The sequence below is a fragment of the Rhizobium mongolense subsp. loessense genome, from assembly GCF_900099775.1.
GTDB lineage: Bacteria > Pseudomonadota > Alphaproteobacteria > Rhizobiales > Rhizobiaceae > Rhizobium > Rhizobium loessense.
In genome coordinates, this window is sequence record NZ_FMTM01000020.1 from 1 (window position 1) to 56,557 (window position 56,557).

A 56,557-nucleotide genomic window follows, 5' to 3' on the forward strand; every position below is an offset into this window, starting at 1 on the left:
CGCCAGCATATTACTGTTGAAAGCGCGGGCGGTCACGTCCGAGGAAACACGGCGCGACTTGCGGGATGCCCACCAGCGCGTAATGTCGGTCGCCGAGGTGCAAAGGCACCTCCACGTATCTGGCATCGACCAGATCGAGGTCGGATCCTACCTGACGAAGCTTTGCGAAAGCCTGGCATCCTCGATGATCGGCGAAAGCCAGCCCATTACGATCAACGTGATAGCGGACGAAGGAAGGATCGGGTCCGACAAGGCCGTCGGCCTCGGCCTGATCGTCACCGAGCTCGTGATCAACGCGATAAAATACGCCTTCCCTGTCGCCAAGGCGGACGCCGTGATCCTCGTTACCTATGAGATCAGGGGGCCGGATTGGAAGCTGATCGTTTCCGACAGTGGCATAGGAAAGCAAGTCGATAGTGCAGCCGAAACAAGTGGCGGACTAGGCACGGCGATCGTTCAGGCTCTTGCAAAACAGCTCGACGCTCGAGTGGACATGGTCAGCAATTCCACCGGCACAAGCGTGTCGGTTACGCGAGCGACCTTCACGTCGCAATTGCAGCGAGGGGTGTGAACTTCTTGCCGTGAAACCCGTGCCCAGATGGACACCAATTGGACTGCACCTCTTTGGTGAGACAGCAATCAGTAACAGTTCTCCCTGCTGTGAATTACGTCTGGTGTCTTTTGCCGCTGTTGCGAGAGACTGGCTTCGTAAGCGTCTGGCGCGAGATAGTCGAGGGCCGAGTGGAGGCGAAAGCTTCGCGCAGAAGGCGCGGTGCTTCCGAAAAACGACGGAATATTGCCCCTCGATAAGGCCGCAGCCGACCGGATTGCGGTCCTCGGCGCGAATGCCAACGAGGCATGCAAATGGGCGGAGGCAGCGCGCAGTCGCTTCCGTCACCATCGCACCTCAGATAACTCCCTCAATATCAGTCTTAGTAAAATCATCGCCGACAAAGAGCAGGCGGCAAGCATGTTCCTTCGCCACTTCGTAGGCGAAACAGTCCCCGAAATTCAGCCCCGCTGGATGGACGCCCTTACCCCACATTTCATATGCATGGGCGATCCGCCTCGCAGAAGCGGGCGTAAGAGTTACAATTTCGAAGCCCAGCCCATCAATAAGGCGTGCCATCTCCTCCCCAACATTCCGCCGAGCAGACACGATCAGAGCTTCCGCGACCGTGCCCGCAGAGATTAGAAGGTCGGCTTCGGTTTCGAGCGCACCGATACAGAAATTCGCTTCAGGCTCACCTAGCACGATCGCCATCAGCGCCGACGTATCTACGGCGATCATTCCGGAAGGCCATCAGCGCCGTAGAGAAAATCCTGGCTACGCGCTGCGTTGGGTCCGGGCGTCGCCTTCATGGACGCGGCGGTACGAACCGCCTCGAGTAGCGCCCGACGAGATCTTCTGTCAGGCCCCGTCTTTACGGGAACAAGACGCACTGCCGCATGGCCATGCCGGGTCAAGATAACCTCATCTCCCGCTTCGGCACGCCGAACCAACTCTGTCAATTGACCTTTCGCTTCAGTAACGGACACCTGCATCGCGTGCTCCCTATTCCGGACCACTTAAAGGTCCAATTTCGTAAGATATCTAGACCATATCTTGGTCCAGAATCAATACCCTTTCTTTTAGAAGTTTAGGTGCGCTGGTACTGCTAAGGATGTTCTGCCTGCAGCTTGAAAACTCACTGTTCACGGTTGGCACCGCGTTGTCCGCGCCTCTATGCCGACCAAAGGAGTAGGATGCCCTCCTTGCCGCCGGCAATTGAAATGATTAGAGAAATAAATGCTTCCAAGATCAGACGCTTATGCGTTATGGAGCCGTTCGGCGAATCGTTGCGCCGCTTTGAATGCCTCCTCGAAATCAGGCCTCTCACCGTAGACGAGATCACCGAGTAGTTTCGCATATCCCTCGGCAAATTTCGTTTCGCCGCCATGATCTTGTAAGTGCGAAGCGTTTCCGCCTTGGGATCCTCCTTGTAGGCGGGATAGTCCCCCGCCCGCGCCGCGGCCTCCGCCTTCATGGTCTCAAGAGCGATCGCGACGGCGGCGTCCAGATCATAATGGCCATCCATTCGCGATAGGTCATAGACGTGACGAACAAGCGTATGATCAAGGGGACCAAGACCCGAGAAAGCGAAGCCCGCCCTGCGCGCCAAGGCCACGAACTTGTCCGCCGCGGTTTCCACCAGTCTCACGCACTTGACGTCGATGGCTTCGGCCTCGGCACGATTTGCCTCGGCAACAAACGACGACACCGACGCATACAAGGCGCAGAGCTAAAATCTAAGCGAAGGCCGGACACATGGCTTGCACCCGACCAGAGCGGCATCACAGATTTTCTCTCTTGCAACAGACGGCCGCTCCACACATGAGACCGTCTTGATGAAGGTGTCGGCTGTCTTCGGAAGACCTCATTCAGTAGATCTCCGATGTTACAATGAGTTGTTGCCACATTATGAGGTGATAGCCGCAATCCTTCGCCTTGAAGTCCGTCGTGTAGACCGCACCCGGCAACGCCTCGATCAAATCCTTCAGACGTTGCTCGCTCACGCGGATCGCAGTCTCATTCCATCGCGATGTTGGTAACCGAACTAGCGGAGGCGGCTCGCCCGCGGCCGTCGATAGTTGACAAGATCGTGGCGCGTGTGGCCGACACGGCGATAGATCCGCCATTTCTTCGACATCGTCTCAACGGCTCTTGAATACCACATTTTACCATCCATATACCATCCACATGGATGGAGAATGATCATGGCGGACAATATACGCAGGCTTCCCGAAAAGTGGTCTGAATCGGAAAAGATCACAATTAATCTTGGCTATGTCGATCTCGGTCGCATCGACCTCCTCATTCAGGAAGGATTCTACTCAAATCGCTCCGATTTCATCCGCACGGCGATTCGGAACCAGCTTGGCATTGAGGGCGAGGCAGTAAAGCAATCTATTGTCCGTCACACGCTCGAAGTTGGACTGCGCGACTACAGCAGAGCCGACTTGGAGTCCGTAAAGGCGGCCGGAGAAAGGTTGCACATCAAAGTGGTGGGCCTCGCCCGTATCGCCCCGGACGTAACGCCCGACCTCGCCCTTGCGACAATCGAATCCATCACCGTGCTCGGCACGCTTCAGGCCAGCGCGGAACTGAAATCCGCGCTCGCAGATCGCATCCGATAAGGTGATCGCGCCGTCAACAAAGGACACTACCCATGAACGATGAATTTGCTGCGGCCATGCGCCGGGCAACGCTCTTCACGCGTGCCTCGAACCCTTCGGAAGCCACCCGGGTGATCCTGGATACTCTTGCCGGGCGAACCGTCTCAGGCGAACATGGACCGGCGGTTTCCGACATCACGCCCCCGCCCGCGAAATCGCGCCCGAAGCCATTTCCGGTAGATCCTCACGCCCAGCTCATAGAGCCTGCGGCAAAACCGGAAACCGCTCTCGCCGAGACGGATACTTTTCAACGATCGCCGCGGGTGCGACGGCCGCTGGGAGACACGCTCAGGATCCTCAGTGAAGGACGCTCGGTGGCCGGGAAGCTCCCATCATTTTCAGACGGCGGCCTTCCCGGAATGACACGACGCTCCCTTAAGCCTGTAATCCCGGATGGTGCAAAATATCTGGCACGCTCGTTCACGTGTGCGGCGGGCACGCGAAGCTACAAGCTCTACGTTCCGGCCTCCGCGCCAGCCGTGCCGCGAGGCCTCGTCGTTATGCTGCATGGTTGCAAGCAGGATCCAGACGACTTCGCGATTGGAACCGGCATGAACGCCACCGCCGAAGCACACGGCCTGATGGTGGCCTATCCCGGCCAGACGGGTGCGGACAACGCATCATCTTGCTGGAACTGGTTCCGGTCCTCGGATCAGAGACGCGGCGCTGGCGAGCCTGCGATCATCGCCGGCATCACGGAAGAGATCATTCAGGACTTCGAACTCGATCGCAGCCAGATCTTCATCGCGGGCCTGTCTGCCGGCGGAGCGATGGCGGCGGTGATGGCCGAGGCCTATCCTGATCTCTATGCAGCGGTGGGGATCCATTCCGGGCTGGCCTGCGGATCGGCCACCGACGTCGTTTCGGCATTCACCGCTATGCGTGGGGACGGCGGTCTCGCCTCTCGCACGAGAACGCTGAAGGATTCAGTCCCGGCATGCCGCGTCCGCACAATCGTTTTTCACGGCGACGCTGACCGGACGGTCCATCCCTCCAACGCCGATCGGATCGTCGCGGCGGCAACCCCATCTGTGCCTGGTGGCGCAGCGAGCAAGCCCGGCCGTTGCGCCGGCGGCCTGACCTATGAAACAACCGTTCTTACGGACGAGAAAGGAAGGCCGGCATTGGAATACTGGCTGGTGAACGGCGCGGGGCATGCGTGGTCAGGCGGACATGCCGACGGGTCATACACAGATCCTCGAGGGCCGAACGCCACAACAGAAATGGTCCGCTTCTTCCTCGATCAAGGTGAATGATGATCGATTGGCTGTCACGTGGCCAAGCCTTCCTCTGATTTCTCACATTGTCCTAGAACCATATCCTAGGCATGCGGTTCTGCCACCAGGCCGAGGAGCATCTGATGTCGATTTACAGGTTTCGGTTCAAGGATCAGGACGGCGAAGTGGCGAGCGAAGAGTGTTATGAATTCGTCGATCTGGCGGCTGCCCTCGATGAAGCGAAGCGCGTTCTGGGAGAGATTGCCGGGGACGGGTTGCCAAGCGGTCCCGATGAAACCATCTCTGTCGAACAGCTAAGGAGGCCTGAATAGGCCAGTTCCAACGCCTGATGGAGCGAAAAAGCGGCTTGCCTCAATTCTTTCTCAGAAAGGTAAAATTTGCCGCCCTTTAAGAAAGCTCGGGCATCGGACAGCCTGTCCTCGAAATACAGCTTCGCATTTTCGTAGGCCGCTTCAGTGCTGGGCGTCTTTGCAAGAGGAAGTTCTTTGATATCGACCTCAAACAGAACAATGCCTTCCTTCCGTATGTCGGAGAAGAAATACTGGCCCTGGTGAAGCGCGTCCCCTACTTCACGGCGCGAGTGGATGATGGGAGTAACCGGCGTTTTAATGCCCCGGTCACGCATCAAACGGTCCTTGGTAGCGTACCAATACGCGGGGTCGGTCAGCTTCCTCGTATTGACGATGATGAGGATGTCGTAATCCGAGCGATATCCTTTCTTTGTATGCGGTTCATCAACCCAGGTGCCGCGGGCGTAAGACCCAAAGTGAATGATCTTCCAGATGCGGCCCTTCTTCTTGAATTCCGCCTCCCTCCCTTCAACGCGTCCTCGAACTCCTCGTGAATGATCTCGACAATGCGCGCCAGTTCGCGCTGCTTCTTTTCCGGCAGATGATCGAGGCTCGACTTCATCAAGGGTAAAACTCCCACTGAATCACTATCTTAGCGCATGCGCTTGCCCGCGCGCCACCGCAATTTCTTAAGGGTAACAGGATCAGTTTGGTCCGACGGGCTGGTCGATAAGAACTGCCCTGACCGCTTCAACATTTTCAGTCAACATCATCCGTGGGCAGCTGCGGCTTCTCGGGATCGCCAGCGCACCCTTCGAAAGAAAGGCAGTGGGACGACATTAGTCAGGGTCGCCCCGTGCTGCGGCAAGATCAATCCTGATCGAGCACTGCGCGACCGCTTCGAGTCCGTGGCTGCAACGAATCTTACCATGGCTTGCGGCCGTTTCCCCAAAGGACAATAGACAGAGTTTTAATTTAACCCACAGACTGGACCACATAACACTCCCGGAGCGGCGATCGCTCGGTCACAGAAGACATTTCCACGAGCGCAGGAGCGCCAGCGGCTGCCGAACTGATGGATATCCTCCGATGAACCACGATATCCGCCTGTCGGATATTTCCAGACCGGTAGTCAAGTGGAGGCACAGGATGATACGGCTTACATTATGGCAGCAAACGCGCCGGGCACTGGCGATCGGGTTGTGTCTCGTCGCTCAGTCGTTGCTTGTGGGAACGGCATTTGCGCAGCAATCAAAGCCGAATATCCTGTTTATTCTGGCGGACAATATCGGCTACGGCGACGTCGGCGCCTACGGCGGTGGGGAGCTGCGCGGATCGCCGACACCGCGCATCGACCAACTCGCCGCAGAAGGATTGCGGCTGACTCAGTTTCTGGTCGAGCCATCCTGCACGCCGTCGCGCGCCGCATTGATGACGGGGCGCTACTCCATCCGCTCCGGCCTCTCCCTGGTCGCCGTTGCCGGCACCCCGTTTTCGTTGCCGGCGGACGAAATCACGATGGCGGAGATGCTGCACGACGCGGGGTACGCTACTGCGATCTTCGGCAAGTGGCACCTCGGCGGGCAGACGTATAGCCAGCCGCAGAACCAGGGGTTCGACGAGTTCTACGGAATCCCGCCCGGTGATACCTGGGACGTGTTCGGCATGATCCGCCAGGGCCGCCAGACCAAGTCCGTCGACATTCCCCTCAACAAGGGACCGCATATTGTTGAGGCCAAACGGGAAGAACCATTAAAGCTGGTAAAGCCATACACTGCGGAAGTGCGCCGCGGGATCGACTGGGAACTGGTGGATCACGGTGTCGATTTCATGAAGCGTCAGACGGCAGCAGGCAAGCCGTTCTTCCTTTACCTGCCGATTTCCCGGACGCACTTTCCGAACTTGCCTTCGGAACGCTTCGAAGGAGCATCCCGAATAGGACAGTTCGGCGATTCTCTGATGGAGGGCGATGCAATTGTCGGCGCGATGCTTGATGCGTTGAAGGAGCTAAACATTGAGGACGACTCCATCGTGGTCTTTGCTTCCGACAACGGACCGGACGGCCCCGGAGCGAGCCGCTTCGGCACCGACATGCCAGACATGGGGACGACCGGACCCTATCGCGGCGCGTTGGGTGACGTCAGCGAAGGCGCCATCCGCACCGCCGCCGTGATCCGCTGGCCGCAACGGATCAGGCCACGGTCCTCCCACGCGATGTTTTCGATCATGGATTTCTTCCCTACCTTCGCGAACGTGGCAGACGGCAAGGTGCCTAACGACAGGCCAATCGACGGTATCGATCAGATCGATCTGCTGCGCGGCGAGAATGATAAAGGACGGCGTGAGCATTTGCTGACCTTCGTGGGTTCCGATTTGGTCGCCGTTCGCTGGAAACAATTCCGGGCCTATTTTGCAGACGTAGCACCTGGACGCAGCGGCCCAGGCGGCGCGACGCTGATGGGCGGTATCGGATCCGGCGCCGCACCCATGAACGGGTATCCGAAGGTGTTCAACATTGAGTCGGATCCGCAGGAAGAGCACAATATCGGCGAGATGTACAACTGGGTTCTCGGACCGCTGCTGAAGGTAGTGGGGGAATACAAGGCGACCCTTGAGCGATCACCCAACCCACCGGCGGCGAACATGACAAAGTTCTGAATGCCAATATTGCTGGGTCGGTTCCGGCGCTGAATGGTGATTAAACTGCACAATCCTGTAACGGAACTTTTCAACGAAAGCTGACGACGGCCGGCGTCGACAGCCTGTCGCGATGGGCTCCAGGCTTTCAGAGGCGAAATCGCGCTAGAAGCGCACGGCGAGCCCGAGGATCGGTCCTTGCTGAACAACATCGAATACGAAGCCGTCGTCGCTGTAATCGACTCCGAGAGCTCGATATCCGGCGATGGCCGAAATCCTGTCGTTGAAATCATACCCGACGCCCAAGGCGACATCCCAGTCGATGTCGGCTCCACCGCCGCCGACCAGTCCCCATCCGGTCAGATAGATTTCCGGCGTGAAAGAATACTTCCCGCGCAAGCCGACCATGCCGTCCAGCCATGTGGCGCTGTCGTTTCGCTCGATGCCGCCGAGCAAGCCGCCGTTGAACGAGAGCGTTGTGTCGACCGACCAAAGCTTCGCACCACCGACGATGTCCAGATGTCCGGCCGGACCGTCGAGGAGCGCGTAGCCTATGCCCAGCAAGCCCGAAAAGCTTTCCGACGTGGCCTCGACATCAGTCGCCAATACCCCAAATGGGGTCTCACCATCGGCGGAGAGCTTCGTGTAGATGACGTCGCCGATGACGCTGAAACGATCGTATCGGGCTTCGCCTGCCGCCATGAACGCGAAATCGAGATTGCTCAGGATATCGCCGAAGTCGGCATCGATGTTGACCGTGGGGAGCCCGAATTGCGACGTATCGCCCGATATGCCGGCAATCCACAGATATGGGGCAATCGAGAATGTCCAACCTTCCGGGGCTTCGGCAGGCTTTGGATCCTGGGTCAGGAGAGGCGATACGTCCGCCGCCTGGGCGCCGCCGCAAATCATGACGGCGACAGCCGCGAAGAGCCTGAGTTTCAAAAACTTCATCATCGTTTTATCCCCTTCTGTCGGAAGGCACCGCTGCCCAATGTTTCGTCAGTTCCGCACCGCGCGGCATGCCGGATCCCTTCTCGCTGCCTGCTTCGATGCGCATTCGTTCACCGCAATCTTCTGCTCTCCGCCGATATGTCCAGCCATCCCGCTTACGTGGTGGGCGTAGTTGTCTCGGGTATTCGGATCTACCGCGGCGACCGGGGCTGCCAGGATCAGACCTGCGGCGTTGCCGGCCGCTGCCGCTGCTCCCGTGGTTCCTGCGATCAGGTGATCCCCAAGGCCCATCCGGCTGTCGGTCAGCGTCTGGCCCTCGGAGATGCGTGCGCCGATGAGCTGGACCACCTGCGGGGATTCCGCGAACTTGCTGTGGTGGAGACCGTCGCCGGCCTTCACCTTGGTGAGGTCGATCACGGTAATCTCATGGGCTTCCATCTCGTCCTTGTAGGGCGCTTCCTCCGGATCGATCGAGCCCAGCCGGGGGATGTCGCCCCAGACCCTGCGCGAAAAGGCAAGCGCGCGGTCATCGCGGGATACGAATAATGTGAACCGCGGCTGCCGTTTACCCATGTCCTCGATCTGTGATCGGAACACGTCGACGTCGACGTCCGGAGCCGCAAGCATCACATTCTTGAACTTCGGGGGCAAGCCACCGTTACGGATCGCCATTTGGCGTAACCCTTCGAGGGCCAGCCAGTTGCCCATCGAATGCGCGAGGATAGAGACCTCCTTCACTTCCGGATCGGCGGCCAGATACTGAAACAATTTCTCCAGGGCGTTGCGCGTGTAATTGGTGCTTTCGCGATCGTATCCATAGGCGAGCAGGCTGCCCCGCGATGGCCAGGTCACAAGCACAGGTGCACTCTTGACGCCTGAGTCATGGACGATCTGTGCGAAGCGGTAGACGGAGTCCTCGAAGCGGTTGTTGAACCCGTGGATGAACACGAGCACGCTGCGGTCGGGACTCTTTCTTACGGTGGCGTTGAGCCAGGTCTTGGCATCGTCCTGGCTGATCTCTTCCGCCTTGAGAGTCGCGAAATCGGTCGCCGGATTGGGAGGAAGTCTCTTTGGCCAGGCGACATCGCCGACCTTGCGAACAGGCGGGATCGACACCGTGATGTCCGCGAACGCAGGTGCGCGTGCCCGCTCGCCCGTGAACATCTCTCCGGCATGCTCGGAGCGGCCACGCGTGGTGGTGACCAGCATGCTGACCCGGGTCGAACCGGGCGACGCGTCGGCAACGGGCGTCAATACGCCCTTTGGATGCCCGCCACATCCCGCAGGGACGATGAGCGCAACGCAAAGGAATAGTCGCCGAAGACGACGAAGAGACGATGATGAGGTGACGCGGATGCCACCACTGCGTAGATTGCTCACGCTTCCCCCAAGCCTAAGTCATGTTCAGCGCAGCAAGCGTCCCCAAGCGGTCTGCGCGTTCGCAAAAACAAATCAGCTCTCTTCAAATAGCAAGTATTGGGGCCGAAGCACAGCAATACTTGGTCGTGCGGAAGCGACCGGTGGGCTGTATGTATCTTTGCCATCATTTCGTGCCGGTTACTTCCCGCAATTGTCTGACCAGCTCTGAAATCTGCGGATCATCCGGTCGCAGGCGGGCCAGTGCCTCGGCGTATTTCAGTGTCTCCGGGAAGCGTCTGAGCTTCAGTCCATGGTGGACTGCAGTACCAAGCAGATTGGCGTCGAGCTCTCCACTCGCGACTGCGCGACCTAGCAGGTCAAATGCTTCCTGCGTCCGGCCGATCGAATCGAGTGCGATGGCAAGCGTCGTCTTGTAGCGGGCATTTCCCGGATCCAGCCGTATGGCTTCATCGAGTTCCCGGATCGCCTCAGGCATTGCTTTCTCGCGAACGAGCGAAAGCGCGTGTCCGTAGCGCAGATCTGCGTGATCAGGCGAGATCGCGATGGCTTCGGCGTAGGCGCGTTCCGATTTCTCGTTTTGACCCATGGCACGATAGAGTTCGGCAAGGTTGATATGCGGACCAGCAAGCGCCGGGTCGAGCACGATCGCCTGGCGGAACGCCTTTTCCGCCTCTCCGGCGCGCCGCTGGCCGAAGAGGAAGGTTCCGTAGTTGTTCTGTGCTTCGGCAACGTCGGCGTTGGCCTCGACATAGGCACGCAGGTCTTCGACGGCGGCGTCGAAGCTCTTTCTTTGATCCCCAAGGAGATCCGAAGACGGTGTGCTGCCGAGTGCTGTCGCTGCGGCCACACGTACCGCGCGGGTTTCGTCGCCAAGCAGCTTGCCGATGGCGTCCAATCTGAGTCCGTGCGGCAAATTGCCGGCCGCCTCCGCAGCGCCCAGCCTGACCAGAGGATCGGAATCTCCCGCGGCCGCCTTGATGTCGGTGACGACGTCGGCTCCCCCGATCCGGCTCATCTGCGCGATTGCGCTGCCTCTGACAATGCCGGCCTCTTCCCGGTCTGAGACTAGCTTGCGCAGAGCCCCGATCGAAGCCGGATCGCTTCTTGCTGCCGCGACGAAAGTATGCGCGATCGTCGGGCGCACACGCCAAGCCGTGCCGTACCACTTGTCCATGTTCTCCGCCGCCCAGGCATTGGTTTTGCCCTCATGGCACGTCGTACAGGCATTCGGCGTTCCGTAAACGGTGGAGAGATCGGGGCGCGGGATCACGAAGGAGTGGTCGCGGCGCGGATCGACCTTCATATAGGTGCGCTGCGGCATGTGACAGTTGGCGCACTGCGCGCCGTTCGAACCGGCCGGATGGTGAGTGTGGGCCGGGGTATCGAACACGCCGCTCGGGTCATTCTTGGCGAACCGCTCCGGCGCGGTTTCCGTATGGCATTGAGTGCACAAGGCATTGCCATTCGCCTTCAACGTTGCCTCGTGCTGCCTGTGGCAGTCCAGGCAGGTGACGCCTGCCCTTGCCATCTTGCTCTGCTGGAAGGAGCCATACTCGAACACCTCGTCGAGAATCTGCCCGTCAGGAAAGTAGAGGTCAGGACGGAGCAACGCCGGCGAGAAATAATCGAGAAAGGGCTTTCCCGCAGCATAGCCGTCGCTGAGCTTGATCCGTCTCGAGTGGCAACCGAAGCAGGCGTTGGCGTCGACCTGCGACAGCCCCAGATCCGGACCGATGGACATAGAGGCACCTTTCGATCTTGCCTCGGCCCATTCGACATGCTTGGCACCGCCGCCGTGACAGGACTGGCAGCCGATGCTGGTCGCGACATAGGTTGACCTATAGTCGTTCGTCTCCGGCTGAAAATTGGCCTGAGGATCGGTGGAATGGCAGTCGATGCAGGTGCGGTTCCAGCGGTAGAACGGACCTGTCCAATGATATGTCGAACTCGGTTTTGCTGGCGTGCCTTCGCCAAGCCAGAACCATTCCTGCTTGTCGGTATCCCAGGCAATGTCGAGAGCCTGAAGCCTGCCGCCGCCCAGATCGATCAGATACTGCTGCAGTGGCTCATAGGCGAAGGTGTATTTGACCTCGAATTCCCCCTGCTTGCCATCCGGCCCTTCGGTCCGGACGAAGAAGCGGCCGTTGCGGCGAGAAAAGTTCGTGACGACACCGTCGTGATCGAACCGGACATTGTTGAAATTGCCCCGTACCGTACTGTCATCGGCAAGCGCCATCGCTTTTGCATGGTGGGATTTGGCGAAGGCGGCTGCCTGGTCGCCATGGCAGGATGCACACGTCTTTTCGTCCACGAATCCGTTGTGGATCGAGATCCGCAGATCTGGAGCGGGTGTCGAACTGTTGTCGGTCGCAAGGCTCCTCCCGGCGAGCACGAGCAACAGGAAGAGCAGGACGGCTATTCCTCTAACCGCGGCTGGCCGAACAGATGCTGCCACTCAACGCTCCATGTGGTCGCTTTGAGGAAGGTCAACGCCGCCTTGGCGACGTGACCGGAAACCAGGGTCAGTAGCAAGGCGGGAAGGGATAGTAGCCGCATTGCTGGTTATTGTAGTAGTACGGATAGGTGGCTGCCGCTCCAACGGCTGCGCCGACCGCCACTCCCGCGGCAACTGGAGCCCCGCCATACCATGCGCCATGGTAGACGGGTGCGTGCCAGTACGTGCCTCCCACACGGGTGATGTTTGTGTCGCCGACACGCACGTCGCCTCCGTGAAAAGCACCTGCCCCAAGGTCTCCGCCACGGAAACCACCTCCCGCGAAACTGCCTCCGCCCAATCCACCTCCACGAAAACCGCCTCCGCCGAAGCTGCCACCGAAGTGGTCAATGAAGACGGCGGCAGGCCCGGCCGCAGCACTTAGACTTCCTTCCAGAACGGCAATGTCGAATGTGAGTGTGTTGCCCTCGAGCTTTGGAGATTTCAGCGTGACCACAGCGTCACTCACGTCCGATCCGCCGCCTCCCAATACCGACACCGTTGCGTTCGGAGGATCGACAGCAAAGTTGTCCTTGCCTTCATCCCACTGCATGATGAACTGTTCGGTGGCTACATGTCCGGCGGCCCGCACCGGCCGGTCAGCAAAGACGATTGTATTTGCTGACACGCCTGTCAGAACCAGCTTTTCGTTTTCAATCTTTGCGCCATCCGAATTGAGCACCGCAAGGGACGGCACCGGAGCGCTCGGCGTAACTCTTCCGATGGTCTTTTCGAGCGGCACATGCTTCTTGGTTGAATCCTGGGCGAGTGCACCTGTTGTTGCCAGTGCCAAGCCTCCAACAAAGGCTATCAAACCGGCGAAATGAGTGATGTTCATTGTGGATGTCCTTGCACTTGGGGACAAACGGCAGGGCCGCCTATCCATTCCTGTTGCATATGGATTACTGCGCGAACGCGCGTCGATGGCGCAAAACGCAATCCTACTCCTCCCTGAAAATCTGCTTCCAGTCGGCCTTCATGTCGACCACGGTCCATCCGGTGATCGCTGCAGCATCAAGCGCCTTGTCGAGGCGGCCAAATTCAGTGTCACGGTCGTAGGCATACTCGCGTTCCGCATCGGTGTGATGAATGATCATGCCGAAACGTGCGGGCGCACCGCCCATCGTCGTCCATTGCAGCATTTCAAGGTCACCGTCGGAATTGCCGAAGGCAGCAATCGGCCGGCGGCCGATATGCTCGTTGATCCCAACCGGCTTGCCTGCCTTGTCATCGATGAAGTTAACTTGCGGCAGGCGGTATAAGGTCGGCGTGTCGTCGCGCATCCTGAACTCGGTCTTGATCGACGAGCCGATAACCTGCTCGGGTGGGACGCCGTAGATCTGCTCGGCCCATGGTCGCACGAACTCGATACCGCCACCCGAAACGATGAAGGTCTTGAAGCCGTTGGCGCGCAGATAGGCGAGCAACTCGATCATCGGCTGGTAGACCAACTCAGTGTAGGGACGCTTGAACTTCGGGTCACGCGCAGTGGCGAGCCAATCGGTAACGACCTTCTTAAAGTCGTCGCTGGTCATTCCCGCGTGGGTCGTCATGATGATATCCACCAGGCCCTTTTCGCCGGATGCGGCCAGCGTCTTCATGTCGCCTTCGAGCACCGCCTTGAACGGCTGCGTGTCCTTCCATTCCGGATGCGCCGGAGCAAGCACCTTCACGCGGTCAAGCGCAAAGGCAAGCTGCGTGTACATCGGATGCTCCGCCCAAAGCGTGCCGTCGTTGTCGAACACGGCGACGCGCTCGGATTGCGGGACGAACTCGGGCGAACCCTCCTTGGTCACCTTTCCGACGAAGGCGACGACAGCCGCTTTCGGAGCGGTGTCGTTCCACGACGGCAGGGGATCGCTCTGAGCCTGTGCTGAAGCGACAAAGAGAAGTGTGGCCATGATAGCCAGTCCCAAGCCAGGGGCTGGTTTGGGGAAGTCATGTATCGCGAACATGCGGGCCCTCCTTTTGGTCATCTTGGGATGCTGATCGGGTGGAGCTTGCGAGCCACCCGCCGGATTGAGTGAGAGCTTACTGCGCTGTGTGTTGCTTCGCGGCTTCCTCGATCTGTGTTTTCACCGCCTCGAGGTTGAAGCTCGCGCCTTTCTGCAGCGGCGGATACTCGATCGCCGTTTCGGCCAATTTCGCCACTTCCTGCTGGACGAATACGAAACGCCAGAACTCATACTGGAACCAGCTGAAGTATTCCTGCGCGCCGTCCAACGTGCCGTTCGCCGGCCAGGTTAGTCGCTCGAAGGGGTCGAGACGCAGGTTGATCAGAGTCGGCGCATCGACATGGACCTTGCCACCGATCCAGCCGTCAGGCTGCTCAATGAAGCGATATTTGAAATCGTCGATGCGCACTGCGCCGAGCGTGCTTTCGCCGAAATAGAAGATCTCATGGCGAGCCGAGGGTCCCTTGCCGGTGATCAGGTCCATCTGGTTGTAGCCGTCGAGATGGTTCTTGTAGTTCCGGTCGCCGATTTGTTTTCCCTTCAGCAGCTCATCTTCGAGAGTCGTGTTGCCGGCCGCGGCAGCGAAGGTCGGGAACCAGTCCAAGCCAGAAATGATGCCGTTCTCGACCACGCCGGCGGGAACTTTGCCGGGCCAGCGAATCATCGCGGGCGCGCGGAAGCCGCCTTCATAGGTCGTACCCTTTTGCCCTTTGAACGGGGTGTTGCCGCCGTCCGGCCAGGTGAACGTCTCCGTACCGTTGTCGGTCGTGAACACGACGATCGTGTTGTCGTCCACGCCCAGGTCCTTGAGTTTCTGCATGGTGGCCCCGACGACGTCGTCGAGCTGGGCCATGCCAGCTTCGTGAATCGTCCAACCATTTTGCGAGTTGCGCAGCGCCTCATACTTCGGCGACAGGTGTGTGACGATATGCATTCGGGTCGGGTTGAGCCATAGGAAGAACGGCTTGCCGGCGGCCTTTGCTTTGTCGAGGAACTTAAAGGCGAAGTCCCGAATTTCGTCGTCCACAGTCCTCATCCGCTCCGGATAAAGCGTTCCGGCGTCCTCGATCTTCTGCTTGCCTACCTTGCCCCAACGCGGGTCGACGGTCGGATCGTCAACATCGGTGGCCCAGCTGTGAACCATGTTGCGTGGACCGACCTTGTCCAGCAGCTCCTGCGGATAGGCAGGGTGCGCGGGATCCTCCATTGCGTCGAGGTGATAGAGGTAGCCGAAGAATTCGTCGAACCCGTGAACGGTGGGTAAGAACTCGTTGAGGTCGCCCAGATGGTTCTTGCCGAATTGTCCAGTGGCGTAGCCCATCGACTTGAGCGCCGTAGCAACGGTTATTGCTTCCCTCGGCAGGCCGGTCTTGGCGCCGGCCTGGCCGACGGTGGTCATTCCGGTACGGATCGGCAGTTCGCCAGTGACAAATGCAGCCCGGCCCGCCGTGCAACTCGCTTCCGCGTAGTAGTCGGTAAACAACATGCCCTCGGCCGCGAGCTTATCGAGGTTCGGCGTGCGACCGGACATCATGCCGCGATGGTAGGCGCCGATGTTCCAAATGCCGATGTCGTCGCCCATGATGACGACGATGTTGGGTTTTTCCTGATCTTGCGCGGCTGCCGGCGCAATTGCTGCTGTCGCAACAAAAGCGGAAGCTAGCAGACCAAACCAGATGTTTTTTATCCTACTCATCGTTTGGATCCCTCCCTGGCTGCCCGAAACGGGTCGGCAGCCTGCACCCATTCGGAAACACCTCACGCCACATCTTCCGGTTATCGCGGGGGTCCATTGCCGGTGATCGTTGACCTAGAGCGTGTCCGAAACTTCCCTTGCTCAGGATGAAGGTCACGGCGGCCCGAATTCGGGCCGCCGTGCGCAAATCAATTGCCGGTCGGCATCGGAAGGCTCACGCCCTCCTTTGCCAGCGAGTCCCGTATCCACTGGAAACGTTCGTAATCCGATAGTGTGAGCGGACCGTTGTAGGTTAGACTCTGGGGCTTCCGAGGCGGGTACTGCACGTAGGTGGCCATGATCTTCTTCATTTCCTCACCCATGACCACGCCCATCCAGGTCCGCTCGGTGAAATTATTCATGAAAATGTCGTAACGTTCCTGCGGGTCCTGCCAAAGATCGAACACTTGGGGAACCGTGGCTACATATTTCTCCGCACCCTTCCAGCCGAGGTTGGAGTCGACAGCCAGCCCGCCCGTCGAGGCTCCGTCATCGCCGCGGATGTTGAACGCGAACTTGTAATTGTTGAAGCGTATCGCGCCAGGCGAGAGTTCGTTCTCGGTAAAGTAGAACCACGACTTGCGTTCCGACTTTCCGGTGCCGAGAAGGATCGGCGACATGTCATAGCTGTCGAAAATAATGGGCTTGTCTTCGCGGTCCTTGTCGGGCAGCGGCACCCCGCCGACCGCGGCGAATGTCGCCATCAGGTCGAGACCCCCAACGAGATCGTGACTCTTTGTTCGAGGTTTGATCTTGCCCGGCCAGACTGCAATCGCAGGAACACGGTTGCCGCCCTCGCGCAGGGTGCCTTTGGTACCGCGGAACGGAGTGTACCCGGCGTCCGGATAGACGTCTTGCCACGCCCCATTATCCGTCGTGTAGAAAACCAGCGTGTTCCGGTCCATTCCGGTTTCACGCAGTTTGTCCATGATCCGGCCAATTCGGGTGTCGAGCTCCACGATCGAGTCTGCGTACTTCGACTTCGACAGCGACTTATGCTCGAACTCCGGGGCCGGCATGTTCGGCTGGTGCACCTTCATGAAGTTCACGTTGATAAAGAATGGTTCATCCGGCGTCTTGGCGGCTTCATCGAGGAATTCGATTGCCGCCTTCTCGACGTAACTGTCAAAGAACGGAACGCCGACGACGCCTTCCTTGCCGTCGATCACGGGTGTGTCGACGTATTGCCCGTTGACCTTGAAGTCTTCGGTCACCGGTCCGCCGGCCTTGCCGGAAAGCGCGCCTTTGGTGACTTTCTGGAACATCGCTCTGAGTGCCGGATCCATGTCCGGGAACCACGTCGGGTCGGCATAGGTGTAGGCATTGAGGTGATAGAGCCCGGCATACTTCATCTCATCGTAACCCTGAGCGTTCGGCAGTGCATAGTCAGCCTCGCCGAGATGCCATTTGCCTGTGAAGTAGGTGTGATAGCCGCCTCGCTTCAGCACCGACGCGAGCGTCCACTCGGCTGCTGGCAGGCCGCCGCCCTGGCCCTGGAAGGCAACCGTCGTCATGCCGCTGCGGTTCGGTATGCGTCCGGTTTGCATCGCGGCGCGGCCAGGCGTGCAGCTTGGCTGGGCGTAGAAGGAAAAGAAGGTCATGCCTTCGTCCGCCAGCTTATCAATGCTCGGGGTCGGCATGCCGCGACCTTCGCCGCCGCCATAAGGACCGAGATCGCCATACCCCGTGTCGTCGGACACGATGAGGAGAATGTTGGGTTTTCTTTGTGCTTCCTGTGCTTGCACGGGGGGTGCTGTACACCAAAGAACGGTCGAAGCGGCTAATGTTCCGATGCCGTAGATTATCCTGCGCTTCATCTTGGGTTCCTCCGTTGTAATTTCCGGCTGAACGACGATTCATCCAAACGCACGGCGGCAAATTCAAAGAGACGCCGGTCGCGTGTTCACTCTGAATTCAATCGAAACAACTGGAGCAACATCAAATTGCGGGTGCCCCTCAGTCGGGAATGGCATCCAGCCTGAGTATCAATTGTAGATGGCCAAGGACACTCATGGCCCGCACCTTACCGAACGGAAATCCCCGCCGATATTGTACCTTCGGGCAACCATGGATTTTTATAAGCTTCTTGACATATATTTAATCGGTTGCAAGGCCGATGCGACTTGGCTTAACTGCTGTTTGTCGATTAGCTTTTTCCGGGGGAAGGCTATGGGCTTGGGGTGCAAGTGGGCGTTTCGATCAAACCCGCTCTGTGCGTGTGCGGCCGCCTTCTATTATTTTTTCCTTGTAATGGTTGCTTCGACACCGTCCATGTCCATGGAGATCGTGGACCGGGTTCCCCGTGTTCTCATTCTCTACCCGTATGATGAACGAATAGCGGCAACGACCGCCGCCGGCGAGGCCGTGAGAAAGCGGCTGCTGGATGCCACCCAAGGAAAGATTGATCTTTTCTCCGAATTTCTCGACCTTTCGAGATTTCCGGAAAGCGCCCATGTTGATCGTATGGCACGCTATCTTTCCGCCAAATATGCTGATCGTCGACCTGATGTGGTCGTTGCGCTTGGCGAGCAGTCGGCGAGTTTCATCGTTGCGAACCGCAAGCAGCTTGCAGAGAATGCAAAAATAATCCACGCCGGCTTCAGTAGCTCTACCGCCGAAAAAATAGACTTGCCCAGCGATGTGATCGGTGCCTTCACCGAGTTTGACATCTTAAAGACAGCGGAGATGGCGCGCGCGCTCCAGCCCGAGGCGCGTTATCTCTTCATTATCGGAGGATCATCAGAATTCGATCGGTGGTGGCTCGCCACGGCGCGGGCCGATCTTGCGGCATTCTCCAAGGACTACGAAACGACCTACCTGGAGGATCTGACCATCGACGAATTCACCAAGCGGGCCGCCGAGTTTCCCCGAGATAGCATCGTCCTCGCGCTGACGATTTTCAAAGATAGTGCCGGCCGTAATTTCATTCCGCGTGAAGCAATCAGGCAAATATCGCGGACTGCCAGCGCTCCGATATACGGTCCATATCCCACCTACATCGATTACGGTGTTGTCGGTGGCAACGTTGTAACGTTCGAGTCGTTGGGCATGACTGTAGCGGACCTGGCACTCGACGCTCTCGCCGGCAAGCCGATCTCCAACCTCGAGTCTCCCCAGACCTATATCGCAGACGCGAGGCAACTACTGCGCTGGGGACTGCCGGAGAAGAACCTTCCTCCAGGCACAGTCCAGATGTTCAGGGAACCGACCTTCTGGGAGCAATACTGGTTTGCCGTGGTTGCGGCACTTGCCGTCATCACGACACAGGGGATCGTCATCACCGGTCTGCTTATCGAACGCCGCCGCCGTCGGAAGGCGGAAATCGAATCGCGCCGCCGTCTCCTCGAAGTGGTTCATCTCAATCAGTCCGCGACAGCCGGCGCGCTTTCCGCCTCGATCGCGCACGAACTCAACCAGCCGCTGGGTGCAATCCGCAGCAACGCGGAAGCGGCTGCAATCATTCTTCGATCCGAGAGGCCCGATCTCAAGCTGATCGAGCAGATCCTGATAGACATCCAAGACGACGATCAACGCGCTGGCGATATCATTTCCAGGATAAGAGGCCTTCTTAAGAAGAGAAGCGAGATTGACTGGCAGGAGTTCGATCTCAATGAAGTGGCGACCAGTGCCATACTGATCCTCCACGGCGAAGCGGAGCGGAAGGGTGTTGTTGTCAGTTCCAACCGGGCTGCACGGGAGCTGCCGGTCAGAGCCGACAAGATCCATGTCCAGCAGGTTATTCTCAACCTCGCGACCAACGCCATGGACGCGATGCTGGAGATGGTAGCGACTGAAAGGAGGCTCGTGCTTGAGACAACGTTGACGAAGGAATCCGAGGTCGAGCTGTCGATTTCTGATACGGGCCGCGGTATCCCTGTCGAACAGCTCGCCAGTGTTTTCGAGCCGTTCTATACTACAAAGCCCACCGGGACAGGGCTCGGCCTTTCCATCGCGCGCGCGATAGTCGAAACCTATGGCGGCAAGATCTGGGCCGACAACCGCCCGGAGGGCGGAGCTGTTTTTCGTGTTGTCCTGCCTCTTGCTCAAAGCGGATAAATCCATTGGAACCCGTCGTTCACATCGTCGATGACGACCAATCTTTCCGGACAGCAGTTGGACGGCGGCTGTCGGCGTCAGGCTTCCGCGTGGCTCTCTATGAATCAGGCGATCAGTTTCTCGCGCACTTGCCCACCGCTGAGCCTGGCTGCGTCCTCCTCGACCTCCATCTGCCGGGGTTGAGCGGTCGTGAACTGCAGGACCGCCTTTTGGAGAAAGCGCCCCTGCTGCCGATCGTGTACCTCACGGGCCAAGGCGACATAAGGGCCAGTGTCAGTGCAATGAAGGCCGGCGCGGAAGATTTTCTGGAGAAGCCGGCGTCCGGCAGCATCTTGTTGGAGGCGATCCAACGAGCGCTCGTCAAATACGAAAAGCGGCGAATGGAGCACGACCGCATTCGCGCGCTTCAGGTTCGGGTGGCTGGCTTAACACCTCGAGAAGCCGAGGTCTTCAGGCTGATCGTGCGTGGCCACCTCAACAAGCAGATCGCCTATGCCCTTGGCACGTCCGAGAGGACTGTGAAGGCCCATCGGCACAGTATCATGGAAAAGCTTGGGGTGCGTTCGTTGGCCGAAGCGGTGTCCATCGCCGAGAGAACCGGCCTCCTCGATTCCGACGCGAGACCGCTGCAGCGTTCGTGAGCGCGCCGTTTCCCCTTAGGACAATATCCGACGTACCGTGGAAGGCCTACAGTCCTATGCACGGGACGAGGATCCTCCACACGAGCGAAAGAGAGGCACAAGTTGGAAAGCCTGCGCCGCACGGTGGCGGTCGTTGAGGACGATGCAAGCATGCGAAGGAGCGTCCTGCGGCTGCTGAATGCCCACGGATTTCTGGCAGAGGAGTATACGTCGGCGGAATCGTTTCTCGGTCGCGATGTGCGAAACAACGTGGAATGCCTTATTCTGGATGTTGATCTGGGCGGCATGTCCGGGCTCGAGCTGCAACGTCGATTGAAAGATTCTGGCTCCGGCCTTCCAGTGATTTTCATCACCGCTCTCGAAGACGACACCCTGAAAGTGCAGGCGACACGAGCAGGTTGCATAGCCTATCTACGGAAGCCGTTTCCGGCCGCCTTGCTGATCGACGCCATCAACGACGCGCTCGAATCATAAGTTTTTTAGTCAACAGCATCAGAGGCTGCCAAAGAATCGGACGTTGTCAGCGCAACCATGCGATTCGCACTGCGCATCAGAAGCGGATTTTGTGGTACTGAATGGCGCGGGATTTTCGATGATGTCATATTGCGGAGCATTTCATGACCACGTTGCAACAGGTGGCTTTTCGCGCGGGGTGTTCGCTTGCAACCGCCAGCCGGGTCTTAAACCGCAATGGTCCCGTCAGCGACGGAATGGTGCGCAAAGTACGTCGGGCAGCAGCCGAACTCGGCTATCGGCCGGCGGGACTTGCCGCTGGAAAACTTGGGCGACGCCCGGTTGTCGGCGTCCTGATACCGAGCATAACCAATCCGGTTTTTGCCTCATCGCTTTCCAGCATTCAAAATCGCATGCTGGTGGCCGGTCACGGCGTTGTAATTGCCCAGTCCAATTACGATCCGGGGCGCGAGGCTGACGCCGTTGCATCACTCCTGAACGACCGTCCAACTGGCCTGATCCTCACCGTTTGCGATCCGCTGACGAGTGCCGCCCTTTTGCCGTCCCTGCCGCCGACGGTTCTCCTCAACAACATGCCGACGCAGCGATTTCCCGCTGCGGTCACGGCCGATAACCGCAGCGCTGGACGCGAACTCACCGACTTTCTGATCGCTATGGGACACCGACGCATCCTCTTCGTATCGGGAAATTTCGTCGCGTCTGACAGAGCTAGATCCCGCTATGCCGGTCATGTCGACGCCATGCATGTAAGGGGCCTTACGCCGCTGGATGCGGTCGAGATCCCGTTTGTCAGCGGTTATGAGGAGCTCGATCTGCGCGAGGCGATGACCACGTTTTCGCCGACAGCGATCATCGCCTCCAATGATCTTCTTGCCTTCGGCGTCATCGGCGCGCTCAGGCGCGAGGGCTACTCGGTGCCCCGGGACGTTTCCGTCGCCGGCTTCGACGGTATCGCGATCGGCCGGCTGGTGGACCCGCCGCTGACGACGATCGAGATGCCCGATGCCAGCATGGGAGCGACGGCGGCCTCGCTGCTCCTCGATATCGCCGAGAACGCCGCCCCTGCCCGCCATCTCTATGTTGCCTATACGCTGCGCAAAGGCGGAACGGTACGCGATCTCACTCAAGATCCGTCATAGCAAAAGCCGCCGCATGTGTGATGCGGCGGCTTCGTGCTGAGGCGAACGGCTCAGCTGCGCGGCAGCATGCCCTGAACGTCGTCGGCTGCGTCGTCGAGCGCTTCCTTCGGCTCGGCAGAGCCGTCGACGATGCGCGAAAGGTTGTCGACGATCGTCTGCGTGACTTTCACGCCATTGCTGCCTGGGAAGGCATACCAGGGCACCATCACCGGCATCTGGCTCAAGCCCGCTTGGAAGAGCGGGTTCTGCTTATAGAAATCGCCAAGATATTCGGCCGACTTGGCGGCAAGTTCGTTGTTCGGAACATAACCCGTACCTGGAACGACGACGGAAGCGCCATAGGGGCCGGCAGCGAACTTGGCAAACTTCCAGGCGGCGTCCTGCTTTGCTTCATCCTGCGTCAGGATGACGACGGCATTGCCGCCCGTCGGCAGGCGCCCGTTGACCGGATCGATCAGCGGGATCTTGGCCGTGCGCAGATCGAACTTGTTGCCGACATTCTTGATCGTGTTGCGCAACGCGCCGGTCGTCTGGAATTCAAAACCGACCTTGCCGGCGGCAAAGGCCTGTTCACCGGCAGCCTTGGTGAAGACCGGCATGCCGCCTTCAGTGACCATGCGGTGCAGGATCTCGACGGCCTTCTGGCCTTCCGGGCCATTGAAGGCAACCTTGCTCTCATCCTCGTTCAGCATCTTGCCGCCGGCGCCGAAAAGCAGAGCCGAAAACATCCAGTCGTCGCCCTGCCAGCGGAAATCGATGCCGTCAACGCCGTTGCCGAGCGCCTTGATCTTGCCGCCAAGCGCAATGACCTCGTCCCAGGTCTTCGGCGGATTGTCCGGATCGCCGCCGGCTGCCTTCACGAGATCGGCATTGTAGTACATGATCGGGTTGGAGGTCGCAAAGGCGAGACCGACCTGCTTGCCATTGACTTGTGCAAGCTTGAGGATCGTGTCGGAGAAACCCTGCTCGGCCATGTTCCCGTCCTTTTGGACGAGCGGGCTCAGATCAAGACCGACGTTACGCTCGCTTAGCATGCGCAGGCGATTGAGGCCGACGAATGTGACGTCCGGCAATTCGCTGGTGCCGACCTGGCGAAGGATCGTTTGGATACCTTCTTCGTAAGTTGCAGACGGGCTTGCGAACTGGATCTTGATATCCGGATTTTCTTCCATGAACTTCTTCGAGATCGTGTCCATCACGTCCTTGAAGAAGCCGGGCATGGGGTAGTGAACCGTAAGCGCTGTTTCGGCACGAGCCGGAAGCGAAATTGCCATCGATACAGCCGCTACGGCGAGAAGCTTGGTGATATGTTTCATCGCTCGTTCTCCTTTGTTAGAACCGGTCAGCCTTTAAGACCGGTCATGGTGATGCCCTCGACGAAACGCTTCTGCGCCAGCAGGAAGACGGCAACGAGGGGAAGGGTAATGGTCAGCGTTGCCGCCATCAGCGCGCCATAGTCGTCGCCAGCTTCGGCGGCGCGGAAATACATCAGGCCGAGCGGCGGCGTCGCATAATCCTGCCTGCTGATGACGACCAGCGGCCAGTAAAGATCGTTCCAGTGGGCGACGACCGAAAAGATCGCAAACGCGGTCACTGCAGGCCAGGCGTTGGGAACGATGACGCGGGCGACGATACCGAGTTCCGACATGCCGTCGAGCCGGGCGGCATGGATGAGATCATCCGGCATGGCGCGAAAGAACTGCAGAAACATGAAGATCGCGAAAACCGAAATCGTAAAGGGCGCGACAAGGGCGGCATAGCTGTTGAGCAGCGAAGCGCGGTCGAAGGCCACATAAAGCGGCAAGGCAGTTGCGTGAATCGGCACCAGAAGGCCGAGCATGACCAAGACCATCATCATGCGTGCGGCGCGGAAGCGCAGCTTCGCCATAGCATAGGCGCAGGGGATCGCGACGAGCACCTGGAAGAAGAAGATCAGCCCGCAGACGACGACCCCGTTCCACAGCAGCCTTCCCATCGGCACGCGGCTCAGCGCCTTGGTGAAGTTCTCCACATAGGTGAAGTGCTCGGGGATCAGCGACAGAGATGAGGTGAAAATATCGCTCTGCGCCTTGCCGGCGGTCGAGATCATGAAGACGTAGGGTGCCAAAAACACAATGGCGCCAAGGCAAAGCAGTGCCAGACGGATAAGTCTGACGAGGGGAAAGGCGCTCGTCGTCATGTGTAGTGGACCCGGCGATCAAGAAGGCGGTACTGCAGGAACATCAGCACGACGAGGATTGCGAGAAAGACGACCGTCATCGCCGAAGCATAGCCGACGCGCAGGTAGACGAAGCCTTCCTGGTAGATGGTGAAGAGCAGCACTTCCGAGGCTTTGTTCGGACCACCTTCGGTCAGCGTCTTGACCGTCTCGAAGACCTTAACGGCGTTGGTGATGCTGATGGTGATGACAAAGAGCGTCGTCGGGCCGAGCATCGGCCAGGTGACTAGAAAGAAGCGATCGACTGCGGATCTGGCGCCGTCCACCTCGGCTGCGGCATAAAGCTCACGCGGGATCGCCGTCAGGCCAGCCAGGAAGAGCACCATATTGAAGCCCGCCGATTGCCAGACGCCGATGATCGACAAGCTGTAAAGCACCGTGCCGGAGCTGCCGAGCCAGTTCGGGCCGGAAAGGCCGACAAGCGAAAGCAGGGCGTTGAGCGGGCCGATGGTCGGATGGAACATATACTGCCAGACGGTCGCCATGGCGACGATCAGCGAGGCGACAGGCAGGAAGTACGCGGTGCGAAAGAAACTCCGCGCCGTGGTCTCGCTTTCGATCAGCATGGCAATGCCGAGCCCGAGGCAGATCGAGACCGGCGCGACAATTGCCGCATAGACCGCCGTGTTCCACAGCGACCTGCGAAAGGTGCGATCGGTGATCAGGTCAGCGTAGTTTTCCAAGCCGACGAAACGGAACGTGCCATAGCCGAGCTCGAAATCGGTGAAACCGAGGATGATGACGGCAACGACCGGCAGGAGCACGAAGAGGAAAAGCAACACGATCGCCGGCAGCGCCAGCATCCAGGCAATGCGGGCTTCGCTCAGCCGATGCGCTGCGGCCGGATCTCGCGGCATGGCCATGGAGGTGACGCTAGCCATGCGCCTTCTCCAACTTGGCATCGGCAGCAGCAACGACATTGCGCAGGCGCGAGCCGTCTTCGGCAAAGACCATGGCCCGTTCAGATGAGAGCTGAAGGCTGACAGGGACGCCGGCTGAAAGACCGGCGGCCCGCGCAGGCGAAAGCTTGACGATCATTGTCTCGCCGATCGCATCCAGCCGGCAATAGATGATGACCTCTGATCCCAGGAACTCGATCCGCTCGATGCATGCGGCAAGCCCGTCATGCCTGCTCTCGGCAAGGTGAACGAATTCTGGGCGAATGGCGACGGTGACCGGAGCTTTCGACTGCACCATGGTCTTAAGCGCCAGGCGGATCCCGCCAAACGCCACGATACCGCCTTCAGCAACCGCCGGCAGCAGGTTGATGCGCGGCTGGCCTATGAAGCGGGCAACCTCGATATGCGCTGGGTCATCATAGATTGCTTGCGGCGTCGCGAGCTGCAAAAGATTGCCGCCGATCATCACGGCGAGCCGGTCCGCCATTGAAAGAGCCTCCGCCTGATCGTGCGTGACATAGACGGTGGGTACGCCGGCGCGGCGATGCAGCTCGACGATTTCGCCGCGCGCATGGACGCGCAAGTTCGCATCAAGATTGGAAAGCGGCTCGTCCATCAGGAAAACGCTTGGTTGGCGTACCATGGCGCGGGCAAGCGCCACGCGCTGACGCTGGCCGCCGGACATCTGGCCAGGCTTGCGGTCCAGCAAATGGTCGATCTTCAACGATTTCGCCATCTCCCTGACGTCGCGCTCAATGCTTGCACGGATCGTGCGCTGGCCGGGCGTCAGCGGCCCCATAAATGGCAGGCGCTGCATTCTTGAGAGCCGGCGCATTGCAAGCGGCACGGAGATGTTTTGCGATGCCGTCAGATGCGGGTAGAGCGCGTAGGATTGAAAGACCATCGCGATATTGCGATCGGCCGCTGCCATCGCCGACACGTCGCGCCCGCCGATCACAATTTCGCCCTCGTCGGCCTGGTCGAGGCCGGCAAGGATACGCAATAGGGTGCTCTTGCCGCAACCGGAAGGACCGACAAGTGCGATGAACTCGCCGGGCTGCGCATCGAGGCTGACGCCTTTGAGGATTTTGCTGCCGCCGAAGGACTTCGTGATGCCGCGAAGCGAAAGCGCGCTCATTCGGCCGGCTCCTGCGTCTTTGCCGCATGCGGATAGACCTCGTGCACGACGTCGTCGAGAACATGCGAGGTCATGCCGGGAACCGCGACGGTGTGGCTTTCGGCATCATCGCCGAACTCGTGGACAACAGCACCGATCAGGCGCTTTCCCGGCATCTCACGCTCCATCTTGTCGATGATGAAGGCGGCCGACGGTCCCCATGTCAGCGCTGTCTGTTCGAAGCGTCCCTGCCAGGCCCAATGCAGATGGCCGCTGGCAAAGAGCGCGACGTCATGTGCGGCGATCAGATCATAAAGCCGGCGGCGCTGGGACGGCCTGACGCTCCAGTAACCGGTATCGCCTTCATGCGGCTCGTCGACGAAAAGCGGCTTGTGCGCAAAAAGCGCGACGCGCCGGCCGCCCCGGTCTTCCAAAGCCTTCCGGAGCCATTCGAACTGCGTTTCCTCCTCGTCATCCTCATGGCCGAGCAGCAGCGAATTAAGACCGACGAAGCGCCAGGAGCCTGCGTCCTCCAGCCATCGGTCCTCGCCGGCCAGCCGCCGCCAGCGCTGAAGCCGCTCAGTATTGACCGGCTGACGCGAGCCTGGGAGATCGCCGACATCGTGGTTTCCCGGAACGATAAGCATCGGGATGGAAGCCTGGCGCATGAGGCCCATCGAAAAGATGATGTCCTCGTCCAGATCCGCGCCGTCGACGCTGAGATCGCCGGTATGGATGATCAGATCGGCACCGGTTTTTTCGATCCATGTCAAAAGCGGCGCCCAATTGCCGTTGAAATGCGGCTTGTTCGGGCTGAAATGCGTATCGGTGATCTGAATGATTTTCATGGACGCGCCTCCGGGTGAGGGAAGCGTCAAACGTCCTTTTAGGCGAGCGGCGCTTCTTGGCGACCTCTCTAGAAGGCTCCCATGTCAAATAGGCAGCTGCGGTTTTCAGCTGTTTTTCAATTTTGTCATCAATCCGTCATGAAGCATCGTGTCGTCGCAGGATCGGAGGAGAGACCTCGCAGACCCCGCACTGTTTCTGGCCCGTCCCGCATCGACCTATTGCGGTGTCGTCTGCGACCGCCTCGTCCTTACGGTGACGGTAAAGGCCGCCGTAAACAGGATGGAGAGCATCAACACAATGGTCGGCGCAGGTGCGCTATCAATGAAAAACGACAGATAGATTCCAGCACCTGAAGCGATTAACGCAATGACCACCGACAGGATGAGCATCCTGCTGAAGCTGCGCGTCAGCAGGAAGGCAATAGCGCCCGGTGCAATGAGCATCGCGATGGCGAGAATAATTCCGACCGCCTTCAACGCGCCGACAACAGTCAGCGAAATCAGGCAGAGCAAGCCGTAGTGCAACAGATTGACCCGAAGGCCGACCGCCCTCGCCTGGGCCGGATCGAAGGCATGCAGCAGGAAATCCTTCCACTTGATACCGATGATGCCCGCAGTCATTGCCGCAATGACGGCCGCCTCGGCAATGTCGCGCCAGCCAACGCCCAGCATGTCCCCGAACAATATGTGATCGAGATGCACCTCGGACTGGATTTTGACGTAGAGCACCAGGCCGAAGCCGAACATGCCGGAAAACACGATGCCCATCACCGTATCCTGCTTGATGCGGCTGTTGTCTTTCAAAAAGCCAGTGGCAACCGCACACAACATGCCGGTGACGAAGGCGCCGACCGCAAAAGGGATGCCGACGATATACGCAATGACCACGCCGGGAAAAACCGCATGGGAGATGGCATCGCCCAGCAACGACCAGCCCTTGACCACGAGAAAGCAGGAAAGCAGCGCCGTCGGCACGGCCACAAACATCGAGATGACCAGCGCATTGACCATAAAGCCGAACTGGAAGGGCGAAGCCAGCGTCTCAAGGATATTCATCGATGGGCCTCGTGAACTTCGGCCGCCTTGCGACGCGCCGCCAGCATTCCATGTTTGGGCGCAAGGAAGAAGGCGACCAGGAAGAGGAGGGTCTGCAGCACGACGATGATGCCGCCAGTTGCGCCGTCCAGGAAATAACTCGCATAGGCACCGACGAAACTGGTCGCCGCGCCAATGACGACGGCGATCGCAAGCAGCCGGGGAAATCGGTCCGTCAGCAGATAGGCAGTAGCGCCCGGGGTCACCACCATACAGATGACGAGGAAGGCACCTACCGTCTGGAGGGCGGCGACCGTCGATGCCGAAAGCAGCGTGAAAAACATGATCTTGAGCGCAGTGGGATTGAGACCGATCGACCGTGCATGGGTCTCGTCGAAGAAGGTGACCATGAGATCCTTCCATTTGACGAGAAGGATGGCGAGCGAGACAAAACCGATGACGGCGAGCTGGAGAGTGTCCTCCGGCGTGATGGCGAGAATGTTGCCGAGCACGATGGTCTGGACGTTCACCGAGGTCGGCGACAAGGACACCATGAAGAGGCCGAGCCCGAAAAAGGAGGAGAAGATCAGGCCGATAATGGCGTCCTCTTTCAGCCTCGTGCGCTGGTTGAGGAAGAGCATCGCGGCAGCAGCAAGGCCGCCGGAGAAGAATGCGCCGACCGAAAAGGGCAGGCCCAGCATATAGGCGCCGGCCACCCCGGGGACGATCGAATGGGAAAGCGCATCGCCGATCAGCGACCAGCCCTTGAGCATCAGATAGCAGGATAAAAACGCGCAGACACCGCCGACCAGAGCCGACACCCACATGGCATTGAGCATGTATTCATAGGTGAAAGGCTCAATCAGAAGGGCCATCACCGCGAGCCTCCATTACCCCGTGGCTCGTGTGCGACGAACCGGCCGTCTTGCAGTACGAGCGGGCGTTCGTCGTCGGTCATCACATCGATCGGATGTGACTGGCCATCCTTAGCCTCGGTCAGCATGAAGTGGCGCAGCACGCCGCCAAAGGCCTTTTCAAGATTTGCCTGCGTGAAAGTCTCGGCAGTCGTGCCATGGGCGAGGACTGTGCCTTTGACGAGCACGGTGCGGTCGCAGAATTCAGGCACCGAGCCGAGATTGTGTGTGGAAACCAGCATGACCCGGCCCTCGTCGCGCAACTCGCGAAGCAATGCGATAATCTGGTCCTCGGTCTTGACGTCGACACCGGTGAAGGGCTCATCGAGCAGGATGACGCGGCCGTCCTGGGCAAGCGCTCGAGCCAGGAAAACGCGCTTCTTCTGCCCGCCCGACAGCTCGCCGATCTGACGCGTGCGGAAGTCGCTCATGTTGACGCGTGCGAGTGCCGACGACACAGCAGCGTGATCGGCCGCCTTCGGGATGCGCATCATGCCCATGTGGCCGTAGCGGCCCATCATGACAACGTCCTCGACCAGGACTGGAAAGTCCCAATCGACCTCCTCGCTTTGCGGCACGTAGGCGACGAGGTTCTTGCGGAGCGCCTCACTGACCGACATCCCGAGCACTCTTATGTCGCCCTTGGCAAGACGCACGAATCCCATGATCGACTTGAACAGCGTCGACTTGCCGGAGCCATTGACCCCGACCAGCGCGGTGATCGTGCCCATCGGGACCTGGAAACTCGCATCCCAAAGCCCAGTATGGCCATTGCGATAGGTAACGGTGGCGCTTTTCACCGCAATGCCCGATCCCGCATCGAAAGACGCGGGACGGGCAAGATTGCTGAGCGGCTCATTCATTGCGACAAGCCCTCGACAAGGCCCTTTTCGACGGTATCGGAGGTTACGCGGAGCAGATCGATATAGGTCGGCACAGGCCCGTCCTCCTCGCTGAGGGAATCGACATAGAGCACGCCGCCGTAATGTACGCCGGTTTCGCGCGCCACCTGCTTGGCCGGCTTGTCGGACACCGTGCTCTCGCTGAAAACGGCAGCGATCTTGTTATCTTCGACGGCATCGATCACCTTGCGGACCTGTTGTGGTGTTCCCTGCTGGTCGGCATTGATCGGCCAGAGATAGAGTTCCTTCAGGCCAAAGTCACGGGCGAGGTAGGAGAAGGCGCCCTCGCTCGACACCAGCCAGCGCTTGTCCTCGGGAATCTGCGCAAGCTTTTCTCGGATCGGCGTAATGGTCGCCTCGATCTTCTCTTTATAGGCGGCAGCGTTGGCCTCGTAGGCTGCGGCGTTCTTTGGATCGAACTTGACGAAGGCATCGCGGATGTTGTCGACGTAAATCAGAGCGTTCGTCGGCGACATCCAGGCATGCGGGTTGGGCTTGCCGGTATATGGTCCTTCGGAAATGCTCATCGGTTGAACGCCTTCCGAGACGACGACACCCGGAACGTCCCGGAGATTGACGAAAAACCTTTCGAACCAGCGCTCGAGATTAAGGCCGTTCCAGAGGATAAGTTGAGCGCCCTGCGCCCTTTGTATGTCACCGGGTGTCGGCGAATAATTGTGGATTTCCGCACCCGGTTTGGTGATCGATTCCACGATGGCGGCATCGCCCGCCACGTTCTTGGCCATGTCGGCGATGACCGTAAATGTCGTCACCGCCTTGAACTTCTCCTGAGCCGCTGCCGGCATTGCTGCGCCCGACACGATTGCCGCCGCGATCAGTCCGGCCAACAAGTGCCCTACCCGTTTCAACATGCCGTTGCTCCTTGCTGCGAATGATTTGCATATGCAGTCTTATGGAAAGGCCTCCATATTTGCAAGTGCGACTTATTCGCAATTATGAAAGCTTCGTGAAATTTGATCTGCGAGCCTGAAAGGGGCGGCGACATCTACCACGGCGCTGCCACCCGATTATCCGGAAAAATTTCCAACCCTTGCCTGTCGGATTGCACAAGGGCCCTTCGTCTTATCATCAGCATTGGCAAAACGCACGCAATAGAGAGGAAAGACCCATGTTCCGCACGGCCCTAATTACAACAGCCCTGCTTGTCACAAGCTCCCTCCTTGCCGAGGCCCAACCGGCGGGCAACCGCGTTAAGGTCAACGGCATGCAGATTTATTACGAAGTGTCCGGCGATGGCGATCCGTTGGTCGTGCTGCACGGCGCCTATATGAACATCCCCTCCATGGGAACAATTATCCCGAAGCTCGCCAAAACCCATAAGGTCTACGCGATCGAACTCCAGGGGCACGGCCGCACCACCGACATCGACCGGCCGATCACCTATCCCAACCTGGCCGAGGACGTGGCGGCCTTTATGGACGCGGTCGGGCTCAAGAAGGCCGACATATTCGGCTACTCCATGGGTGCGGCCGCCGGGCTGCAAGTTGCCATCCGCCATCCCGAAAAGGTGAACAAGCTGATCGCAGCCTCCGTCGCTTATGATGCTGAAGGCTGGCAGCCGGAGTTCAGGGCCTTCATCCCGCAAATGACGGTGGAAATGTTTGTCGGCATGCCGTTTGCCAAGGACTATCGCAAGCTTGCCGCCAATCCCGACGGTTTTCCCGCCCTGGTCAAGAAGCTGATCGCGCTCGAACACGAGCCGATGGCATGGGAAGCGGACGTCAAGGCGATGAAGACACCGGTGCTGATCATCACTGGCGACGCCGACGTTGCGACCCTCGAACATTCCGTCGCCATGTTCCAGCTGCTTGGCGGCGGCACCATGGGCGACATGGGCAAGCCGCTGCCGGCATCGCGCCTCGCCGTCTTGCCAGCGACGTCACACACGGCTGTCATCAACCAGCCCGAGCTACTGCATGCCTTCATCGAGCCCTTCCTGAAGGGCGAGACGCCGAAGGGCATGTTCGAGTAGCCTGCGCATCGCGCTGCCTTCCTAAGCCCAGGATCTCAGATCAGGAGGCTTGCGCGCTGTAGGCCAGGTTGTCCTCGGGCGTGGTCACTTCCACGGGTCGGCGCGCGAATTCCGAGGCTGGAACGGGTCGTCCCACGTGGAATCCCTGAACATCGTCAATTCGACATTCCCGCATCAGCTCGAGCTGTTCCTCCGTTTCGACGCCTTCTACAAGAATGCGATGCCCACGATTGCGGATGAGCCGGATTATATCGCGCAGCATGGATCTTCCACGCGCAGTATCGCTGTCGTGAAGGAAGGATCGATCAATCTTGACGGTGTCGAAGTCGATCAGGCGAAGCCAGGAGAGACCCGCAAAGCCGGTCCCAAAGTCGTCCAGCCAGATCTTGATGCCAAGCGCTTTCAGGTCGCTAATGCAACGGATGACATCCGAATGCATTTCCAGTTCAAGCCCCTCGGTTATTTCGAACGCGATCCTTGAGCCCATCACGCCAGTTTCGGAAAGGACGGCGGCGACGCAGGAGGCAAAACCAGGTGCTCTCAACTGGATCGGCGAAACATTCACGCTCACCAGTTCGACATGATTTGCAGCCAGCAGTTCCCTGCAAACGGTGCGCAGCGCCCAATAGCCAAGTTCCATTATCGCGCCGGATCGCTCGGCGACCGGAATGAAGAGACTTGGTGCCGCTGCAGTGCCGTCAGGCATGCTCAGTCGCATGAGAGCCTCAACCGCATGCACCTTGCCACTTTCGACCTCTTGAATCGGTTGATAGACAAGGGAGACGAGCTTCTGCGGCACGGCAACCTTCAAAAGCGCGGCTATGTGCGCCGTTTCGTCACCGCTTTGAGGATCATTCGGATCGAAAAGTTCTGCGCAATTGCGGCCATTTGCTTTCGCCGAGTAAAGAGCGCGATCTGCTTCGTTGATGATTTTCTCAAGTTTTGAACCAGATTCTGGTCTTGTGACTGCCGCGCCAACGCTGACCGTCACCACCGGCACCCCGTCGAGACGCTGCCCGTGCGCAATTTTAAGGTCTTCGACGGTTCGACGGAGTTTTTCAGCGAGATCCGCAGCCTCCACGTCGTTGCGCAGGGCAGCGATTACGATGAATTCCTCGCCGCCGTAACGCCCAATCGTCGCCCCGATAGGCGCCACAGCGTCGTCAAGAGCCGTCGCCACAGCAATGAGGCATTTGTCCCCCTCCTGATGGCCATAGAAGTCATTATACTTTTTGAAGAAATCGACATCGATCAGAAACGTGGCAAATTCGATCCCCTGCGTCTGCCATTTCTCCCAAAAGTCACGCAACTGCTGGTCGACGGCCCTTCGATTTTCCAGTCCGGTCAATGGGTCGGTATTCGACAGCCTCAGAAGTGCCTTTCCCCGCTCCGAGGCTTCCTGGTGCTGGAGGTCTGCCTCATGCGCGTTGAGGAAGACGTTGAAGCGTTCCTTGTTAAGCTTCCAGTTCACATAGGACGTGAATGTGAAACACGACAGGTAGAACGTCACGAAAGCGAGATCGTAGGAAGGCCCGGGACTGAAGACTGCAAGCGATGCAAGGAAAATCGCCAGCACCAGGCTCGATGCGATAACCGACAATGCAAAGCGGAAGCTGAAGAAGAGGTTCGCGCCCATCATGAAGATCGCGCCGAACACCATATAGTAGGACAGACTTTCAACTCTTGTCGTCAACAGCGTCGGAATGACCCATCCCGCATAGCCGAGGACCAAGGCGGCCGCGCATGTCAGATCGAGGTAGTTGGTACGAACGCCTCGCCGAAGTTGAACTTCAAGCACGAGCAGGGCTCCGAGCCCGACGATCACCCGCGCGATCGTGGTGAAGATCGCCACATCCGGAACAAGGAGCAGGTCGGTCACGAAGAACATCAGATAGACCGTGACTGCCAGCCAAAGGCCAGCGCGGGTCGATGCTCTGCGACGCTGATCGCCCTGTTCGAGATAGAGCGCGCGCAGATCGCAGGACTGATGAGCCTGTTGCTGCGCAAAGAGCGTTGTCTCGACTTCTGCCAGCGTGTGCCTCATGCACGGTTCACCCGAACTCATCGAAATTGAAGGGTTTCCGTCCGCTTCCGCGACGTCGAAACAATTTGCGGTCATTGCAGATGGCACAGCCAAGGTTATCGCGATGTTAGATATTGCCGATGAAGTTTTGGTTAAGCCCCAGGCCGGCACAAGGTTGCCGGATCACAATGGGTTACCAATTTTCAGCTATTGCGCCATTTTTTAAACTCTAGCGCGAGGCAATTTCTTTTTCTATAATTAGCTTAGTATTAACGGAAACAACAAAGTGAACCGATTTCAGACAGTTCTCGACGGAGTTAGCCTCGTTACCCCCGATCTCATCGCGGGAAGTTCAAAATTATCAGACAGCGGGTATCTGCAAGAACGCTTCATTGAAGGGCGTGCAGAACTGGCCATTTTGCTCGCCTTAAGCGAGCAACAATTCCAGAACCGCTTGCCACCGGAAGAAATCGTCCGCGATCTGACGACGCGGCTGAGTGCCCTGAGGCAAAAGCTGCCCTCCTCCGTCTGGCAGCGCCTCACGCCGATTGCGCGCGAACATCCCGTCGCGGCCTATCTTCTTGAAGATCCCCTGACCCGCTGGTCCTTCGAAAAACCTCGCGGCTACTCGGGCGACGCGCAACTTCTCGACTTCATTTACGAGCATCCGAGCATGAACCCGGCAATCGAGCAGGCTTCGGCTCTCGGACGGGATCTTTATGCATACACAAAGCAAGCTTCGTCATCTGTCGCTGTTCGCGAAAGGCGGAACCTTCTGACCGCAAAGGTGGACGCCATCGCGTCTGATCGGCCGGGCGACACCGAGATCCTGACGATCGCCGCTGGACATCTGAGGGAAGCGGACCAGTCGCAAGCGTTGCAGGACGGCGCGATCAGTCGCTGGGTGGCGCTCGACCAAGACCCGCTCAGTGTCGGGTCGGTGGCGCGCGACTTTGCCGGAAGTCCGGTCGAGGCCATCAACGGCTCCGTCCGCACGCTCTTGTCACGTTCTCAGCAACTGGGCCGTTTTGACTTTATCTACGCGGCCGGCCTCTACGACTACCTTGCGCACAATGTGGCGGTGAAGCTTACCGAACGTTGCCTGCAGATGCTCAAGCCCGGCGGTCAATTTCTGTTCGCCAACTTCGCGCGCGACATACACGTCGAGGGATATATGGAAACGTTCATGAACTGGGCCCTTCTATGGCGCTCTGAATCGGAGATGTGGTCGATTATAGGGGGCCTTCCAAATCAGGATCGGTTTGAAGCAAAGGTGGAGTTCGGCGAAAACAGGAACGTCCTCTACGCGACCCTCAAGACCTGAAGATCGACGCTGACGCGGGCGGCCCGAGACATAGGTCGCCTCGACCGGCTCTTGCCGGAGCGGCGGTCGTGACGAGGCAGCAGCAGCGCCGCGCCTTTGCGCGGCGCTTGAATTATCTCTGCGGGTTCAAACCGCCAGGACTGCGGCGCAATCGCCAGGTTTTATCAATCCCGGAAAATGCCGTGCAGCCAGGATGCCTGTCATTCTTGAACGGAGCTCGACGGGAAGACCGCCGGTTCTTCCGACCGGATGGATGCGAGCCACAACCTCACCCTTTTTCACGGCCGCGCCGAGGTCGACTGCAAATTCGACGAGCCCGGCTTCCTCTGCGAAGAGAAAGCAGTCTCCATCCGGCATGTCGAGCCATTGGGTGGGCTGCTCTTCGACAATGCCCTCAACGATGCCGGCATGCACGAGAACGTTCATCACCCCGCGTTTGGCAATAGCCGCGCTTTTCGCCGTCGCCGTTCCGCCGCCCCCGAGCTCGGTGGTGACGAAGATCTTGCCCATCTCCTCGGCGGCCGTGTCGTACATGCCCACGGCGTCGATCTCCAGCATTTTCATCGAGTAGGGCGCGCCGAACGCCTGAACGAACTCGAATCCCTTTGCCTCCTGTTTCTTGTCTGGAAGAATGTGGGCGGCGCAGAAGGGCAGAAAATCGAGTGTCCTGCCGCCCGAATGGAAGTCGAGCACGATATCGGCAAGCGGCAGAAGGACCCGCTGGAAATAATCGGCGATCTTCTGTGTGACCGTGCCGTCCGGCCTGCCCGGAAAGCTGCGGTTCATATTGCCCTTGTCGATCGGCGAGGTTCTGGTCTGCGACAGGAACGCCGGGTAGTTCATGGCGGGCACGATGATGACGCGGCCCTTGACGTCTTCTGCCCCAAGCGTGCGGGCAAGATCGAAGAGTGCGATCGGCCCTTCATATTCATCGCCGTGATTGCCGCCTGTCAAAAGAGCAGTCGGGCCTCGGCCGTTTCGTATGACGGTGATCGGGATCATGACCGATCCCCATGCGGAATCATCGCGGCTGTAGGGCAGCCGCAAGAAACCGTGCTGAACGCCGTCCGCCTCGAAATCGACGGTCGCACTCATCGGCGATGGGCGCATTATTGTATCGCTCCTCATCCCATCAGTCCTTGACCATCAACTTTCGCGGCACATTGGCGAGGCATTCGACGCCAGTCTTCGTGATCAGAATGCTTTCGGTCGTCTCGAAGCCCATGTCTTCGAGCCAGAGACCTGTCATGAAATGGAAGGTCATGCCGGGTTTCAATTCCGTCTTGTCGCCGGGACGCAGGCTCATGGTCCGCTCGCCCCAATCCGGCGGATAGGAAAGCCCGATCGGATAACCGGTGCGATTGTCCTTCACGATCCCGTATTTTTTCAGGACCGCAAAGAAGGCATTGGCGATGTCCTCACAGGTATTGCCGGGCTTTGCGACGGCAAGGCCGGCTTCCATGCCTTCGAGCGTTGCCTTTTCCGCATCGAGAAAAGCCTGCGTCGGCTTGCCGAGGAAAACGGTGCGCGAAAGCGGCAGATGGTAGCGATTATAGCAGCCGGCGATCTCGAAGAAGGTTCCCTCGCCCCGTTTCAACGGCCGGTCATCCCAGGTGAGATGCGGGGCAGAGGCCTCCACGCCTGACGGCAGCAAAGGCACGATGGCCGGGTAATCCCCACCGATCCCGTCGACGCCTCTTGTCCCAGCATCATAGATCTCCGCGACGAGATCGCATTTGCGCATGCCGACTTCGATCTTGTCGAAGATGCGCTGATGCATGGCTTCGACAATGCGGGCGGCATTGCGCATATATTTGACTTCCGTCTCGCTCTTGACTGCGCGCTGCCAGTTGACGAGCGCCGTCGCGTCGACGAAACGGGCATTCGGCAGATGCTTCTGGAGCGAAGCGAAGGCTGCCGCCGAAAACCAGTAATTGTCCATCTCGACGCCGATCGAACTTCTATTGAGGCCGCGGTCCGTCAAAATGCCGGAGAGGTAATCCATCGGGTGCCGCTCGGTCGACTGCACGTAGTGATCGGGATAGCCGATGATGTTTTCGTGTTTCAGGTAGGCGGTGAGCTTTGCGCCATTGGCGTCCTGCCCGCGACCGAACCAGATCGGTTCGCCGGACGGCGGCACGATCACGGCCTGATGCACATAGAAGGACCAGCCGTCGTAGCCTGTCAGCCAGGCCATGTTCGATGGATCGCTGACGATCAACAATTCGATGCCCTTGGCTTCCATCGCCTTTCGGGTCTTGTCGAGGCGGGCGCCGTATTCCTCGCGCGAAAATTTCAGTTTAGGCTCACTCATGGTCTCTTCTCCCTTGTCCGGTGCCGCACCGGTCAGCTTTCGAATATGGTTCCGGCGTTGGCGGCGTTGGCTCGCGCAAAGGCAAGCGTGGCGATGGCAGTGTCCTGTATGCCGGTGCCGGTCAGGTCCGCGATCGTGATTTGCGTGGCGTGCGAACGGCCCCGGCTTTGACCGGCTACGATCTGTCCGAGTTCCGGAAATGCCGCGTCGGCGGCAACCGTGCCTGTTGCGATCGCGTGGTGAAGTTCGCCCAGCCTGCGCGTCTGCTTCAGGCTGTCGGCGACATAGAGCGAGGCTTTGGCGATTGCGACGGGGTCAATCTCGTTCTTGTGTTCCGCATCAGAACCCATGGCCGTCACATGCTGGCCGGCCTCCAACCATTCGGCCTTCAGGATCGGCGTTTGCGAAGGCGTGGTCGTGACGATGACGTCGGCCCCAGCGACCGCATTCTTCGGGTCCGCCACCGCGGTGACGGCCAACCCAAGCGCCTTGGCGAGCTGCGCGGCAACGTCCTGCGCCTTGGCAAAATCGCGCGCCCAGATCCGCGCCTCGCGGATCGGCCGTACGAGCATCAGCGCCTCAAGCTGCAATTTCGCCTGCATACCCGCCCCGAAGATCGCCGCGACCTTCGAAGTCTCGCGCGACAGATGCTTTGCCGCGACGGCTCCCGCAGCCGCGGTTCTGACGTCGGTCAGGTAGCCGTTGTCGAGGAGCAGCGCTTGAACAAGGCCGGTTTTGCTGGAAAGCAGCACCATCATCCCGTTCGTGCTCGCAAGCCCGATTTTGGGATTGTCGAAGAAACCGGGACTGATCTTGATGGCGAAGCTTTCGATGCCTGGGACATAGGCCGTCTTCACATCGACTTCGCCACGATGTTCCGGAACGTCGAGCCTCAGGATCGGTGGCATGGAGACGGCTTTCGTCGCCAGCGCTTTAAAGGCGTCTTCGACGCAGCCGACGGCATCACGATCGAGGCCGATGACCTTGCGGAGATCTGCTTCCGTCAGAATGACCATGGAGCTCATGCCACATCCTTTCTGATAGGCGCGGTCGCGCCGTTGATCACACTTCGATGCTGCTCCATGTCGACATTGCGCCCTGACAGGATCGCAACCACCGGCCCGGTGATCTCGATCTTGCCGGCAAGCAGCGCCGCAATCCCGACAGCACCCGCTCCCTCGATCACCTCGCTTTCCGCGCAATAGGCATGACGCATGCCCGCGGCGATCTCCGGCTCGCTCAGAAGAACGACGTCAGCGAGCAGGTCGCGGCACATCGCGAAAGTGAGCTGGTTATGAAGGCCGATGCCGCCACCCAGGGAATCGGCAAAGCTCTCCTCTTCCTGGACCTCCACCGGGCGCCCTGCCTCAAGGCTTGCCTTCATGGCCGCACCCCGCTCCATGGTGAGGCCGATGATGCGAACGTCCGGATTGATCGCTTTCAGCGCGGCTGCGACACCAGACGCGAGACCGCCGCCCGACAGCGGCACGAGGACCGTTGCGGCCTCGGGGCAATCCTTGAAGATTTCCAGCCCGAGTGACCCCTGCCCGGCAATCACCCTGGCGTCATCAAAGGGTGGGACCGCGATCAGCCCGTCGTCTTGTACAAGACGGTCGACCTCCAACTGGGCGTCGTCCTGCGAGCGCCCGATGATGCGAACATTTGCGCCGAGCCGGCGGATCTCGGCCACTTTGTTTTCGGGAACCAGCCGCGACATACAGATCGTCGCCGTAGAACTCGCCGCCTTCGCGGCATGGGCAAGCGCGCGCCCGTGATTGCCGGTCGAGGCGGCAACGACGCCGCGCGCCTTTTCCTCTGCCTGAAGCGAGAGCACGGCATTGGTGGCGCCGCGCAGCTTGAAGCTGCCGGTAATCTGCTGGTGTTCGAGCTTCAGGTAGACGGCTGTGCCCACGCGCTCGCTGAGCGCGTCCGACCTTATGATCGGGGTTTTGCGGACCCGGCTGGAGATGCGCTCGGACGCAAGAATGATGTCCCGGAGGCTGACTGGCGAAGAAGTGGTCATGAGATCAATTTTCCGGATAAGGCATCGTCATGAGACGGGCGACTTCCGGCCGCGCCTGATCCTCGCCGCAAAGCCTCAGGCAGGCCCAGGCAGTCGCCAGATTGCTGCTGACCACCGGCTTGCCGATCTTCTGTTCGACCCTGCCTGCGACCTGGGCGGCCCGCAGCGCCGTACAGGAGATGAAGAGGGCATCGGAGCCTGGCGCAGTGGCGTCAAGCGCAAGCGCTGCGATCTCGTCCGGCGCAATCCGCGCCATCTCGCGGTCGTCGGTGAGCCCAAGGCAGGTGAATCGGTCTATTTCGAAACCGAGCTTAGCGAAATAATCCGCCATCGGCCTGCTCGTTTCGACGGTGTAGGGCGTCAGGACCGATATTTTTCTTGCGCCGAAGGCGCGCAGCGCGTCGACCGCAGCCGCCGTTGGCGTGACGACCGGCACGCCGGGCTTTGCAGCGGCAATTGCAGCCTCGACCTTGGCATCCCCGATGACGACCGATGCCGACGTGCATGAATAAATGATCGCATCGAGCGGTTCGCCTGGCAGGATGAGACCTGCTCCTGACGTCAGCGAAGGCTGCATTTTCAGGAGGTTTTCCGGCGTCGTCGGATTGGCATAATGGATGCGGCTCACGTAGACGCCGATGCGATTGCTCGCGACCATTCGCTGGAAGTCGACTTCCGTCGTATGATCGGTTGCAAGGATCACAAGACCCACGCGCTTTTCCAGGGGGCGTTCGTCCAGCCGCGGGCGGCGGCTTGCGGTCAGGATATCGATCGTTGCCGTCATCTCAATCTTCCGTCCGAGCATAGCGCTCTTCGAGCCAGCGCAGCCCGATCACCGAGATCAGGCTGATCGCCAGGAAAAAGATACCGACCAGCGTCATCGGCTCGATATAGCGGTAGTTACTGTTGGCGATGCTCTTGGCCTGGTTCATCAGTTCGAGCACCGTGATTGCCGAAAGCAGCGGCGTCTCCTTGAACATCGCGATGAAATAATTGGCGAGCGCCGGGATCATCGGAGGGATCGCCTGCGGCAGGATGACATGGATCCACGCCTGGCGCGTGGTCAGGTTCGTCGCCTTTGCCGCTTCCCACTGCCCACGCGGCACATTCTCGATGCCGGCCCGGTAGACTTCGGCGGTATAGGTCGCATAGTGCAGGCCGAGGCCGATGACGCCGGCCACGAGTGGCGCAAGTCTGATGCCGATATCCGGCAGCACGTAGAAGATGAAGTAGAGCTGCACCAGGAGCGGCGTGCCGCGGATGAACTCGGAAAAGAAGCCGACGCCGCGCGATAGTGCGGTGATCGGCGAACGCCGCACAAGGGCGATCGCAAGGCCGAGGATGGCTGCAACCACCGCGCCCAGTACCGTTGCAAGGATGGTGATCTTGAAGCCTTCGATGAGCGTCGGCATGATCTGCCAGACGAAATCCCAGTCCCATTCCATCGATCTAGACCCTCATTCCGTCGAGACCGCGCGTCATGTGCCGCTCAAGCCAGCGCATCGCAGTCGAAATTGCCCAGGCCATCAGGAAGTAAAGAACGAGAATGGTCGCAAACGGTATCAGCGTATTGCCCGTCTGTGCCCGCACGACCTGCGCCTGGAAGGTCAGATCCGTCAGCGAGATCAGCGAGACGACGGCGGTGCCTTTCAGAAGTTCGATCGCGTTGTTGCAGAAGGTCGGCAGCATCAAGGGCAGCGCCTGCGGCAGGATGATGTAGCGCATGCGCTGGTAGCGCGACAGGTTGAGCGCGATGCAGGCTTCGGTCTGTTCGCGCCCGATCGCCTTGACGGCACCGCGAACGACTTCTGCCGCATAGGCGCCGACATTCAGTCCGAGAGCAAGAACGCCTGCCTGGAGCGGCGTCAGCGTGAGCCCGGCAAAGGGCAGCACGAAATAGACCCAGAAGAGCTGCACGAAGATCGAGGTGCCGCGAAAGAACTCGATATAGGCTGTTGCAAGCGCCCGCACGGCGAAGAAGCGGGAAAGCCGCGCAAGCCCGGCCACGAATGCCATGACAAGCGCCAATGCCGATCCCATGAGCGTGAGCTTAATGGTGACGAGCGCACCTTCCAGGATCAATGTGAGGTAGCCGGACCATACCGACATCTGGACGGGTCCCTTTCAGGAGATTGAGAAACCGGCTCCGCTCATTGGCGGAGCCGGACGTCGGCAGGCTTACTTTGCCGCGCAGAGCTTTTCGCGGCTGGTCGACATTGCGGCCGCGGCCGAGAAGCCGTAGGGCTCGACGATCTTTGCGAACTCGCCGGATTCCTTCATCTTCTTGAGCTCGACGTCATAGGCGTCGCGAAGCGCAACGTCCTGCTTGCGGAAGGCCGCACCATCGCAATAGACGGGAGCGCCCACGACCGGTGCGACCGTCTCAAGGTTCGCGTCATTGGCCTTGGCCATCAGATCATGGATCGACAAAACCGGCAGGGAGTAAGCGTCGATGCGGCCATCCTGAAGCATCTTGATGCCGCTCTGGCCGTCCGGAACGACGATGACGCGATCGCGCGGCACGCCCGCCTCAAGCGCGAGTTTTTCTTCCGTGCCGCCGCCGGGTGCGCCGATCTTGGCATCCGCATTGTCGGCGATATCCTTATAGCTCTTGAGCTTCAGCGGGTTGCCCTTCTTGACGGCGAAGGCTTCCGCGTCGCAGAGCATCGGCTCCGAATAGGCGACAGCAGCACAACGCTCGGGCTTCATGAAGAGGCCGGCGGTGATCGCATCGTGGCGGCCGGCCTGCAGACCCGGGATCATCGCGCCATATTCGGAAATCGAGGCGACAACTTCCTTGACGCCGAGGCGCTCGAAGATAACCCGTGCAACGTCGGGGGCAGCGCCCGACACCTTTCCGTCCGCACCGACCGACGTGAAGGGCGGCTCGTTTGCGATGGCGATGCGGGCAAAGCCCTGCTCCTTGAGCTGTTCGACATCGACGGCCTGTGCTGGCGCAATCGCTGTCGAAAGAAGTGCGGACAACGCGGCTGCACTTAGAAGAATTGTCTTTTTCATGTTCCCTGCTCCTGGTTTTCCTTGGATTATTGCTTGAGGCTGCATAGCGGTCAGATGCGATGTCCGGCCGCGATGATCTTGCGCAGGAAGGTTTGCGTCCGCTCCTGCGTCGGATTGCGGAAAATGTCGTTCGGACTGCCTTCCTCGACGATCTTGCCGCGGTCGAAGAAGAGCACGCGATCAGCAAAATCGTGGGCGAAGCCCATTTCGTGCGTGACGAGAAGCATCGTCATGTCGGTTTCCGACGCGAGGTGCTTCATGACGCTCAAGACTTCCTCGACGAGTTCGGGATCAAGCGCCGAGGTCACCTCGTCGAAGAGCATGATCTTCGGTGACAGCGCAAGCGCTCTGGCGATTGCGACACGCTGCTTCTGACCGCCGGACAATTGGGCAGGAACGCTCTTGGCCTTGTCAGCCATGCCGACCATCTCGAGGAGTTCCATCGCACGCTTTTGCGCATCGGCGCGCTTGATGCCTTTCGTCAGCATCGGCGCAAGCGTCACGTTGTCGAGGACACATTTGTGGGGAAACAGATTGAAGTGCTGGAAGACCATGCCGATCTTTTCACGCATGCGATGCAAATGGCGCTCGTCTGCCGGGACAAGCTCGTTGCCGCGCGGCATGTGATAGAGCTGCTCTCCGTCGACCTCGATATGACCGCCGCTGATCGGTTCAAGCGTCATCAGGATGCGAAGGATGGTCGTCTTTCCCGATCCGGACGGCCCGATGAGCGCCAGCTTCTCGCCCGGCATGACATTCATCGACAAACCGTCGAGCACGGTCAGTGGACCGTACTTCTTGACGATGTTGTCGATGCGGATGATCGGCGCCGTCATTCATCTCTCCCTGTTGAGACAGGCAATGCACTAACGATGACGGCCGATCCAAATCATGTCAATTCGCAAAATAATATCATGACAATTATTCTGGTGCTGCTCATTTCGCAGGCAGCAGCGTCATATCGCAAGCAGCAGCGCCTCGGGATTTCCTTGCGCCAGCGATGCGACAATCCCAAGGCCGGTTCGCAATTCGTTTTCCGTGGTCGAGCCGAGCGAGATGCGCACGGCGGGCGTCCACCCCTGGTCGGCGGTCCTGAAAGAGGTGCCGGGCGCAATCGCAACGCCACGCAGGCGGGCCTGCGACACGAAGGAATCCTCCTGGTGGCCGCCCGAAAGCGGCAGCCAGACGTGCAGGCTTTGGGGATGGGCGCGATAGGCAAGGCCCGTCAGCGTCTCTGCGGCGATCGCATGCCGGCGCTTCAGCGCCTCGCGCTGCCACCTGACAAGTTCCAGAGCCGTGCCGTCGCTTACCCAGCGGGTGGCGATCTCGGCAATCGCCGGCGTCGCCATCCAGCTCGAAACGAGATGGCGGTTGGCAACGGCGGCGACGTAGCGGTCGGGGGCTGCGAGATAACCGATGCGCAAGCCCGGTACGGTGATCTTCGTGAAGCTTGTGACATAGAGCGTGCGCTCCGGCGCGAAAGCGGCAATCGGCGGCGCGCGGTCCTCCACGAGCGGGCCCAGGATGTCGTTTTCGATGATCGCGATATCGTGGCGCGCAGCGACATCGGCAAGCTGCTGCCGGCGCTTGGCGCTCATCAGCGCCGCCATCGGGTTGATGACGGACGGCTGCAGAAAGACCGCCCGGATCGGCCCCTTGCGGCAAGCCTCGTCGAGCGCTTCGGGGATCATGCCCTCCTCGTCGATCGCCAAACCCTCCAGGTGAAGGCCGAGATAGGTGGACAGCGGCACGAGCGTATGGTGGCTGATTGCTTCGGTCGCAACGGTGGAGCCAGGCGGGGCAACGCTCATCAGCGCGACGGTCATGCCGGAGGTCGCACCATTCGTAAGGCAGATATTCAGCGGAGAGACGTCCAGGCCGCAGCGCGACAGCCAGTCCGCCGCAATGGCGCGGTGACGCGGAAAGACCATGTTCGGTCTGAAAGACAGCGCCGAACTTGATGGAAGATTCTCCGAAAGCCACGCAAACGCCTGGCGCATTTTTTCAAGATGGACCTGCTCGCAGACCGGCTTGAGGATCGAAAGGTCGATCACCTCGCCGAGTCGCTCGGGCAGGTAGGGCGGTTCGGGCTCGCGCGGCTGCGTCTGCACGAAGCTGCCGCGGCCGATCTCCCCCGATATTAAGCCGCGGCGGATCAATTCGTCGTAGGCCCGGCTCACCGTCTGCACGGAAAGCTGCAGGCCATCGGCCATCTTTCGGTGCGGCGGCAGCCGGTCGCCGTCCGAAAGCTTTCCGTCGGCAATCGCACGGGCGATCTGCTCGGCAAGAGAAAGATAGGCCGGCCGGCGAAGCTGGGAGGGATCGGGGCGCCAATTTGTCATGATTTAAACACTGGTGAAAATCAGTTCAATTGACAATGGCAAAATGCGCTCCCATTGTCTTTTCCTCATCTTTGGAATGATTTGCGCAGCCGGGAATGCCATGAAACTCGACGCCATCGATCTGCGTATCCTCGACGCCATTCAGCGCGACGGACGCATCACCAAGCTGGCGCTTGCCGAAAAGGCCGGCCTCTCGCCGACACCTTGCTGGATGCGGCTTCGAAAGCTGGAAAAGGCAGGCATCGTTACCGGCTACCATGCGCGCGTCGCGCTTCGCCGGATCGCCCCGGTTGCCAGCGTCATGGTGGAAGTGACGCTCGCCAATCATCGCCACAGCGACTTCGAGCGCTTCGAACGCGTGATTGCGACTATTCCGGAAGTCATCGGCTGCTGGTCTGTCGGCGGCGGGATCGACTATTTCTTGAAGATTGCAGCGCCCGATATAGACGCCTACCAGCGGCTGATCGATGACCTGCTTGACCGTGAACTCGGCATCGAGCGCTATTTTACCTATATTGTCACGAAGACGGTCAAGGACGAGACGGTCCTTCCCGTTGGCTCTTTGATTGGTCGACCGTGAACAATCTTCGATAGTCGGCCATCCGTATCGGCTGCATGTGAGCGCGTATCGGCAGCTCAGCCCTCAGCCAGATCCGCTCGGATCGGAAGCGTCCTCGATCACCTGCGATACGATAAAGCCGCCAAACGGGTTGGCGCCTCATGCCTGGTAATCGGTCGACGCTAGCGAGCACTTGTCCTTGAGCCACGGGTGAAGGGATCGAGGCGATGGAACCCTAAGCCTTTGTAGGTGTTAAGAACGGACAAGCAACTGATTGCTCAACTCAAACAGGGGATTTCCATGAATAATCTCATTTGGCTTGTCGGCGCTGTCGTCATCATAATCGCGATTTTGAGTTTCTTCGGCCTTCGCTGAATCGCAAAGCCTCGGGAACATGCGGCGGCTCAACCACGCCATCTCGGGCATGCGGCAGCCTGCCGCACCGGCATAGTGGGCTGCCGGTGCTCATCTATATGGTGTAGGCGAAGGGTTCTTTCAGCCCACGGCGTCTGGACTGGCAACCCGGCATCGCTCGTTCGTTCGCTCGAATTCAGCCCCAAAAAAGGCAAGGCTGCCGGCGGCGGCCTTTGAAATGGCGGCCCTCTTGATCGCGGTTCTCCCTTGAAGTGGCTTGTATCGGCCCTTCAGGCCACCTTAGCGGATGGCGCTGCGCCATCTCGGATTGTCATGCGCAAACTGGCGCATAGACAGATCAGCCGCGGCACGCCAAAGCCTTAGTCAATCTCTCTCTTCTGGCCATCGGCAATGGACAATTTCTCGCCTCCGCCTGTGGGAGACTTGGCCGTCGGCAATGAGGAGACAGATCATGACCGCGGTTTTTGCCCGCCCCGATTTCCACACTGCGCTTTCACGCCTCAAGGACAGGCATCTGCTGCGTGATCTCGCCTATATCGGCGGACGCTGGTCGGCGGGCGACGCCGGCAAAAGCTTCGAAGTTACCGATCCTGCTTCCCGAGCAACCGTTGCCTGGGTGGCAAGCCTTGGCGCGGACGAGACGGCAACGGCGATCGACGCGGCAGCTGGGGCAATGCCGGCCTGGCGCGCCATGCTGCCGCAGCACCGGGCTAAAATCCTGCGCAACTGGTTCGATCTGATCCTGGCATCAAAGGAAGATCTCGCCTTGATCATGACGCTCGAGCAGGGCAAGCCGCTTTCGGAATCCTTGGGCGAGATCGATTATGCCGCCTCTTTCGTCGAATGGTACGGAGAGGAAGGCAAGCGGCTGAATGCCGAAAACGTCACCAGCCACCTTTTGGATGCTGAGATGATCGTCCGCCGCGAGGCGCTCGGTGTCGTCGGTATCGTCACGCCGTGGAACTTTCCGTCGGCCATGATCACGCGCAAGGCTGCGGCAGCACTTGCTGCAGGCTGCACCGTCGTTGCCCATCCTTCATCCGAGACCCCGCTTTCGGCACTTGCACTTGCCGAGCTCGGCGAGCGCGCCGGGATTCCGGCGGGCGTATTCAATGTTGTCACCGGTGATGCGGCAACCATCGTCGGGCGCATGTGCGAGGACGAGCGCATCAGGGCAATGAGCTTCACCGGCTCGACCGGGATCGGCAAGCTCATTGCCGCTCAATGCGCGTCAAGCATGAAAAGACTGGTGATGGAGCTTGGCGGACATGCACCACTTATCATATTCGACGATGCCGACATCGAGCGTGCGGCCAGAATTGCCATCGACGCCAAGTTCGCCACGTCGGGCCAGGATTGCCTGGCTGCCAACCGCATCTTCGTGCACCGCTCAATCGCCGATCGCTTCGCTGAAGCATTTGCACGCCACATCAAGGCGTTGAAAGTGGCAAACGGCCTTTCGGCGAACGCCGATATCGGCCCGCTGATGCACGAACGTGCGATCGTCAAGGTCGAGGAACAGGTCTCCGATGCCCTGAAGCGCGGAGCCAAGCTGGTCACCGGCGGTAAACGTCACGTCGCCGGCCAACTGTTCTTCGAACCGACGCTGCTGACAGACGTTCCTGCCGATGCTCTCATCATGCGCGAGGAAACGTTTGGTCCCGTGGCAGGCATCAGCGTCTTCGACACGGAAGACGAAGTGATCGCAAAGGCGAACGCCACCGAATACGGTCTCGTCGCCTATGTCGTCACGGAAAATGGCGCCCGGCAGATGCGCCTTGGACGTGCCCTCGAATACGGCATGGTGGCGATCAACCGGGTGAAGATCACCGGCGGTCCCATTCCTTTCGGCGGCTGGAAACAATCCGGACTCGGGCGCGAGGGCTCGAGGCACGGCATCGAAGCTTTCACCGAGCTCAAATATCTCTGCATCGACACGGCCGCCTGAGGCCCTTCCGTTCAACATCAAGGACAATGCCATGCTGGAACGAAGCAACGAACTCAACGCCTGGGACCGGGATCATTTCTTCCATCCCTCCACTCATATGGGCATGCACGCACGTGGCGAGACGCCGACGCGGGTGATCGGCAGCGGTGAAGGCGTCTACATCACCGATACGACCGGCCGCTCCAGTCTCGATGCCTTTGCCGGACTTTACTGCGTCAATGTCGGCTACGGCCGGCATAAAATCGCCGATGCGATCGCTGAACAGGCAAAGAGTCTTGCCTACTATCACGCCTATGTCGGCCATGGCACGGAAGCATCGATCAGGCTGTCGAAGATGATCATCGACCGCGCGCCCGAAGGCATGAGTCGCGTCTACTTCGGCCTTTCCGGGTCCGATGCGAACGAGACGAACATCAAGCTCATCTGGTATTACAACAACATCCTCGGCCGGGCGGACAAGAAGAAGATCATCTCTCGCTGGCGCGGTTATCACGGCTCGGGTGTCATGACAGGCTCGCTAACGGGGCTTGAACTTTTCCACAAGGCATTTGACCTGCCGCGCGCGCCCATTCTCCACACGGAAGCTCCTTATTATTTCCGCCGGCCCGACCGCTCGATGGACGAGGAGCAGTTTTCGCAATTTTGCGCCGACAAGCTGGAGGAAATGATCCTTGCCGAAGGTCCCGAAACAATTGCCGCCTTCATCGGCGAACCAATCCTCGGGACAGGCGGCATCGTTCCGCCTCCCGCCGGATACTGGCAGAAGATCCAGGCCGTGCTGGAAAAGTACGATGTCCTGCTGGTTGCAGATGAGGTGGTGACCGGTTTCGGGCGCTTGGGCACGATGTTCGGCTCGGACCACTACGGCATCAAGCCGGACCTGATCACCATCGCCAAGGGCCTCACCTCGGCCTATGCGCCGCTTTCCGGTACGATCGTTTCCGACAAGGTCTGGCAGGTGCTCGTCCAGGGCTCCGATCAGATGGGGGCGATTGGTCATGGCTGGACCTACGCCGCACATCCGATCTGCGCCGCCGCTGGGATTGCCAACCTGGAACTGATCGATGAGCTTGATCTCGTGAGGAATGCCGGCGAGACCGGCGCCTATTTCCGCTCGGAACTGGCAAAGGCCGTCGGCGGTCACAAGAACGTTGGCGAGGTGCGTGGAGACGGGTTGATGGCGGCCGTTGAGTTTGTTGCAGATCGGGACGATCGCAAATTCTTCGATCCCTCCCAAAAGATCGGGCCGCAGGTGGCCGCTGCACTGCTGGAGCGCGGCGTCATCGGCCGCGCCATGCCGCAGGGCGACATCCTCGGTTTTGCGCCGCCGCTTTGTTTGACCCGGGGCGAGGCCGATACTGTGGTCAAAGCTGCGGCCGCAGCCATCGACAACGTCTTTAAATCCATCGGAAGGAGTGCGAGATGACCGTTGTTCCGAAGACGATGGCAGCCGTACAACTCGTCGGACATGGCGGGCTGGACAAGCTGGTCTATAACGAATCCGCTCCTGTCCCGATGCCGGGCGCAGGCGAAGTGCTCATCAAGGTCACGGCCTGCGGCATGAACAACACCGACGTCTGGGTCCGACAGGGCGCCTACGGCACCGAAGACGACCCGTCGGCCGTCTCCACCTGGCGCAGGAAAGGCAATACGCTGACCTTCCCGCGCATCCAGGGGACGGATGCTGTCGGTCATATCGTCGCGGTTGGCGCCGGCATCGACGCAAAGCGGATCGGTGAGCGTGTAATGGTCGATTTCTCGATCTATAATCGCGAAGACGACAGCCTTGCCGACATCGACTATATGGGTCACGGCCGGGATGGCGGTTATGCCCAATACATGGCGCTGCCTGCGCAAAACGCCCATATCGTCGATACCGATCTCACCGACATCGAACTTGCGACCTTCTGCTGTGCCTACCTGACCGGAGAACGGATGCTTGAGCGGGCGCGGCTTTCTGCGGGCGAACACGTGCTGGTGACGGGGGCATCGGGCGGTGTCGGATCGGCGATCATCCAGCTCGCAAGAGCGCGCGGCGCAATCCCGATTGCGATAGCCGGTCCTGGCAAGGAGCAGGCTGTGCTGGACATCGGCGCAGAAGCAGTCGTCACGCGCGGCGGCGATGATCTCGTCGAAGCCGTCGATCGGGCATCAGCCGGCCGGCCGATCGACGTCGTGGCCGATCTCGTCGCTGGATCGATGTTCAACGATCTTTTGAAGATTCTGCGTCCCGAAGGCCGCTATACGACGGCCGGTGCGATCGGCGGGCCGGTGGTTCAGCTCGACTTGCGGACAATGTACCTGAAGCAACTGGAGTTGCATGGATCGAGCCAGGGTACACGCGCCGACTTCCGTCGGCTCGTCGGCTATATCGAGGACAAGAAAATCCGGCCCCTGGTCGGCGGCGTCTATCCGCTATCGGAATTCCATCGGGCTCAGACGGACTTCATGGCCAAAAACTTCATCGGCAAGCTCGTCGTCGTCCCCGACTGAATGGGCTAATCGGGTTGGACCCGGCGCCGCAGCTCTATCTATCGGCGCCGGCCGCTCCCATCATGTCGTGCCCAAAGCGGGGTCACAGAGCTGGGACAAACTTCCAAAAGACTCCTTCCTGGCGGTCCGTATAATACTTGAACTCGCACTCAAACTTGCGTCCGTAAGCTTTGGCAGCCTTCAGGCATTGGTCGCTGACCGGGTTCATCCCCGTATCAGGCGCAAACCAGTCTTCAAGCAGATCGTCCGGCACATACGTGCCGATGCGCAGCGGAAGAGTTGCGAGTACAACGTCCATTTCATTTGGCACCATGATAAAAGCCTCCTCTTCGGATTAAACCGCGGTCGGATGAACCGGTTCCATGCTGCCTTTCACTACATCCCGCAGACCGCGTCATGTCAACGAAACCCCTGCCCGGATCGGCGTGCGACGCTCCTCTGAACCGTTGCGGCTAGCAGACGAGGGCCTGTGACATCAGCGGTGCCAAGCGACCGTATCAGCCGGAATTCCTGATGTTCACGGTGGCTAAACCACCGCGAATACGCTTCGACGAAGCCGAGAACGTGCTGCTTCATGGTCAACAATAAGCCCGAAAACTGTCTTCCTCGAACTGCTGGAATTGCCCATAGTGATCACCGGTTTCCGTCACATTCGAATTTAGCCGCATCAAGTAATCACAAACGGGATGGATCCTTTAAAGACTTGAATAAGGTATATCGGGCGCGATGACGTATCTGAAAAATGGAATGCTGATCGCAGCGGTGATGCTGGCTGCCTTGATAACGTCCTTGCCGCCGGCCTTTGCCAAAGATTGTGAGCAAGAAACGTTCGAGGAGGCGCGATACATTGTCTGCACCCTGGAACCGGGGAAAGCTGACCTGCGATTGTTCTGGAAGGGCGTCGATGGCGAACCTTACCGCTATTTCTCGAGCGTCGCCGAAGCGGTGGGGAAAGAGGGACGAGCGCTGACATTCGCGATGAACGCAGGGATGTACCGCGCCGATTTTTCTCCGATGGGACTTTATGTCGAGGCCGGCCGAGAACTACGACCCGCCAATACGGCCGGAGGTGATGGCTCAGCCGGTCTGCTGCCAAATTTCTATAAGAAGCCGAATGGCGTGTTCTTTTTTGACGACACAAGGGCCGGAATACTCCCGACAGATCAATTTTTGAAACGTCGCCCCAAGGTGCGGTTCGCCACCCAGTCTGGTCCAATGCTTGTCATTCAGAACAAGCTGCACCCGGCCTTCATTTTAGGTTCGACAGACCGAACCCGTCGCAGCGGTGTGGGAGTCTGTGGCGGTGGCACGGTTCGCCTTGCCGCAAGCGAAGACATGGTGAATTTCCACGATTTTGCGCGCCTGTTCCGCGACCAATTAAAATGCCCCAATGCTTTGTTTCTCGATGGTGGACGAGGTGTGGGGGTTTACAACCCGAAGATGGGCCGCAATGACAGATCCTGGCATGGCGGGTTCGGCCCGATCTTTGGAGTTGTTGAATAGCGCCACGAATGGCTTCGACCACGAGCGCGGGAAGGTGACCATCGACCCGGGCCGCAGGGGCGATTGGCCGCCGTGAACTCATAAAAACGGGGCATTGCTAGATCATGCACTTATGTCTACTTCCTAGCCGAAAGCGGCCATTGTCCCGCACCGTGGCCTGTCGCAGAAGGATCATTAACGGCGAGACCAGTATTCTTCGTGCAGTTTCGCCGCCTCGCCCGCAAGCATGGGGCCGACGACTTCCGTTGGGCGCTGACCGGCGGCAAACACGATGTGGCAGGGGAGATCAAGCGTCGGATTTTCCTGGTTATCGCCTATCTGTTGTTTCATCTCTCTCTCGGACAGGCCAAACACGACGCGCCCTATGCCTGCCCAATAGATCGCGCCTGAGCACATGGCGCATGGTTCCGCGGATGTGTACATCGTGCATCCGGCAAGAAAATCCAAATCATAGGCTTTGCCGGCGCGCGTGGCGAGAAGCCGCTCCGCGTGGGCCGTGCGGTCGCCACCTTCCGAACTGTAACCATTGCACTGTTCCAATAAAACATTGCCATCATGGTCGGCGAGAATTGAACCGAATGGGTGATCCCCACCTTCGCGCGACCGCCGCGCCACATCGAAGGCCTTCCGCAAAAGTGACTCATCATAGGACCGTTTGGTGCTTGCCATTTTGTGAGCTCCTGAGAATTATCGCAGTTCATTCACCATCAATGTTTCCCCGTAACGGCGCGGGTAATCTGACATTCCCCCGATAAACAGGTATCAAAAATCAAATATTGATCCTTTTTGATTTGTCAGCAAGACTGCTTGTCCGCCACCACACCACCTGCCGCAAAAGACCCTCTTTGTGAGACAAGGCTCACCGAAGGGCGCCGGAACCTTTCGATTTGGCGATGACCACGAGTCGCAACCTGACCAAATGTGGAAGTAAGCGCCCCCTTATGGGGCGTTCGAAACCTGCTCGCGGTCACCTTTCGGCCGCCCACCGCGAACAATCGCTTCCACAAATTTATTGACCCAGCTTCGATCCCGACCCAGCTTGCCAAGCGCACAGTCGTCCAGCCAGTACCAAACTCAACCGCGTATAAATTCGGATGACCGAACTCGGCGCAAGGGGCCTCTAGGTGCGCTACACAATACCGCATATTTCCGTTCATCGTCCGCAACCACAAAACCTCACCCATCGATGGCATCGCCAACGCACACGTCAAAGTCTCGGCAAATTCTGTGACCGCCCGACGGTTGGTCAGTAGGAGTTTTGAACCGGAAAACCCCGCAACAGGAGCCCCTGTTCGAAAGCCGGTCTGCGCCTCGACACTTACGGCGAAGCCGCGATGCCAAGTCTCCTGGATCCGCTTGGAGACGGATGGAGCGGTCCCAAGTCATTGCGGTGCCGCCGATGATCAGCTTTGCGGGCGGCACCCGGCGTTCCATACAATTCCGTTGTTAGCCGGCGGCCCGCATTTCCGCTTGTGGCTGCACATTCTGGTTCATGCGGAACAGATTCTGAGGATCGTAACGCCGCTTGATCTCCGTCAGACGTTTGTAGTTGCCGCCATAGGCCGCTTCGACGCGATCGCCTTCATCCTCCGGCATGAAGTTGATGTAGGCTGTGCCGATGGCGTGCTTCTTCGTTGCCTCGAAGAGCTCGCGTGCCCAGCCAATGCAGGTGCTGTCCATCGAATTCTCGCGCCAGCGCGCATGGACGTTCATGACGAAATGCGAGTTGCGCTGTGGAAACGCCGTATCCTCCACCGCGATGCGACCCGCTGCACCGCCCACATGGCCAATGAAGATCTCGCATTCCGGCCCCGGAAGCTTGCGAACGGCATCGAGGAGAACTGCAATCGTCGCATCCGAGAGCTCTGCGAAATCCTGGCTCTTCCAATAGTTGCGCGCCCCTGGCGTCAGCAGCGGGTCGAATGCCTGTTGCCAGGCGACAAAAGGTGTCGGGCCGACAACATCGGCAATCGGATTGCCGATGTCACGAAGCGCCGCGGCTGCAACTTTGCCCGCTTCGATGTCGCCGCAATGGCAAACGGCGAGTGCAAGGATTTCCTTGCCGTGCCATTCGGCGGGCAGGAAAGGCAGCGGCGGTGCCTTGCGCATGACCGCCCAGCATGTGAGTTCGTCCGGCGCCGTTTCGAGCACCTGGCGATATTGCCTGAGCACTGTTTCCGCGTCGGCAAAAGGATGGACGACCAGACCTGCCAGAACCTCGCCCGGCAGGTCGTGGAGCCGGAACTCAAAGGAGGTTACGACGCCGAAATTGCCGCCGCCGCCGCGCAGCGCCCAAAACAAATCCGGCTCTTCCTTCTCGCTCACGCGTACCAGCTTGCCCTCAGCGGTTACGACCTCCATCGAGATGATATTGTCGATCGTCAGCCCGAACTTGCGTGTAAGCCAGCCGAAACCGCCACCAAGTGTCAGACCGGCAATGCCGGTCGTGGAATTGATTCCTGTCGGTAGAGCCAGCCCGAAAGCCTGTGTTTCGTTATCGACATCAGCAAGCGTTGCACCCGGCTCAACCCGCAAACGCCGTGTACCCGGGTCGACCCTTACCGATTTCATCGGCGACAGATCAATGACCAGGCCGCCTTCACAGACGGCATTGCCGGCGATGTTGTGCCCGCCGCCGCGGACCGCCAAAAGAAGATTGTTTTCGCGCGCGAAGCGGACTGATCTCATAACGTCGGCGGCACCAGCGCAGCGCACGATGAGACCCGGGCGCCGGTCAATCATCCCATTCCATATGGCCCGCGCCTCGTCGTAATCGGCGTCCGCTCCGGTGAGCAATCTGCCGCGCAGACCTGCCGCGAAGGCATTGAGCGCAACGTCCGTCATAGCCGTTTGGCCCTTCTGCAGGGTCGTAAGGTTCAAGTTGTCCATGGTTTCCTCCCCAAGGCGGCAGAGCCCCGTTCCGCCGTGGAAGCATCTTGCGCTTCGTTCCTTTGCTACGCAAGATAATGCTAATAAACATTCCTGCCGGGACCCTTCACAAGCTGGGTTAATTGCTTTAGAAGCGCTCCCGTAATCCGGTCGCAGCCCACCCGGTCAAAACAAGGGATCCGACATCATGAAAACCATCGTCATCTGCTCCGGCGGATTGGACTCCGTTTCGCTTGCGCACAAGGTTGCAGCGGAACACGAACTCATCGGCCTTCTCTCCTTCGACTACGGACAGCGGCACCGCAAGGAGCTCGATTTCGCGGCTGCATGCGCCAAGCGCCTGAATGTGGCCCATCAGATCATCGACATCCGGAACATAGGCAGCCATCTGACGGGATCGGCACTGACCGACGACGTCGATGTTCCGGACGGGCATTATGCCGAAGAGACGATGAAGGCGACCGTCGTACCGAACCGCAACGCCATCATGCTTGCCATCGCCTTCGGGCTTGCGGCGGCGCAGAAGGCCGATGCGGTCGCAGTCGCCGTGCATGGCGGGGACCACTTCATCTATCCGGACTGCCGGCCAGGTTTCATCCAGTCCTTCCAGGACATGCAGAACCAGGCGCTCGACGGCTATGCCAGCGTTTCGCTCTTTGCACCTTACGTGACCATCTCGAAGGCCGACATCGTAACCGATGGCGCCAGGAACGGCACTCCGTTTGCACAGACCTGGTCGTGCTACAAGGGTGGTCCGCGCCACTGCGGCCGCTGCGGCACCTGCGTCGAACGGCGCGAAGCGTTTCATCTGGCCGGCATCGACGATCCGACGGACTACGAGGATCCGGACTTCTGGGTGGCCGCAACCGCGGGCTTTGCTGCTGACGAGGTGAAATGATGTTCCGCATCACTAAGGAATTTCATTTCTCTGCCTCGCACGTGCTCACAAGCCTGCCCGCCGAGCATCAATGCGGCCGCCTTCACGGACACAATTACGTCGTGGAGGTGGAACTATCGGCAGCTACCCTCAACAGCCACGGATTTGTCCGCGATTACCACGAACTTGCGCCGCTGAAGTCCTATATTGACGAGTACTTCGACCATCGCCACCTAAACGAGGTCCTCGGTCATGATCAGGTGACGGCTGAGTGTCTGGCGAAGCATTTCTACGATTGGTGCAAGGATCGCCTGCCGGAAACCTCGGCCGTGCGCGTCAGCGAGACGCCGAAGACCTGGGCGGAATACCGGCCATGACCGTCGCCCGCAAGGCCGAAATCCGCGTCAGCGAAATCTTCGGTCCTACCATTCAGGGGGAAGGTATCTTGATCGGCCTTCCGACCGTTTTTGTCAGGACGGGGGGCTGCGATTACCGCTGCTCATGGTGTGATACGCTGCATGCCGTCGACAGCGAGTATCGTGATCAATGGCGTGCGATGTCGGTCGACGATATCTGGCAGGAGGTCTTGCGGCTTTCGGGCAACAAACCGCTGACGGTATCACTATCGGGAGGCAATCCGGCGATCCAACCGCTCGGGCCGCTGATAGAACGCGGACACAGCGAGGGTTTCCGTTTCGCGCTGGAAAGCCAAGGCAGCATTGCCAAGGATTGGT

At 59.4% G+C, this 56,557-nt stretch carries 55 protein-coding genes and 2 pseudogenes (1 of these 57 cut by a window edge); 21 read left to right on the plus strand and 36 right to left on the minus strand.

The window, feature by feature from the left end; translation table 11 throughout:
- Together BLP23_RS31685 and BLP23_RS35445 are read left to right on the plus strand one after the other, a co-directional pair.
- A partial coding sequence (locus tag BLP23_RS31685) for a sensor histidine kinase (protein WP_139187146.1) occupies positions 1 to 571 on the plus strand: 571 nt, incomplete at its 5' end.
- A 177-nt stretch (positions 572 to 748) separates the two neighbouring features.
- Positions 749 to 885, plus strand: a pseudogene (locus BLP23_RS35445) (glycoside hydrolase family 3 C-terminal domain-containing protein); the annotation flags it as partial.
- Positions 886 to 907: 22 nt separating this feature from the next.
- Here the strand turns inward: BLP23_RS35445 and BLP23_RS31690 are convergent.
- From BLP23_RS31690 to BLP23_RS35030, 4 genes are all read right to left on the minus strand, one after another.
- Positions 908 to 1,291, minus strand: coding sequence for a type II toxin-antitoxin system VapC family toxin (locus BLP23_RS31690; protein ID WP_092588646.1), 384 nt, complete (start codon positions 1,289 to 1,291; stop codon positions 908 to 910).
- Entirely contained in the window at positions 1,288 to 1,545 is a 258-nt protein-coding gene (locus BLP23_RS31695; protein WP_092588647.1) for a type II toxin-antitoxin system Phd/YefM family antitoxin, read from the minus strand. Before BLP23_RS31695 ends, BLP23_RS31690 begins: the two co-directional genes overlap by 4 nt.
- A 179-nt stretch (positions 1,546 to 1,724) precedes the next feature.
- A complete protein-coding gene (locus tag BLP23_RS31700; RefSeq protein WP_233426885.1) occupies positions 1,725 to 2,261 on the minus strand; it encodes a nucleotidyl transferase AbiEii/AbiGii toxin family protein in 537 nt (178 codons plus the stop codon).
- 160 nt (positions 2,262 to 2,421) lie between these two features.
- Positions 2,422 to 2,556: a hypothetical protein gene (locus BLP23_RS35030; protein ID WP_267890124.1), complete on the minus strand. Its 135-nt coding sequence runs from the start codon at positions 2,554 to 2,556 to the stop codon at positions 2,422 to 2,424.
- Between the two features lie 201 nt (positions 2,557 to 2,757).
- Here BLP23_RS35030 and BLP23_RS31705 point away from each other — a divergent pair, with 201 nt between their 5' ends.
- From BLP23_RS31705 to BLP23_RS35450, 3 genes are all read left to right on the plus strand, one after another.
- Positions 2,758 to 3,177 (plus strand): CopG family transcriptional regulator, encoded by a 420-nt coding sequence (locus tag BLP23_RS31705; protein WP_092588648.1) that lies wholly within the window; start codon positions 2,758 to 2,760, stop codon positions 3,175 to 3,177.
- A 32-nt stretch (positions 3,178 to 3,209) separates the two neighbouring features.
- Complete coding sequence (locus BLP23_RS31710; RefSeq protein WP_092588649.1) at positions 3,210 to 4,472, plus strand: extracellular catalytic domain type 1 short-chain-length polyhydroxyalkanoate depolymerase; 1,263 nt, start codon at positions 3,210 to 3,212, stop codon at positions 4,470 to 4,472.
- Between the two features lie 104 nt (positions 4,473 to 4,576).
- Complete coding sequence (locus BLP23_RS35450) at positions 4,577 to 4,765, plus strand: DUF6894 family protein (protein ID WP_092588650.1); 189 nt, start codon at positions 4,577 to 4,579, stop codon at positions 4,763 to 4,765.
- A 178-nt stretch (positions 4,766 to 4,943) separates the two neighbouring features.
- On the opposite strand, the pseudogene BLP23_RS34860 reads toward BLP23_RS35450, so the two are convergent.
- A pseudogene (locus BLP23_RS34860) lies at positions 4,944 to 5,366 on the minus strand (nucleotidyltransferase domain-containing protein); the annotation flags it as partial.
- A 467-nt stretch (positions 5,367 to 5,833) separates the two neighbouring features.
- On the opposite strand from BLP23_RS34860, the gene BLP23_RS31720 reads away from it, so the two are divergent.
- Positions 5,834 to 7,402: an arylsulfatase gene (locus tag BLP23_RS31720; RefSeq protein ID WP_233426886.1), complete on the plus strand. Its 1,569-nt coding sequence runs from the start codon at positions 5,834 to 5,836 to the stop codon at positions 7,400 to 7,402.
- 144 nt (positions 7,403 to 7,546) lie between these two features.
- Here the strand turns inward: BLP23_RS31720 and BLP23_RS31725 are convergent, their stop codons facing one another.
- The 7 genes from BLP23_RS31725 to BLP23_RS31755 form a co-directional block, all read right to left on the minus strand.
- Entirely contained in the window at positions 7,547 to 8,335 is a 789-nt protein-coding gene (locus tag BLP23_RS31725) for a hypothetical protein (protein WP_407691824.1), read from the minus strand.
- 48 nt (positions 8,336 to 8,383) lie between these two features.
- Positions 8,384 to 9,691 carry an alpha/beta hydrolase gene (locus tag BLP23_RS31730; protein WP_407691825.1) on the minus strand — a complete coding sequence of 436 codons (1,308 nt, stop codon included), beginning with the start codon at positions 9,689 to 9,691 and terminating at the stop codon, positions 8,384 to 8,386.
- A gap of 187 nt (positions 9,692 to 9,878) precedes the next feature.
- A complete protein-coding gene (locus BLP23_RS31735) occupies positions 9,879 to 12,170 on the minus strand; it encodes a tetratricopeptide repeat protein (RefSeq protein WP_092588654.1) in 2,292 nt (763 codons plus the stop codon).
- 67 nt (positions 12,171 to 12,237) lie between these two features.
- A complete protein-coding gene (locus BLP23_RS31740) occupies positions 12,238 to 13,047 on the minus strand; it encodes a hypothetical protein (RefSeq protein WP_092588655.1) in 810 nt (269 codons plus the stop codon).
- Positions 13,048 to 13,150: 103 nt separating this feature from the next.
- The gene (locus BLP23_RS31745) at positions 13,151 to 14,164 is read right to left on the minus strand and encodes an HAD family hydrolase (RefSeq protein WP_092588656.1); all 1,014 of its coding nucleotides are present in this window, start codon (positions 14,162 to 14,164) and stop codon (positions 13,151 to 13,153) included.
- A 76-nt stretch (positions 14,165 to 14,240) separates the two neighbouring features.
- Positions 14,241 to 15,860 carry an arylsulfatase gene (locus BLP23_RS31750; protein ID WP_092588657.1) on the minus strand — a complete coding sequence of 540 codons (1,620 nt, stop codon included), beginning with the start codon at positions 15,858 to 15,860 and terminating at the stop codon, positions 14,241 to 14,243.
- Between the two features lie 188 nt (positions 15,861 to 16,048).
- Positions 16,049 to 17,716, minus strand: coding sequence for an arylsulfatase (locus tag BLP23_RS31755; RefSeq protein ID WP_092588658.1), 1,668 nt, complete (start codon positions 17,714 to 17,716; stop codon positions 16,049 to 16,051).
- A gap of 460 nt (positions 17,717 to 18,176) precedes the next feature.
- Here BLP23_RS31755 and BLP23_RS31760 point away from each other — a divergent pair, with 460 nt between their 5' ends.
- From BLP23_RS31760 to BLP23_RS31775, 4 genes are all read left to right on the plus strand, one after another.
- Positions 18,177 to 19,955 (plus strand): sensor histidine kinase, encoded by a 1,779-nt coding sequence (locus tag BLP23_RS31760; RefSeq protein WP_092588702.1) that lies wholly within the window; start codon positions 18,177 to 18,179, stop codon positions 19,953 to 19,955.
- Positions 19,952 to 20,596, plus strand: a complete 645-nt coding sequence (locus BLP23_RS31765; RefSeq protein ID WP_092588659.1) for a response regulator transcription factor — start codon at positions 19,952 to 19,954, stop codon at positions 20,594 to 20,596. Before BLP23_RS31760 ends, BLP23_RS31765 begins: the two co-directional genes overlap by 4 nt.
- Before the next feature lie 102 nt (positions 20,597 to 20,698).
- Positions 20,699 to 21,070: a response regulator transcription factor gene (locus BLP23_RS31770; RefSeq protein WP_092588660.1), complete on the plus strand. Its 372-nt coding sequence runs from the start codon at positions 20,699 to 20,701 to the stop codon at positions 21,068 to 21,070.
- A gap of 143 nt (positions 21,071 to 21,213) precedes the next feature.
- Complete coding sequence (locus BLP23_RS31775; RefSeq protein WP_092588661.1) at positions 21,214 to 22,209, plus strand: substrate-binding domain-containing protein; 996 nt, start codon at positions 21,214 to 21,216, stop codon at positions 22,207 to 22,209.
- Between the two features lie 50 nt (positions 22,210 to 22,259).
- Here BLP23_RS31775 and BLP23_RS31780 read toward each other — a convergent pair whose 3' ends face one another.
- The 9 genes from BLP23_RS31780 to BLP23_RS31820 all read right to left on the minus strand — a co-directional run bounded on the left by BLP23_RS31780 (position 22,260) and on the right by BLP23_RS31820 (position 31,014).
- Complete coding sequence (locus BLP23_RS31780) at positions 22,260 to 23,525, minus strand: ABC transporter substrate-binding protein (protein WP_092588662.1); 1,266 nt, start codon at positions 23,523 to 23,525, stop codon at positions 22,260 to 22,262.
- Between the two features lie 26 nt (positions 23,526 to 23,551).
- Entirely contained in the window at positions 23,552 to 24,388 is an 837-nt protein-coding gene (locus BLP23_RS31785) for a carbohydrate ABC transporter permease (RefSeq protein WP_092588663.1), read from the minus strand.
- Positions 24,385 to 25,308 (minus strand): carbohydrate ABC transporter permease, encoded by a 924-nt coding sequence (locus tag BLP23_RS31790; protein WP_092588664.1) that lies wholly within the window; start codon positions 25,306 to 25,308, stop codon positions 24,385 to 24,387. The genes BLP23_RS31785 and BLP23_RS31790 overlap by 4 nt, the downstream gene beginning before the upstream one ends.
- A complete protein-coding gene (locus BLP23_RS31795; RefSeq protein ID WP_092588665.1) occupies positions 25,301 to 26,464 on the minus strand; it encodes an ABC transporter ATP-binding protein in 1,164 nt (387 codons plus the stop codon). The genes BLP23_RS31790 and BLP23_RS31795 overlap by 8 nt, the downstream gene beginning before the upstream one ends.
- Positions 26,461 to 27,291, minus strand: coding sequence for a metallophosphoesterase family protein (locus tag BLP23_RS31800; protein ID WP_092588666.1), 831 nt, complete (start codon positions 27,289 to 27,291; stop codon positions 26,461 to 26,463). Before BLP23_RS31800 ends, BLP23_RS31795 begins: the two co-directional genes overlap by 4 nt.
- 216 nt (positions 27,292 to 27,507) lie before the next feature.
- A complete protein-coding gene (locus tag BLP23_RS31805) occupies positions 27,508 to 28,347 on the minus strand; it encodes a metal ABC transporter permease (RefSeq protein WP_092588667.1) in 840 nt (279 codons plus the stop codon).
- Positions 28,344 to 29,201, minus strand: a complete 858-nt coding sequence (locus tag BLP23_RS31810; RefSeq protein WP_139187148.1) for a metal ABC transporter permease — start codon at positions 29,199 to 29,201, stop codon at positions 28,344 to 28,346. Before BLP23_RS31810 ends, BLP23_RS31805 begins: the two co-directional genes overlap by 4 nt.
- Entirely contained in the window at positions 29,201 to 30,103 is a 903-nt protein-coding gene (locus BLP23_RS31815) for a manganese/iron ABC transporter ATP-binding protein (RefSeq protein WP_092588669.1), read from the minus strand. The genes BLP23_RS31810 and BLP23_RS31815 overlap by 1 nt, the downstream gene beginning before the upstream one ends.
- On the minus strand, positions 30,100 to 31,014 hold the full coding sequence (locus BLP23_RS31820) for a metal ABC transporter substrate-binding protein (RefSeq protein WP_092588670.1): 915 nt from the start codon (positions 31,012 to 31,014) through the stop codon (positions 30,100 to 30,102). Before BLP23_RS31820 ends, BLP23_RS31815 begins: the two co-directional genes overlap by 4 nt.
- 257 nt (positions 31,015 to 31,271) lie before the next feature.
- Here BLP23_RS31820 and BLP23_RS31825 point away from each other — a divergent pair, with 257 nt between their 5' ends.
- Entirely contained in the window at positions 31,272 to 32,135 is an 864-nt protein-coding gene (locus tag BLP23_RS31825; RefSeq protein WP_092588671.1) for an alpha/beta fold hydrolase, read from the plus strand.
- A 40-nt stretch (positions 32,136 to 32,175) separates the two neighbouring features.
- Here BLP23_RS31825 and BLP23_RS31830 read toward each other — a convergent pair whose 3' ends face one another.
- Entirely contained in the window at positions 32,176 to 34,179 is a 2,004-nt protein-coding gene (locus BLP23_RS31830; RefSeq protein ID WP_092588672.1) for a putative bifunctional diguanylate cyclase/phosphodiesterase, read from the minus strand.
- Between BLP23_RS31830 and BLP23_RS31835 the strand changes: the two genes are divergently transcribed.
- Together BLP23_RS31835 and BLP23_RS31840 are read left to right on the plus strand one after the other, a co-directional pair.
- Positions 34,178 to 34,384 carry a hypothetical protein gene (locus BLP23_RS31835; protein WP_092588673.1) on the plus strand — a complete coding sequence of 69 codons (207 nt, stop codon included), beginning with the start codon at positions 34,178 to 34,180 and terminating at the stop codon, positions 34,382 to 34,384. The two genes, BLP23_RS31830 and BLP23_RS31835, sit on opposite strands and share 2 nt — an antisense overlap.
- Positions 34,385 to 34,444: 60 nt before the next feature.
- Positions 34,445 to 35,482 (plus strand): class I SAM-dependent methyltransferase, encoded by a 1,038-nt coding sequence (locus BLP23_RS31840; RefSeq protein WP_092588674.1) that lies wholly within the window; start codon positions 34,445 to 34,447, stop codon positions 35,480 to 35,482.
- 126 nt (positions 35,483 to 35,608) lie between these two features.
- Here BLP23_RS31840 and doeB read toward each other — a convergent pair whose 3' ends face one another.
- The 10 genes from doeB to ehuR form a co-directional block, all read right to left on the minus strand.
- The gene (gene doeB / locus BLP23_RS31845) at positions 35,609 to 36,592 is read right to left on the minus strand and encodes a N(2)-acetyl-L-2,4-diaminobutanoate deacetylase DoeB (RefSeq protein ID WP_407691823.1); all 984 of its coding nucleotides are present in this window, start codon (positions 36,590 to 36,592) and stop codon (positions 35,609 to 35,611) included.
- Positions 36,593 to 36,614: 22 nt separating this feature from the next.
- Positions 36,615 to 37,796 (minus strand): ectoine hydrolase DoeA, encoded by a 1,182-nt coding sequence (gene doeA, locus BLP23_RS31850; RefSeq protein WP_092588676.1) that lies wholly within the window; start codon positions 37,794 to 37,796, stop codon positions 36,615 to 36,617.
- Between the two features lie 32 nt (positions 37,797 to 37,828).
- Entirely contained in the window at positions 37,829 to 38,821 is a 993-nt protein-coding gene (gene eutC, locus BLP23_RS31855; RefSeq protein WP_092588677.1) for an ectoine utilization protein EutC, read from the minus strand.
- The gene (gene eutB, locus BLP23_RS31860) at positions 38,818 to 39,819 is read right to left on the minus strand and encodes a hydroxyectoine utilization dehydratase EutB (protein WP_092588678.1); all 1,002 of its coding nucleotides are present in this window, start codon (positions 39,817 to 39,819) and stop codon (positions 38,818 to 38,820) included. The genes eutC and eutB overlap by 4 nt, the downstream gene beginning before the upstream one ends.
- A gap of 4 nt (positions 39,820 to 39,823) precedes the next feature.
- Positions 39,824 to 40,603 (minus strand): ectoine utilization protein EutA, encoded by a 780-nt coding sequence (gene eutA / locus BLP23_RS31865; RefSeq protein ID WP_092588679.1) that lies wholly within the window; start codon positions 40,601 to 40,603, stop codon positions 39,824 to 39,826.
- 1 nt (position 40,604) lies between these two features.
- Positions 40,605 to 41,264 carry an ectoine/hydroxyectoine ABC transporter permease subunit EhuD gene (gene ehuD / locus BLP23_RS31870; protein ID WP_092588680.1) on the minus strand — a complete coding sequence of 220 codons (660 nt, stop codon included), beginning with the start codon at positions 41,262 to 41,264 and terminating at the stop codon, positions 40,605 to 40,607.
- A gap of 4 nt (positions 41,265 to 41,268) precedes the next feature.
- Positions 41,269 to 41,928: an ectoine/hydroxyectoine ABC transporter permease subunit EhuC gene (gene ehuC / locus BLP23_RS31875; protein ID WP_092588681.1), complete on the minus strand. Its 660-nt coding sequence runs from the start codon at positions 41,926 to 41,928 to the stop codon at positions 41,269 to 41,271.
- A 69-nt stretch (positions 41,929 to 41,997) separates the two neighbouring features.
- On the minus strand, positions 41,998 to 42,837 hold the full coding sequence (gene ehuB, locus BLP23_RS31880; RefSeq protein ID WP_092588682.1) for an ectoine/hydroxyectoine ABC transporter substrate-binding protein EhuB: 840 nt from the start codon (positions 42,835 to 42,837) through the stop codon (positions 41,998 to 42,000).
- Positions 42,838 to 42,887: 50 nt separating this feature from the next.
- Positions 42,888 to 43,673 carry an ectoine/hydroxyectoine ABC transporter ATP-binding protein EhuA gene (gene ehuA, locus BLP23_RS31885; protein WP_092588683.1) on the minus strand — a complete coding sequence of 262 codons (786 nt, stop codon included), beginning with the start codon at positions 43,671 to 43,673 and terminating at the stop codon, positions 42,888 to 42,890.
- Between the two features lie 120 nt (positions 43,674 to 43,793).
- Positions 43,794 to 45,179, minus strand: a complete 1,386-nt coding sequence (gene ehuR / locus BLP23_RS31890; protein WP_092588684.1) for a MocR-like ectoine utilization transcription factor EhuR — start codon at positions 45,177 to 45,179, stop codon at positions 43,794 to 43,796.
- A gap of 100 nt (positions 45,180 to 45,279) precedes the next feature.
- On the opposite strand from ehuR, the gene BLP23_RS31895 reads away from it, so the two are divergent.
- Complete coding sequence (locus BLP23_RS31895) at positions 45,280 to 45,759, plus strand: Lrp/AsnC family transcriptional regulator (RefSeq protein ID WP_167364051.1); 480 nt, start codon at positions 45,280 to 45,282, stop codon at positions 45,757 to 45,759.
- Between the two features lie 231 nt (positions 45,760 to 45,990).
- Here the strand turns inward: BLP23_RS31895 and BLP23_RS34010 are convergent, their stop codons facing one another.
- The gene (locus BLP23_RS34010) at positions 45,991 to 46,164 is read right to left on the minus strand and encodes a hypothetical protein (RefSeq protein ID WP_167364048.1); all 174 of its coding nucleotides are present in this window, start codon (positions 46,162 to 46,164) and stop codon (positions 45,991 to 45,993) included.
- Between the two features lie 400 nt (positions 46,165 to 46,564).
- Here BLP23_RS34010 and BLP23_RS31900 point away from each other — a divergent pair, with 400 nt between their 5' ends.
- The 3 genes from BLP23_RS31900 to BLP23_RS31910 are packed head-to-tail and all read left to right on the plus strand — an operon-like array spanning position 46,565 to position 50,554.
- Complete coding sequence (locus tag BLP23_RS31900; protein ID WP_092588686.1) at positions 46,565 to 48,061, plus strand: NAD-dependent succinate-semialdehyde dehydrogenase; 1,497 nt, start codon at positions 46,565 to 46,567, stop codon at positions 48,059 to 48,061.
- Between the two features lie 31 nt (positions 48,062 to 48,092).
- Positions 48,093 to 49,487 (plus strand): aspartate aminotransferase family protein, encoded by a 1,395-nt coding sequence (locus BLP23_RS31905; protein WP_092588687.1) that lies wholly within the window; start codon positions 48,093 to 48,095, stop codon positions 49,485 to 49,487.
- Positions 49,484 to 50,554, plus strand: a complete 1,071-nt coding sequence (locus tag BLP23_RS31910) for an alcohol dehydrogenase family protein (protein ID WP_092588688.1) — start codon at positions 49,484 to 49,486, stop codon at positions 50,552 to 50,554. The genes BLP23_RS31905 and BLP23_RS31910 overlap by 4 nt, the downstream gene beginning before the upstream one ends.
- Before the next feature lie 82 nt (positions 50,555 to 50,636).
- Here the strand turns inward: BLP23_RS31910 and BLP23_RS31915 are convergent, their stop codons facing one another.
- Positions 50,637 to 50,870 carry a hypothetical protein gene (locus BLP23_RS31915; RefSeq protein ID WP_167364053.1) on the minus strand — a complete coding sequence of 78 codons (234 nt, stop codon included), beginning with the start codon at positions 50,868 to 50,870 and terminating at the stop codon, positions 50,637 to 50,639.
- A 410-nt stretch (positions 50,871 to 51,280) separates the two neighbouring features.
- Between BLP23_RS31915 and BLP23_RS31920 the strand changes: the two genes are divergently transcribed.
- Positions 51,281 to 52,057, plus strand: coding sequence for a phosphodiester glycosidase family protein (locus tag BLP23_RS31920; RefSeq protein ID WP_092588690.1), 777 nt, complete (start codon positions 51,281 to 51,283; stop codon positions 52,055 to 52,057).
- Positions 52,058 to 52,231: 174 nt separating this feature from the next.
- On the opposite strand, the gene BLP23_RS31925 is transcribed toward BLP23_RS31920, so the two are convergent.
- On the minus strand, positions 52,232 to 52,726 hold the full coding sequence (locus tag BLP23_RS31925) for a nucleoside deaminase (RefSeq protein ID WP_092588691.1): 495 nt from the start codon (positions 52,724 to 52,726) through the stop codon (positions 52,232 to 52,234).
- A gap of 777 nt (positions 52,727 to 53,503) precedes the next feature.
- Positions 53,504 to 54,946, minus strand: coding sequence for an FAD-binding oxidoreductase (locus tag BLP23_RS31930; RefSeq protein ID WP_092588692.1), 1,443 nt, complete (start codon positions 54,944 to 54,946; stop codon positions 53,504 to 53,506).
- A gap of 187 nt (positions 54,947 to 55,133) precedes the next feature.
- Here BLP23_RS31930 and queC point away from each other — a divergent pair, with 187 nt between their 5' ends.
- The 3 genes in view from queC to queE are tightly spaced (each overlapping or abutting the next) and all read left to right on the plus strand, a layout consistent with a single transcriptional unit that may run on beyond the window.
- Positions 55,134 to 55,844, plus strand: a complete 711-nt coding sequence (gene queC / locus BLP23_RS31935) for a 7-cyano-7-deazaguanine synthase QueC (RefSeq protein WP_092588693.1) — start codon at positions 55,134 to 55,136, stop codon at positions 55,842 to 55,844.
- The gene (queD, locus tag BLP23_RS31940) at positions 55,844 to 56,200 is read left to right on the plus strand and encodes a 6-carboxytetrahydropterin synthase QueD (protein WP_092588694.1); all 357 of its coding nucleotides are present in this window, start codon (positions 55,844 to 55,846) and stop codon (positions 56,198 to 56,200) included. Before queC ends, queD begins: the two co-directional genes overlap by 1 nt.
- Positions 56,197 to 56,557, plus strand: partial view of a 7-carboxy-7-deazaguanine synthase QueE gene (queE, locus tag BLP23_RS31945; RefSeq protein ID WP_092588695.1) — the start only. 377 nt of this gene lie beyond the right edge of the window; the window shows 361 of its 738 coding nt (coding positions 1-361); the start codon lies at positions 56,197 to 56,199; its stop codon lies off the right edge, out of view. The genes queD and queE overlap by 4 nt, the downstream gene beginning before the upstream one ends.

Coding starts and splice junctions, on each gene's coding strand:
- BLP23_RS34010 (WP_167364048.1), bottom strand. CDS start 46,164: ATGCCCGAGATGGCGTGGTTGAGCCGCCGCATGTTCCCGAGGCTTTGC.
- BLP23_RS31815 (WP_092588669.1), bottom strand. CDS start 30,103: ATGAATGAGCCGCTCAGCAATCTTGCCCGTCCCGCGTCTTTCGATGCG.
- BLP23_RS31795 (WP_092588665.1), bottom strand. CDS start 26,464: ATGAGCGCGCTTTCGCTTCGCGGCATCACGAAGTCCTTCGGCGGCAGC.
- BLP23_RS31790 (WP_092588664.1), bottom strand. CDS start 25,308: ATGGCTAGCGTCACCTCCATGGCCATGCCGCGAGATCCGGCCGCAGCG.
- ehuD (WP_092588680.1), bottom strand. CDS start 41,264: ATGGAATGGGACTGGGATTTCGTCTGGCAGATCATGCCGACGCTCATC.
- ehuR (WP_092588684.1), bottom strand. CDS start 45,179: ATGACAAATTGGCGCCCCGATCCCTCCCAGCTTCGCCGGCCGGCCTAT.
- doeA (WP_092588676.1), bottom strand. CDS start 37,796: ATGAGTGAGCCTAAACTGAAATTTTCGCGCGAGGAATACGGCGCCCGC.
- BLP23_RS31750 (WP_092588657.1), bottom strand. CDS start 15,860: ATGAGTAGGATAAAAAACATCTGGTTTGGTCTGCTAGCTTCCGCTTTT.
- doeB (WP_407691823.1), bottom strand. CDS start 36,592: ATGCGCCCATCGCCGATGAGTGCGACCGTCGATTTCGAGGCGGACGGC.
- BLP23_RS31920 (WP_092588690.1), top strand. CDS start 51,281: ATGACGTATCTGAAAAATGGAATGCTGATCGCAGCGGTGATGCTGGCT.
- BLP23_RS31825 (WP_092588671.1), top strand. CDS start 31,272: ATGTTCCGCACGGCCCTAATTACAACAGCCCTGCTTGTCACAAGCTCC.
- BLP23_RS31755 (WP_092588658.1), bottom strand. CDS start 17,716: ATGAAGCGCAGGATAATCTACGGCATCGGAACATTAGCCGCTTCGACC.
- BLP23_RS31895 (WP_167364051.1), top strand. CDS start 45,280: ATGAAACTCGACGCCATCGATCTGCGTATCCTCGACGCCATTCAGCGC.
- BLP23_RS31690 (WP_092588646.1), bottom strand. CDS start 1,291: ATGATCGCCGTAGATACGTCGGCGCTGATGGCGATCGTGCTAGGTGAG.
- queC (WP_092588693.1), top strand. CDS start 55,134: ATGAAAACCATCGTCATCTGCTCCGGCGGATTGGACTCCGTTTCGCTT.
- BLP23_RS31725 (WP_407691824.1), bottom strand. CDS start 8,335: ATGAAGTTTTTGAAACTCAGGCTCTTCGCGGCTGTCGCCGTCATGATT.
- BLP23_RS31775 (WP_092588661.1), top strand. CDS start 21,214: ATGACCACGTTGCAACAGGTGGCTTTTCGCGCGGGGTGTTCGCTTGCA.
- eutB (WP_092588678.1), bottom strand. CDS start 39,819: ATGACCACTTCTTCGCCAGTCAGCCTCCGGGACATCATTCTTGCGTCC.
- BLP23_RS31780 (WP_092588662.1), bottom strand. CDS start 23,525: ATGAAACATATCACCAAGCTTCTCGCCGTAGCGGCTGTATCGATGGCA.
- BLP23_RS31720 (WP_233426886.1), top strand. CDS start 5,834: ATGAACCACGATATCCGCCTGTCGGATATTTCCAGACCGGTAGTCAAG.
- BLP23_RS31760 (WP_092588702.1), top strand. CDS start 18,177: ATGGAGATCGTGGACCGGGTTCCCCGTGTTCTCATTCTCTACCCGTAT.
- BLP23_RS31695 (WP_092588647.1), bottom strand. CDS start 1,545: ATGCAGGTGTCCGTTACTGAAGCGAAAGGTCAATTGACAGAGTTGGTT.
- queD (WP_092588694.1), top strand. CDS start 55,844: ATGTTCCGCATCACTAAGGAATTTCATTTCTCTGCCTCGCACGTGCTC.
- BLP23_RS31800 (WP_092588666.1), bottom strand. CDS start 27,291: ATGAAAATCATTCAGATCACCGATACGCATTTCAGCCCGAACAAGCCG.
- BLP23_RS31930 (WP_092588692.1), bottom strand. CDS start 54,946: ATGGACAACTTGAACCTTACGACCCTGCAGAAGGGCCAAACGGCTATG.
- ehuC (WP_092588681.1), bottom strand. CDS start 41,928: ATGTCGGTATGGTCCGGCTACCTCACATTGATCCTGGAAGGTGCGCTC.
- ehuB (WP_092588682.1), bottom strand. CDS start 42,837: ATGAAAAAGACAATTCTTCTAAGTGCAGCCGCGTTGTCCGCACTTCTT.
- BLP23_RS35450 (WP_092588650.1), top strand. CDS start 4,577: ATGTCGATTTACAGGTTTCGGTTCAAGGATCAGGACGGCGAAGTGGCG.
- ehuA (WP_092588683.1), bottom strand. CDS start 43,673: ATGACGGCGCCGATCATCCGCATCGACAACATCGTCAAGAAGTACGGT.
- BLP23_RS31925 (WP_092588691.1), bottom strand. CDS start 52,726: ATGGCAAGCACCAAACGGTCCTATGATGAGTCACTTTTGCGGAAGGCC.
- BLP23_RS31705 (WP_092588648.1), top strand. CDS start 2,758: ATGGCGGACAATATACGCAGGCTTCCCGAAAAGTGGTCTGAATCGGAA.
- BLP23_RS31905 (WP_092588687.1), top strand. CDS start 48,093: ATGCTGGAACGAAGCAACGAACTCAACGCCTGGGACCGGGATCATTTC.
- eutC (WP_092588677.1), bottom strand. CDS start 38,821: ATGAGCTCCATGGTCATTCTGACGGAAGCAGATCTCCGCAAGGTCATC.
- BLP23_RS31805 (WP_092588667.1), bottom strand. CDS start 28,347: ATGAATATCCTTGAGACGCTGGCTTCGCCCTTCCAGTTCGGCTTTATG.
- BLP23_RS31910 (WP_092588688.1), top strand. CDS start 49,484: ATGACCGTTGTTCCGAAGACGATGGCAGCCGTACAACTCGTCGGACAT.
- BLP23_RS31785 (WP_092588663.1), bottom strand. CDS start 24,388: ATGACGACGAGCGCCTTTCCCCTCGTCAGACTTATCCGTCTGGCACTG.
- BLP23_RS31710 (WP_092588649.1), top strand. CDS start 3,210: ATGAACGATGAATTTGCTGCGGCCATGCGCCGGGCAACGCTCTTCACG.
- eutA (WP_092588679.1), bottom strand. CDS start 40,603: ATGACGGCAACGATCGATATCCTGACCGCAAGCCGCCGCCCGCGGCTG.
- BLP23_RS31740 (WP_092588655.1), bottom strand. CDS start 13,047: ATGAACATCACTCATTTCGCCGGTTTGATAGCCTTTGTTGGAGGCTTG.
- BLP23_RS31810 (WP_139187148.1), bottom strand. CDS start 29,201: ATGGCCCTTCTGATTGAGCCTTTCACCTATGAATACATGCTCAATGCC.
- BLP23_RS31835 (WP_092588673.1), top strand. CDS start 34,178: ATGCACGGTTCACCCGAACTCATCGAAATTGAAGGGTTTCCGTCCGCT.
- BLP23_RS31900 (WP_092588686.1), top strand. CDS start 46,565: ATGACCGCGGTTTTTGCCCGCCCCGATTTCCACACTGCGCTTTCACGC.
- BLP23_RS31745 (WP_092588656.1), bottom strand. CDS start 14,164: ATGTTCGCGATACATGACTTCCCCAAACCAGCCCCTGGCTTGGGACTG.
- BLP23_RS31830 (WP_092588672.1), bottom strand. CDS start 34,179: ATGAGGCACACGCTGGCAGAAGTCGAGACAACGCTCTTTGCGCAGCAA.
- BLP23_RS31820 (WP_092588670.1), bottom strand. CDS start 31,014: ATGTTGAAACGGGTAGGGCACTTGTTGGCCGGACTGATCGCGGCGGCA.